Here is a 57,028-nt window from a genome sequence, read left to right as displayed (position 1 = left end):
GCCACCCTGCTGGGAGTGGCCGCAGGCGTCTCCGCCCTGCGGGTGCGGGGTGTGAGCCTGGCCGTCGTCACCCTGGCCGCGGCCCTGGCCATGGAACAGGCACTGTTCAACAACACCTCGTTCGGCGGAACGGCCGGAGTGTCCGTACCCCCACCGCGCCTGTTCGGGATCGACCTCGGACCGAAAGCGGACTTCCGCGGCCTGGACGGCAACGAACCCAGCCCCATGTTCGGCTTCCTCGTCCTGGCCGTCACCGTCGCCCTCGGACTGTACGTCGCCCACCTCAGGCGCACCGGACTCGGCCGGCGGATGCTCGCCGTCCGCTCCAACGAGCGCGCCGCGGCGGCAGCCGGTGTCGACGTGCGGGGCGTGAAGATCGCCGCGTTCGGGATCAGTTCCTTCATCGCCAGCGCCGCCGGCACCCTCTACGGCTACAACTTCGGCTCGGTCAGCGCCGCCCGGTTCACCGCGCTGGCCGCCCTCGGGCTGATCGGTTTCGCCTACATCGGCGGCATCACCATGGTGTCCGGAGCCGTGATCGCGGGACTGATGTCCACCGAGGCGCTGCTGCCCCACGCCCTGGACAAGTGGTTCGGGATCAAGGGGACCTGGGCCCTGCTCTTCGGCGGCGTCTCCCTGATCGTGACGCTGATCGCCAACCCCGACGGCATCGCGGGCGCCGCCCACCGCCGGAGGACAGCGAGGAGGGCGGAACGCGCGGCGGCCACGACGGGACCACCGGCTGCCGGCGCATCCACCGTCGGCTCCCCGGAGATCCACCTCGGCCGTACCACTGCCGAAGCCAAGGAGGTCGCACCGTGAACGTGCTCTCTGTCCAGCAGTTGGGCGTCAGCTACGGCGGCGTCCACGCGCTCAACGATGTCTCCCTGGAGGTCGGCGAGGGCCAACTCGTGGGGCTGATTGGCCCCAACGGGGCCGGCAAGACCACCTTCGTGGACGCGGTCACCGGCCTCGTCGCCTCCCGGGGAAAAGTGGCACTGGATGGCAAGGACCTGACCGGACGGCCTCCCCATGTACGAGCCCGCCGAGGACTCGCCCGCACCTTCCAGAGCAGCGAACTCTTCGAAGACCTCACGGTCGCGGAGAACCTCCAGGTCACGGCGGACCCTTCGACGTGGTGGACCGCGCTCGGCGAGACCTTCGGGCGCCGCCCGTCCCCGAACCCCGCCGTCCCGGAGGCCCTTGCGGCCCTGGGACTCGACGACCTGGCCGACGCCTCGGCACACGAACTGTCCCAGGGCAGACGCAAACTCGTCGGTGTGGCCCGGGCTTTGGCCGCCCGGCCCCGCATCATCTGTCTCGACGAACCCGCGGCCGGCCTGGACACGACGGAGAGCGCCGAACTGGGACGCAGACTGCGCAACGTCGCTGAAGCCGGCACCGCGCTGCTCCTCATCGACCACGACATGAGCCTCGTGATGGGCATCTGCGACCACGTCGTCGTCCTGGAGTTCGGCAAGGTGATCGCCTCCGGGACACCCGCACAGGTCCGAACCGACCCCGCCGTCGTCACCGCCTACCTCGGGGCATCCGCCGTCCGGCCTGCCACCGCGTCCGGCACTTCGACCGGTGGCTCCGCCAAGGCCTTGACCAGCACACCGGAGACACCATGAGTACCCCAGTCCTGAAGGTGGCCGGCCTCACCGCCGGATACGACGGAGCCGCTGTCATCCGCGGGATCGACCTCGAAGTGGGCGCGGGAGAGGTCGTCGCCCTCCTCGGGGCCAACGGCGCAGGGAAGACCACCACGCTCAAGGCCGTCTCCGCGCTGCTGCGCCCCCTCGCAGGCACGATCACTTTCAACGGAACGGACCTCGGCAGGATCCCGGCAGCGACCCGCGCCCGCCTCGGCATCGCCCACGTTCCGGAGGGAAGAGGCATCTTCTCCGGCCTCACGGTGGCGGAGCACCTGCGCCTCGGTCACCGGGGCGAGCGCCTCGACCAGGCGGCCGCCCAACGTTACTTCCCCGCCCTGTCCCGCCTCCAGGACCGCAAGGCAGGACTGCTCTCCGGCGGCGAGCAGCAGATGCTCGCCATGGGACGGGCCCTGGCCCGCAGCCCCAAGCTGCTCCTGCTCGACGAGCTGAGCCTCGGCCTGGCACCCATCATCGTCGAGGAGTTGCTGCCCATAGTCAGGCGCTATGCCGACGACACCGGCTGCGGGGTGCTGCTCGTCGAACAGCACGTCGGCCTCGCCCTCGACATGGCTGACCGCGGCTACGTCCTGTCCCACGGCGAGATCACCGCGCACGCCACGGCTCAGGAACTCCGCGCCGACCAGTCCCGAATCATCGCCGGCTACCTCGGCGAGCAGCACGCCTGACCCGGCCGGGCGGCCACAACCGCCGTGAGCCCGAACGGCTCGGGCCGCCCCACCCCCCTACGACTCGGCCGGACGCTCAGTGCTGCCCGCGTACCAAGACAAGGAGTCCGATGTTCACCTTCGACAGCGAAGACGGCGTCCAGATCCACGTGCACGAATGGAAGCCGGACACCCCACCGCGAGCCGTCGTGCAGATCGCCCACGGCATGGGAGAGCACGCCGGCCGTTACGCCCCACTCGCGGCAGCACTGACCACTCAGGGCTATGCCGTCTACGCCAACGATCATCGCGGACACGGGCTGAGCAGGCACGCCGAGCCCGGTCATCTCGGAGACGACGGCTGGAACCGACTCATCAGTGACATGGTCACCCTGTCAGAGACCATCCGCGAGCAGCACCCGGGCCTGCCCCTGGTGCTGCTCGGACACAGCCTCGGTTCCTTCGCCTCACAGCAGTACGTCCTGGACCACGCCCACCTGATCGACGCCCTTGCCCTCGCCGGTACCACCGCGGTCGACGTCATGCTCGCGGCACAGGCGCAGGCAGCCGCGGAGGGAGGAGACCCGCTGCTCGCGCTCAACCAGGCGTTCCAGCCGAGCCGCACGCCGTTCGACTGGCTCAGCCGGGACGAACCGGCCGTCGACGCCTACCTCTCCGACCCCATGTGCGGCTTCAGCCTCGACGCCCAGGGCATGGCCGACGTCACCATCGCCTCGGCGTCACTTGCCCAGCCCAAGGGCATCCCGGCGGATCTGCCCATCTGCGTCCTGGTCGGGGATCACGACCCGCTGAACGCCGATCTCTCACTCAGCAACCTGCTTGTCGAACGCTACAGCGAGGCCGGCCTCACCGACGTGGCCTATCTCATCTATCCCGCAGCCCGCCACGAGCTGTTCCACGAGACCAACAAACAGGAGATCGTCAGCGACCTGCTGGCCTGGCTGAACCGCGTCCTCGCCCGCTGACCCCGGCGCTGGAGACAGCGTCCCCGAGACCGCGAGCAGTTATGGGGGCGGGCGGCTGCCAGGACGGCGCCCTCATGCACGTTGACCGGCCGGGGCCGCGATCCCGTCGAAGCACGCGCCGACGGGATCGCCGGCGCAGGCGAGGTTGTCGATCGAGTGAGTGGCGTCTGTTCTGGACGGGGATCGGCGGTGACCCGGATGGTGGTCGAAACGATGTGCTGGGTTCCTGGGGCGACTTGGCCGAGCGGGAGCGCGGGCTCGGGATCCGGTCCGGACAGCCGATCCTCCTCGCCCCGGACGGCCGCGCTGATCCCCGGTTGAGCACGGTCTTCCGACATCGGGACTTCGCCCGGAAGGCCGAGGGCACCAAGGAGACGTAACGCGCCGGACAGGCGTCCCCCGTGCTCACGCGCCGGGGTGCAACGCCACCGGGTGAGCAGCGTCATCGCCTCGCCCCTCTCCACCAGCCCGGCCCGCACCGCGAGGTCCACGTGGCGGGCGAGGTGCCCCTCGTCGGCGGCGCTCCCCGTAGTGCGGTGCGTGCGGAGTGCGGTGCAGCCGCGTGTGAGCGGTGGACCGGGGCCGACAGGAGGTGCCCGATCAGCAGTTCGAGGGCGTTGAGCCGGAGTGGCCCGTTCTTCGCCGCCGTCCTGATCGACAGAAGTGCTCAGGTCAGCAGGTGTGGCTTGATGCCGAGTCGGACTGTGCTGCAGGCCGACAGCCTCGTTCTCAATTCCGGCAGCGGCCTGTCTCACCGGTCCTGTGCTGCGCGCGACGGCCCGTTTACGTTCAGCGGCGGGTTTCACCGGGCGCGGCCAGCATGCGGCGGACGAACTGCTCACATGTGGTACACGCCACCTCCAGGGCGAACGCCTCAGGTGCCACCAGCAGTTGGGCCGCGGTGCCGCGCAGCATCCCGGTGATCGCGGCCGCCACGCCGGCCGGGTCGACGTCCGTCCTGACCGTCCCGCCCTCCTGACCGGAGCGCACGTACGTCTCGAGCTTGGCCCGGATAACGCGGTCGAACTCCACGAACACTTCCCGCACGACCGATTCCTCGGGCAGGGACGCACCCCACAGCGCGAAGAAGGCACGGGCGGCCTCTGGCTCCCGGGCGACCCAGGTGAGGTAGGAGCGGACCAGCCCGACCAGCAACTCCAGCGGATCCCCGGTGAGGCCGTCGATGATCTCGACAATCCCCCGCTGACTCTCTCGCGCCACGCGTTGCAGCAGCACCACCTTGGATCCGAAGTGGTGGTTGACCAGCCCTCGGCTGTATCCGGCCTCCGCGCCGACATCCGCCACCGAGGTCTGGTCAACGCCCCTGCGCGCGACGAGCCGACTCGCGGCGTCCAGGAGTGCTCGTTCCGCCTGGTCGCGCCGCTCCTGCTTGGTGCGCGGCGGGGCGGGAGCTGCGGTTTCCGAGTTCAGCGGGGTTGACGGCATGTGCCGAGCTTACTATCTTCCAAATCATTGCTGAACGCTTAACAAGCGACTTTGAGGGAGTCGCCTCGGTCTCATACGGCCTGACTCGGCGGGCCCCTCGGGAGCGTTGCGCCGGAGACGACGGCCGCCCGGTCCAGCGCCTTCCTCGCCCATCGGTGAACAAAGGAGTTCGGTATGGCTGCCACAGACAAGAGCCCGAAGACTGCCGGCCGGGTCGACCCGGTCGTCACCAAAGAGCGCATGCTCGGCACCGAGTCACGGTGGCGCCGGTTCGGCGAGCCGACCCCCGCGGGCGGCTCCCTCAAGGAGGACGGGACGCCGGACTACGGCGTGTTCGGGCCGGGCAGCATCGCGTGGGACGTGCTGCTGCACCCGGCCACTGTCTTCTTCCAGAGCCCCGCGCAGTTCGTGCTCCAGCTGACGTACAAGCCGATCCTGGCGGGCGTGCGCGACTGGGACCCGATCTCGCGCAAGGCGCGCAAGGGCGAACTCACCATCTTCGACCGCTTCGACCGGCAGCAGCGGAACTCCGGGATCCACGCCCCCATGTGGCTCGGTGACACCCCCACCGCCCGCCGCGTTGCCCAGCACCTGCACAACATCCACGCCAAGGTGGCCGGTGACCTCATCGACATCGCCCATCCCGAGCTCGGCGGCTACCAGGCCAACGGCCCGCGCGAGGCCATGTGGGCGGCGCTCACCGAGATGCACACCATGCTGTGGGTCTACGAGAACCTCGCCTTCCGCGACGGCAAGGCCCCGCACCGCCTCACCCCCGAGCAGCGCGACCAGTACATCGCCGAGGTGGCCGTGTACTGCCGCCTATTCGACTCGCCCGAGGGAGAGATCCCCACGACCATGGCCGAGCTGAAGGCGCTCTACGAGAAGTACGACGACATGTTCACGCCCAGCCGGACCATGGACGTCATCCCCGCGACCGGACAGAGCTTCCACAAGATCCAGCATGACTCGATCAAGAAGAACTTCCACGTCTCCCAACTGCGCATCCAGGCCCAGTTGCTGCTGAGTCAGAAGCTGTTCCGGTACCCGATCCTGGGTGCCGTCTCGGGCAAGACCCGGCGCAACATGGGCATCGGACCGGTCAAGAACGCCATGGCCGTCGCATCGACCAAGACCATGCTGCCGCTGATCTGGCTGGCCCAGCAGCCGCAGACGGAACGCCACATGATGCGGCTGATGTGGGGCCCCGACGCGGTGAAGCTGATCGAGTCGGCCCGTGAACTTCAGCGCCAGGCGAAGGCAGGGCTGCTCCCCGACGCACCGAACAGGACGGCGGCGTAGTCCGTCGCCCATATCCCCTGACCCGCACCCTTCAATCTCCCTTGAAAGGCCGGGCTTCTCATGTCCCAAGCCGGAGTCGAAGCCGCGCATGTGCTCGTCCGGGACGTACTGGTGCTGCTCGGCGAGCTCGACGGCCACGACCGGACCCAGGACAGCGCGGCTGCGGGCCGGCGGGTTGAGGACGTCGTGACCCGCAGGGGAGTCTTCTTCACCATCATCGCCGATCCGGGTTTCGACAAGCCGGCCGACCCCAGCGGGCTCGCCGAGCGTGCAAACGATCTCGCGGTGCGGGAGCGGGCAGGGTGGTCGACGCGTGAGGCGGCCGCCTCCTGCACGCTCCAGTCGGCGGCCGGACCCAAGGCCCTGCAGCAGATACAGCAGCCCCCGTTCCGCGACGCGACCCTCCAGTTGGCCGAACTCGGCGATTAGCGCATCGCCCCTGTGCTCGTTGCCATCGACGTCGTCTGGGCCGACGCCCGACGGACGTCCGCACCCCTGCAGTCCGCCTCAGCGACATCACGGTCCGTGCCAGCGGCGAGTACTACGTCTGCTGACCGGGCCTGCACTTCCGAAGGAGCATGCAAACAATGGAACACACATACGACTCTCTGTTCATCGGCGGCGACTGGATCGCACCGTCGTCGGCGGCGACGATCACCGTCGCCTCGGCGACCACCGAAGAGCCCATCGGACGGGTGCCAGAGGCGGTGTCGGCCGATGTCGACGCTGCCGTCGCCGCTGCCCGCAGCGCCTTCGACGACCCGACCGGGTGGGCGACATGGGAGCCGGGCCGCCGGGCCGAGGCGATGGAACGGCTCGCCGACATGCTGGGCAAGCGCGGCGAGCAGTTCGCGCAGCTCGTCAGCCGTGAGAACGGCATGCCCATCGTGACCAGCCGCCGCTCGGAGGCCGTCATCGGCGCCGCCGTACTGCGGTACTACGCCGCCCTTGCCCGGCAAACCGGCGTCGAGGAGTCCCGCCCGGCGGTGGCCGGCAACGGCACCACCGTCGTACGCCGTGCCCCGGTCGGGGTGGTCGCCGCGATCGTGCCGTGGAACTTCCCGCAGACCCTGACCATGTTCAAGCTGGGGCCGGCCCTCGCGGCAGGTTGCACGGTCGTCCTCAAGCCCGCGTCGGAGACCGCCCTCGACGCCTTCCTGCTGGCCGAGGCCGTCAGGGAGGCCGGCCTTCCACCCGGCGTGGTGAACGTCGTGCCCGCCGACCGTGAGGCTTCCGGCTACCTCGTCGGTCATCCCGGCGTGGACAAGGTCGCCTTCACCGGTTCCACCGCCACCGGCCGGGCAATCGCCGAGCAGTGCGGCAGGCTGCTGCGTCCGGTCACCCTGGAGCTGGGGGGCAAGTCCGCCGCGATCGTCCTCGACGACGCGGACCTGGAGCCCAACCTCGACGCGTTCTTCCGCGCGACCTTGAACAACAACGGGCAGACCTGTCTGATCGGCACCCGCGTCCTCGCCCCGCGCAGCCGCTACGGCGAGGTGGTCGACCTGCTCACCGACTACTTCGGCTCCCTCAGCATCGGCGACCCGCTCGACGAGGGGACGCGCGTCGGCCCGCTCGTCTCCCGACGGCAGCGCGAGCGCGTGGAGGGCTACATCGCCAAGGGCCGCGCGGAAGGCGGGCGGATCACCACCGGCGGCGGTAGGCCGCAGGGCCTGGACCGCGGCTGGTTCGTGGAGCCGACGATCTTCGCGGACGTGGACAACGACTTCACCCCGGCCCGCGAGGAGATCTTCGGACCGGTCCTGTGCGTGCTGCCGTACCACGATGTCGACGACGCCGTCCGTATCGCCAACGACTCCGATTACGGCCTCGGCGGCACCGTCTGGGGCACCGACAGCGAGCGCGCCCTCGCTGTCGCCCGCCGGGTCCGTACAGGAAGCGTCGGCATCAACGGATACGCGCTGGACCTCGGCGCACCCTTCGGCGGCGTCAAGGACAGCGGTCTCGGCCGCGAACTCGGCCCCGAGGGTCTGGCCTCCTACCAGCAACTCAAGAGCATCTACGGCATCGCCTGAACCGGAGGTGACGAGAGCGACCGCGCGGGTAATCCCCCTGAAAGTGCTCGCGCATGCAGGTGGGGCGCTCCGGTCAGGAAGACGCGGGCGGTCTGACGAGAGCGCGCAACGAAGCGGCGACGAACGCCTGAGCATCGTCCTTCCCCTGGAAGGCAGGCCGTTTCGTCGCATGGCCCAGGGCGACCCGGCCGTGAGCGATGACGAACAGCAGTACGGTCGTCGGGTCGACGTCGTCTTGCCCCAGAGGCATGACGAAGCCCGCCTCACGGCACCGTGCGACGGCCCGCTCCAGGGTGTCGTAGACCGGCCAGGGCGTGGCGTAGTCCTCCTGCACCACACGGGCGTGGTCGGGAGAGGCCGAGAACAGCAACTCGTAGTTGGTCGGGTTCCGGGTCGCGTATTCGACATAGGCGGCGAGCTGTGCCTCCAGCTGCGCGAACGGCCCCTCGCCGGCTGCCTTTCGGTCGGCCTGATCCATCACCTTCGCGAGCTCGTCCCACGCCCTGAGCAAGAGGTGCCACATCAGATCGCCTCTGTCCTCGAAGTGGAGGTAGAGCGCGGGTGCGGTCACATTGGCCTCTCTGGCCACCGACCGCAGTGTCACTCCCGAGGGCCCCTTCTCGGCCAGCACCCGGGCAGCGGCGTCGAGCAGGTCGACACGCAGGCGTCCGCCTTCGCCCTTTCGATTGGGCGTGCGACGGGAACCGGCCCGTGGACCGACGGCCTGCTCAGCCGACTCGCCGGTCGATTTCTTCGTCACGCGTGGCCCCTCTTCGTCCGCCCCACCAGGCCGTCATTGTCCCATACACCCTCGCATGAAATTATTGGTTTACAGGAGTTTACCGATCCACCCCGGCGCGCTATCTTCGTGACTGCCATCGAGGAAAATGCACAGCGAGAGGCACTTACCATGCCGGTACCCACACACGCACACCCGTTCACTACGGACAAGGACATATCGAGCGCCGAATTCTGGTCGCGCTCCTTCGTCGAGCGGGACGAGACGTTCGGCTGGCTGCGGAAGAACGCACCGGTGAGCTGGCACCCTCCGCTGGAGACCCCCGAGCTTTTGCCCGAGGTGCATGGGGAGCCGGGTTTCTGGGCCGTGGTACGTGCCGAGGACGTCGCCTTCGTGAGCCGCAACCACGAAATGTTCAGCTCCGACGCGAAGAAGCACGGCCGCTCGGTCATGTTCCGGCCGGCGGACCCCTCGCTCGTGCCGTCGCCGACTTTCCTCACCATGGACCCCCCCGAGCACACGCGCTACCGCCGCATCATGAGCGCAGGGTTCACCCCCAAGGCCGTGAACCGGCTGCGTGGGCTGATCGAGCAGCGCGCCGCACGGATCGTCGACCGCGTCATGGGGGCCGGCGAGATCGACTTCGTCACCGAGGTCTCGGCGAAGCTGCCGATGATGACGGTGGCCGACCTCGTCGGCGTCCCCGAGGAACTGGTCGAGACGTTCGCCGAGGCCGGCGACCGCTTCGTCGGGGCCGACGACCCGGAGATCAACGGCGGCACGGACCGCACCCAGTTCGCGATGCGGCAGATGCGCGTGCTGCGCGAGATCGGGCTCGACCTCGTCCGGCACCGCCGCACCCACCCCACGGACGACATCGCGACGGCGCTCGCACAGGCCGAGTTCGACGGCAAGCCGCTCTCGGACGACGACATCCAGTCGGCCATGCTGCTGCTCAGCGTGGCCGGGAACGACACCACCAAGCAGACCACCTCGCACAGTGTCGTCCAGCTGTGGAAGCACCCGGACCAGAAGGCCTGGCTGACGGAGGACTTCGACGGCCGTATCGCCGCCTCCATCGAGGAGTTCATCCGCCACGCCTCACCGGTCGTCGAGTTCGCCCGCACCGCGACCCAGGACCTGGAACTGGGGGGCCAGGAGATCCTCGCCGGCGACAAGGTCGTCGTCTTCTACGCCTCGGCCAACCGCGACGAGGAGGTGTTCGACGCGCCGCACCGCTTCGACCTGAGGCGGACGCCCGTCCCGCACTACGGCTTCGGCGGCGGAGGCGTCCACTTCTGCCTCGGCAACGGGATCGCGAAGGCGCAGTTGCGCGCCCTCTTCTCCAACATCCTCACCAAGCTCCCCGACATGCGGGTGGGCGAGCCGGAAATGCTCCAGAGCGAATTCATCCACGGCATCCGCCACCTGCCCGTCGTCATCCCCAGCTAGCAATTCATAACCGGCAATTCAGTTCAGTAAGGACGCATGGCATGAAGATCAAGGTGGACCGTGGCCGCTGCACCGGCATCGGCATCTGCGAGTCGGTCGCACCCGACTATTTCGAGGTGGGCGACGACGGCGGTCTCGTCCTCCTGCGCGAGCACATCGACGACCCGCAGCGGGCGGAAGTCGAGGACGCCGTGCGCTCCTGCCCCGCGCTCGCCCTCTCGATCGTCGAGGACTGATGGCCATGACGTCGACCACTGGTGCCGGCCTCGTGGTGATCGGTGGCTGCCTCGCGGGACTGCGAGCCGTCCAGGCCGCGCGGCGAGGCGGCTTCCGTGGCCGGATCGTACTGGTCGGACGGGAACATCAGCTGCCCTACGACCGCCCTCCCCTGTCGAAGTCGTTCCTCACCGAGCAGGACGCCGAGCCGACCTTCTACGTCGACGAGGCGGAACTCGCCGGACTCGACGTCGAACTGCGCCTCGGAGCGGAAGCCACCGGTGTCGACCTCGCCTCCCGCACCGTCACCGTCGGCGGCACGCCCCTCGCCTACGACAAGCTGATCGTCGCGACGGGCGCGGACGCCCGCCCCCTGGCCGGGACACCCCCGCTCACCGGCGTGCACACCCTGCGCACGCTCTCGGAGGCGGCCGCGCTGCGCCACGCGCTGCGGGACGCGAAGAACGTGGTCATCGTCGGCGCCGGCTTCATCGGCTCGGAGGTCGCCTCCTCGGCGCACGCACTGGGCGCCCGGGTGACGATCGTGGAGGCCGCCGCCACTCCGCTGGTCCGCGCCCTCGGCGAAACCGTCGGTGCCGCGGTCTCCGGCCTCCACGGGCGTAACGGAGTACGACTGCTGCGCGGCACGGCGCTGGAGAAGATCGTCGGTGACGGGCACATCACCGCCGTCACTCTGAGTACCGGCGAGACCCTTGAAACCGATCTGCTCGTCGTCGGCGTCGGCGCCGCACCGGCCACCGGCTGGCTCCGCGATTCCGGGCTGGAGCTCCATCCCGTCGACGGCGGACTGGTGTGCGATGCCAAACTGCGCACGTCCAACGAGCACGTGTACGCCGCCGGCGACCTCGTGCACTGGCCGAATGCGCTCATGGACACCACCATGCGCCTGGAGAACTGGACGAACGCAGCCGACCAGGGGGCGCGTGCAGCCCTGAACGCACTCTTCCCCGAGAAGGCGCGGGGGTACGAGACGGTCCCGTACTTCTGGAGTGACTGGTACGGCCGGCGCATCCAGTTCGTCGGCACCGCGACCGCTGAGAGCGTCAAGTTCGTCGACAGCCTGCCGGACGACGACCGGTTCACCGCGCTCTATCGCACCGGCGACCGAGTGATCGGGGCCGCCACCCTGGACGAACCCCGACTGATCATGAAGTTGCGGCGGCTGATCGCCACCCGCGGCAGCTGGTACGAGGCCGTGGAACTGGTGCGGGCCAAGTCGGTGAGCACCCGATGACGACTACCCGCGCGGCGGTACTGCGCGGACACGACCGCGCGTTCGCCGTCGAGGACGTCGAGCTGGGTCCGCTGCGCCCGGACGAGATCCTGGTACGCATCGCCGGTGCCGGCCTGTGCCACACCGACATGATGCCCCGTGACCCCGGTTTCGCGGCCCGGCTGGGACCCGTCGTGCTCGGGCACGAAGGGTCCGGGGCAGTCGAGCAGGTCGGATCCGCGGTGACCAGAATTCAGGTCGGCGACCATGTCCTGCTCAGCTTCGACTCCTGTGGCTGGTGCGCGACGTGCCTGCGCGGGGCACCCGCCTACTGCACCGAGTTCTCGCAGCGCAACATGACGGGCCGGCGCACCGACGGCACCCACGGAGCGACGGACCGGGACGGTGTCCCGCTCGCGGTGCGGTGGTTCGGCCAGTCCTCGTTCGCCGAGCACGCCGTGGCCACCGAGCGCAACGCCGTCGTCGTGGACCGCAAACTCCCGCTCGAACTGCTGGGGCCTCTGGGCTGCGGGCTCCAGACCGGGGCGGGCGCGGTACTCAACGAGATGGCGCCGAGCGCCGGCCAGTCAATCGCCGTCTTCGGCGCGGGCGCAGTCGGCCTCGCCGCCGTCATGGCGGCCAAGATCGCCGGTGCGGCCGACATCGTGGTCGTCGACCTCGTCCCCGGCCGTCTCGACCTCGCCCTCGAACTCGGCGCGACACGCACGGTCCCGGGCGACACCGACGACGTACTCGCGCGGATCGTCAACGGTGGTCCGGGCGTCGACTTCACCCTCGACACCACGGGCGTCCCCGGTGTGATGCGCACGGCCGTGGCATGCCTGGCCCGGCCAGGCAAGGCCGTGCTGGTCGGTGTCGGCAGCGAGGAGGTCTCCGTCCCGCCCGCGATGTTGGCCGGGCGCACCCTCACCTTCTCCCTGGAGGGCAACTCCGTCCCCCAGCTCTTCCTGCCGAGGCTGCTCCGCTTCTGGGAGCGCGGGCTCTTCCCGTTCGAAAAGCTCGTCCGTACCTACTCCCTGGACGACATCAATCAGGCGGAATCCGACGCGATCGCGGGAACCACGGTCAAGCCCGTGCTCCTGCCGGCGCGACGCTAAGAGATCACACTGAGGTCGACCACGAGTCGCCCCGATCCGTCGCGCCACCGAGGTTTCGCCACCAAGGAGGACCTGATCGAGTCGATCACGCAGCTGGGCTTGGACGAACTCGCACAATGAGCCCCAGAACATGACTCTGACGCCGATATGGAGACATGGTGCTATAGGCGCCATGTCGCCGCCCCACACTGCTACTGAGATTCCACGTGTGATGTCGCAGACGGCGTCCGCCTGAACTGCGACGATCGTCGGCCAAGGCACGACATCACGAAAAGATCATCAGAAACAGGACAGTACCGATCTCATCTACTGAGGCGTGCTCAGGAAACCGTCCGGGCCGCCCGCGGCGAACGCGGCTGTCGCCACCGCCTCGAATGAGAGGTGATCAAATGAGGAGAGCATGCCATGGATTTGAGGCTGAAGGACAAACGCGCGGTGGTCACCGGTGGCAGCCGGGGCATTGGCCTGGCAGTGGGCCGGGCTCTCGCCCAGGAAGGGGCCGATGTCGCACTTGTCGGCCGCAATGCGCAGGCGGCGGCCGAGCAGGCCGCTGCGCTCGCCGCCGACACCGGGGCGCGCGTGATCGGGATCGGCGCGGACACCGGTGACGACGCCTCGGTAGCGACCATGGCCGCGGCCGCCATTGAGCAGTTGGGCGGCGTCGACATCCTGGTCAACAACGCGGCCATGACCAACCCCGGCGTGATCGCGGAGTCAGCGTTGGAAGCGGAGATCAACGTCAAGGTGCGGGGCTATCTGCGCTGCGCGAGGGCGTTCGCGCCCGGCATGGTCGAGCGCGGCTGGGGCCGGATCATCAACGTCGGCGGCGCTGCGGCGCGGCGCACCGGCTCGGTAACCGGCTCGATACGCAATGTCGCCGTTGCCGCGCTGACCAAGAACCTCGCCGACGAACTTGGCCCACGTGGCGTGAACGTCACCGTCGTACACCCCGGCCCCACCAGCAGCGACACCATGGCCAAGGCGCTGGCGGCCAACGCCGAGTCCCGCGGGCTGACTGTGGAGGAGGTCGAACGCGAGTTCAGCGCGGCGATCTCGATCGGCCGGATCGTCACGCCGGGCGAGGTCGCCGCAGTGATCGCGTTTCTGGCCAGCCCGCGCAGCGTCGCGCTCAACGGCGATCCGATCATCGCCAGCGGTGGTGAGCTCGGTCCAATCTACTACTGACGGGTCTGTACGGTGAGCGGCTCTGTCCCGTAATCGGTGGTAACGAAGGGTGACGGTTGTTTTTGGCATGGCCGGGCCAACATCCACTCCTCGTCTCCGACGCGGCAGGTGATAACGAGACGCACAGAATGCCCTCGGTACTGGTCCTGCCACTGCTCCTGCGTGGTGCCCGTCATCCAGTGGCCGCGGGGGGGGGTGGGTTCCATCTGGAAGGGGCGGCCTCGCCCGACTCGCAGGGTGAATGGGCCAGCGGTGCGGCCACGCTGGTCGACTCCGACAAGGCGGGGGTGAATCGGAGGGGCCCCATATCTGGTTGTCGATGTCCTCGCGGGTGGCGCCGCCAGGCGTTAGATGAGTGCGGTCCTTGTCGTCGTCATCCACACGGATGCTGACGCTCTCGACCTCGCCCAGTTCGTCGGGGCCAGCCAGATGGACGTTGAGCATGGAGTGTTGCGGGCTTCTCGGCTCCAGCGTCAGATCGAACTGTGGTCGTCTTTCCTCGCGTCGACGGTCGCGTTCGATGCGCGCCACGGCATTGGCGGTCTCGTAGGCGCGTTCGCCGGTGGCCTGCGCCTGGGCGCTGGTCTTGTTGGCGCGGCGTGCTGCGTTCCACGAGCCGATCGCGGCGAGGGCACTGAGCCCAGCCGCGGCGGTGCTGGTTATTGCCAGGTAGTCCATGGCGGGACGTTAGCGGGCACCTCGCCGTTTGCGCGTTGCACACTCCGGGCAGCGTTGGCGCCGCAGGACTCCCTTCACGCAGGCGTTGGCCCCGCTCTCCTTCGGGAGGGCGGGGCCGCTTTCGTGCGTCTGAGGTCAGAGTGCATCTTCAACGGCGTCGTGGGCCGTGAGCGGCACAGGAGTCGTCTCGTCGTACCAGGCGTACATCCACTCGTGCCGAACGGTCATCGACGTCGCCCACGGCAACTCGCGAAGAGCCGCCGCCTGCATGGCCGCCGTCAACTCGCTTACGGCGCCCATGCGGGCCTTCGTGCGCACGTCCGGCGCCCCAGGAGGAACTTCGAACTCGAATGTCAGACGCAGCTTTCGCTTCGTCTTGTCGGCGTCAGGTGCGGACATCGGATACCCCCTCATTGATCAACAAGACCCCAGCATGTCGAACATCCCGAGGAGATTAGCCCCTCTCGCCAAGACGGCCGCGCTGACCTGAAGGGGTGGGCACCAGTGCCCACCCCTTCGTCAGCCCAGGGCGTCGATGGCCTTGAGGATCAGGGCGCGCGCCTCAGCCCCGTACACGGCCATGGCGCGCAGTTCCTCGAACGCCCGGATGTACATGGCGATCTCGGACGGCTGCGTCACCTGCACCCGGGCCGCGAGCAACTCCACGGACACGAGGCTCTCGTCGTACACGTGGAACACCTCCTGCGGCCACATCGGGCGCTCCGGGACGGCGCTGGGGATGATGCCGAGCGACACCTGCGGCAGGGCCCCTGCGGTGAGCAGATACCCGAGTTGGGCGGCCATCGCCTCCGGATCCCCCAGCTGGTAGTGGAGCACCGGCTCCTCGATGACCATCGCGAACTGGTGACCCGGCTCGTGGATGATCCGGGACCGTTCGAGGCGTGCGGCCACAGCGGCAGCGACGTCGTCGGGGATGTCACGGAAGCGGGTGATCGAGGCCATCAGCCCGCGCGCGTAGCCCTCGGTCTGGAGCAGGCCGGGAACCATGGTTGGCGAGTAGACCCGGAACAGCTTGGTGGCCTTGAACAGCGGGACATAGCTGTTCTGCAGCTGCTTCAGACCTGTGCGGACCTTGCGCCGCCATTCGACGTACATGGACTCGGCAGTACGGGACTGGGCGATGATGTCGTCGGCCTGATCCTGGGCCCCGCAGGCTTCGCACCAGCGGCGGATGTCGTCTGCCGAGGGCGGAGTGCGTGCGGCTTCGATCCGGTAGGTCTTCGGGTGGCTCCAGCCGCAGCGTGTGGCCAGCTCGGACCCGGTGATCCCGGTGTCGGCACGGAGTTCTTTCAGGCGCCCGGCGACGGCTTCGCGGGCGGCCTGGGCCGAGGAGGACGGGGAGAGAGGCATGAGCTGGCCTGGTCACTTTCGCGTTAGCTGATCTTGTAGTTCTCGTGGGGAATCGCGCGCGCCCACACGGCGTCGAAGGCGTCGGCGCACAGCCTGGCCGCAGCTGGGTCGTCGCTGATCTCCCCGCCTCCCGAGGCTCCGTCTCCGGTGAAATGGTTCCAGCGGATCAGGCGTCCGTCGATCAGCCAGAAGTCGTTGCCGGGCAGGGCGATGTCCGAGGCTCGCCGACGGGCGAGCCACCGCACTTCTTCGCCGGCCGCCAGGTTGACGTTGGTGCTCGCGTGTTCGTACCGGATGTAGTCGCTCACGGGTTCGGAGACGATCCGGGCGCGGCGCACGGTCACGCCGCGGGCGACGGTCCGCCGGATCAGCCTGGTCCACGGCCCCCAGTACGGGGAGTCCGGGTCGGTGTCCCGTTCGCCTGTGGCCTTCCATCGGGCGAAGTCGTCGGCCTCGCTGGCCACTCCGTAGGCGTCTCGCATCTCCAGGTGGACGGCAGTGTGCTCGGCGCCGTCGAGGAGGTCATCGAAGCTGGGCACGCTCTGCGACATCGCACGCCTTTCGTAGGGCCGGCACCATGCGGGCCGGGATCCGGACAACTGCCTCGTGGTCGGGGATGCCTGTCGCATGCCCTGGCACCTCGAACGCGGCGCATTGCGCTTCGAGCTCAGGGCCTGGCTTCCATCCCTGGATGACGAGTTCGTTCGTGCTGTCGTCGACCCAGACGGTTGGGCTTTCGCCTGTGCCGGTGTTCGGGTCGATTCCGATGAACTGTAGGGGCATGGCCGCCTCCTGCACGGTTCGTGTTCAGCGATGTACACCACCGTCGTGGATGGAACATGGCAGGTCAAGACCACAAACAAGTCGCGTGTACATCGGTGCACATTGCTGGCTGTCGCCGTGTGCGCACTCCTAGCGTCGCCAGGTACGACGAAACCCCGGCGAGGCGGCGGAGCCTCCCGGGGCATGGCCAACGCTGCTGAGGAGCGTCGACATGAGGCACGCTACCGTCCACCCGCCCACGGCCGAAGGGCAGGATCAGGCCCCACCGGACATCACCACGATGCGCGCCACCGCCAACCGGCTGCTCGCCCTCGACGCGAAGCCGATCAAGGCCGAGGAGCTGGACACGCTGCGGCTGGCCCTGCGCGGCCACATCGAGCTGATGATCCCCGAGGTCGAGCGGCTGGCCGGCAGCTTCGCGAAGGGCGACGTGTCCCGAGAGTGCGCGCTCGCCGGCGTCCGCGAGGCCCGCATGCGACTCGGCCTGCGGCCCGGGTTCAACAGCCCCGGCCAGATGACAGTGGCGATGAAGCTCGCCCGCTCCGTGAACGCCCTGTGCGACCACTACCGCATCCTCGGCGGCGCCCCCACAACAGGGGCCTAAGACCCCCGTCCCGGCTCCCCAACCCTGGACAGGTCGAGCAGCCGGGACGGGCCGTACCACCCACGTCCGAAGCACCACCGACCAAGGAGGCACGGAACGTGACCAACACGCAGAAACCCCCGCTGATGGACGCGCGCGCCCTGATCGGCGACGAGATGCAGGCCACTCTCGTCGCCAACATGTGCTACAAGTTCCCGGAGTTGACGGAAGAGAAGGCAGCCCGCGGCGTCGGTCAGATGCTCGCCTTCCTCGCCGCCTGCGACTACAGCGAGAGGCCGCTCTCCCCATCGCCGCTGGTGGACGACTTCTGGCACGCCTTCCTTCTCCACACCAAGGCGTACCGCGAGTTCTGCACGGAGAACTTCGGCCGGTTCCTGGACCACCAGCCCGGCTACCTGGACCCGGAGGAGCACGGCGGCGGCAAGGCGCTCCGCGCCCGCACCGTCGACGCGATCACCCTCGCCGGGTACGAGATCGACATGCAGTTCTGGCCCGAGCTGGACCTCGCCGACTGCTCGCAGTGCCACGCGAACTGCTCGGACAGCCCCAACCACCCTGGCACTCGTTCCTGACGGGTGCTCGCCGGCCCTCGGTCTGTGCCACGCTGTGGCCAGGCCGGGGGCCTTCCCGTTTCGCTCAACCCGACGCAGGAGACCACGGTGGACCGCATCGAATGGCAGCACCTTCCCGCAGTCACCCGGGTCGCTGTCGAGAAGCACACCGGTACCGTCACGACAGCCGAAACCGCGCCGCACGGGATCATGTCGCGGCTCGCCTGCACCCTCCACACTCGCGCCGGCCGGGTGTTCGTCAAGGGCACTCGGCACGACGACCCGCAGGCGTGGGTGTACCGGCACGAGGCCCGCGTCACCCAGCTCGCACCGTGCGCGCCGCGCGTGCTGTTCGAGGCCGACGCCGGGGGATGGCTGCTGTACGGATACGAGTACGTGGACGGCCGATACCCGGACCTGTCACCCAGCTCGCGCGACCTCGCCCCGCTGCTGCGCACACTCGCCGCCGTGTCCCAGACGCCGTGGCCCGACCAGGTGAGCAAGCGGCCGCTGCACTCCCGCTGGGTCGACTTCCTACCCGAGACCGTGCCAGCCGGCCTCCAAGGCCGCGGGCTCGCGCACACCGACATGTCCCCGCACAACATGCTCGTCACCCCCCGCGGCGACCTGCTGCTCCTGGACTGGGCGCTCGCGTGCCCTGCCCCGGCGTGGGCCGACACCGCGCTGACCATTCCCCGCCTCATCTCGGCCGGCCACACCCCCGAGCAGGCCGAGATGATCGCGCGGCAGGTTCCCGCGTACCGCGCAGCGGATCCTGCGGCCGTGACCGTCTTTGCACGCACTGTCTACGCCGCATGGGAGGAATGGGAGCGCTCGCGCCCGCTGCCTCACCGCGCTGCGCTCATTGCTGCGGCCCGGGAATGGGCAGCATGCCGTGAAGTCGTGCCGCGCTAGGTCTTACCGCTGACCGAAGCCGCTCCATGGTGGTCGTCGTCAGGTAGACGCCCCGGCCAGACGCCGACCCGGCCGGGGCTTTTTCGTGTCTTGATCGCTTTGCTCTCGGGCCAGCAGCGAGCCAGCTAACGATCTTGAGAGGCGATGAAAGCCCCTCCAACCGAAGGGGCTTGACGCTGTCTCGCAGATGAGAACGTTCCTGCGCTGGACCGTGAAAGTGGGGCGGGTGGGACTCGAACCCACGGCCGACGGATTATGAGTCCGCTGCTCTAACCGGCTGAGCTACCGCCCCATAGCGGCGTGTCGCGTACAAGTGTGCGCGCCGTCTGCCGCAGCATAGCCGCTCATACGATCTCCTGCCTCGGCTGGTCGGCTTCTGCGGACGTTCACGACCTTGAGGACATCGGTGCAGGCACGGCGGTTCCCGCGGACATGAAAAAGGACCCCGCCAGGGGTCCTCGTTCAGCATGCTCCCCCGACTGGACTCGAACCAGTAACCTGCCGGTTAACAGCCGGCTGCTCTGCCAATTGAGCTACGGAGGACCGAGCTCCCCCGACTGGACTCGAACCAGTAACCTGCCGGTTAACAGCCGGCTGCTCTGCCAATTGAGCTACGGAGGAATGCCTCGTTGCATCGAACGTACCTCCCTGGGTATTCGCCAGGGGGCGCCCGCTCGCTGCGACACATACATTAGCGCAAGCAGGGGGGTGCTCCGCCAATCGGTACTTCCCCCCACGTCGGAAGGGTGGCCGCCATGCGCTACAAGCTCACGTTCGTCGTCGGGCTCGCTCTCGGTTACGTGCTCGGCACGCGGGCCGGACGAGAGCGCTACGAACAGCTGAAGAAGTCGGCCCGCCAGGTCGCCCAGAACCCGGCCGTCCGCAACACCGCCGAGACCGCCGCCCAGCAGGGCCGCGTCTACGCCGGCCGGGCCTTCCACACGGTGAGCGAGAAGGTCGGCGACCGTATGCCCGACTCGGTCACGGCCCGGGTCCGCTCCCTGCGCGACCGCAGTCCGAACGGCGCGGCCGAGGACGACTGGGGCACGAGCAACACCTGACGCCCGCTTTCCGATTCCGCCACGCCCACACGCGCCCCCCGGGCGCGCGGGGCCGTGTCGCGTTGCGGCTCCGCCGCGTGGGCGCGACCAGCCCCGACGCCCCGCACCCGAGGCGGCCCTCACCCCAATGGCGCCCGTCGGCCGAACCACAGCGGAGCGTGCGGCAGAATTTCGGTCATGGGGATAGTCGCCGGGTTGGACAGCTCACCGGATTTCACGCGCATCGTGGTCTGCGACACGGACACGGGCGCGGTGCTCCGCCAGGGATACGCACCGCACCCGGTCGACACGCCGGACGGCGCGGCGCGCCCCAGTGACGTCGACCCGCAGGCCTGGCTGCTCTCCCTCGGCGAGGCCGCCGGCGGCGGGCTCCTGGAGGGTGTGCAGGCCATCGGCGTCTCCGCGCAGCAGAACGCGCTGATTCCGCTGGACGCCCAGGGCAACACCGTCCGCCCGGCGATGGTCGGCGGCGACAAGCGCTCCCAGGTCTCGGCCGCCGATCTCATCGACGCCCTCGGCGGCCGGGAGGCCTGGGCGCGGGCGGTGGGGTCGGTGCCGCAGGCCGCGCAGCCCGTCACCAAGCTGCGCTGGCTGGCGAAGACCGAGCCGGAGAACGCCCGGCGGACCGCCGTACTGATGCAGGCCCACGACTGGCTGGTGTGGCAGTTGCTCGGGCGCCCGGTCAGGAGGACCACCGACCGGGGCGGGGCCTCCGGGACCGGGTACTGGTCCGCCGCCACCGGCGCCTACCGGCCCGACCTCGTCGAACTCGCCCTGGGGCACCAGACGATGCTGCCCGAGGTGATCGGGCCGTCCGACGCGGCCGGTACGACCCCGGAGGGGCTGCTGATCTCCGCGGGGACCGGCGAGACCATGGCCGCCGCCTTCGGGCTGGGGCTCGGGTTCGGGGACGCCGTGGTCTCCCTCGGCGCCTCGGGGTCGGTGATGGCCGTGCATCCGGAGGCGCTCGCCGACACCTCCGGGATGATCACCGCGCTCGCCGACGCCACCGGGATGCACCTGCCGGTCGTCACCACCCTCAACGCCGTACGGGCCCTGCGCGGTACCGCGGAGCTGCTCGGACTTACCGATCTGGAGGCCCTGTCCGACCTGGCGATGAAGTCCACGCCGGGGTCGCACGGGCTGGTCATGCTGCCGTACCTGGAAGGTGAGCGGACGCCGAACCTGCCGCACACCGCCGGGACGCTGGCCGGGCTGCGCCGGGAGTCGATGCGGGCCGAGCATCTGGCGCGGGCGTCCTTCGAGGGCATGCTGTGCGGGCTCGCCGACGCGCTGGACGTGCTGCGCGGCCGGGGTGTCGAGGTGCGGCGGATCTTCCTGCTGGGCAAGGCCGCGGAGCTGCCGGCCGTGCAGGCGGCGGCACCGATGCTGTTCGGCGCGCAGGTCGTCGTACCGCAGCCGGCGGACTACGCGGCGATGGGGGCCGCGCGGCAGGCGGCCTGGGCGCTCGGGGTCTCGCAGGGGACGCTGGACCCGCGTACCCCGCCGGTGTGGCAGGGCGCGGCGGCGCAGGTGCTGGAGCCCGGGGACGAGTTGGCGGTCGGGCAGGCGGTGCGGCAGCAGTTCATCTCGGTGCGGGAGCAGACCCATCCGGGGGCGTTCAGGGCGTAACCACTGCGAAGCGCACGCCCGCGCGCGTCCGCGTACGTCCACGTGCGTCCGCTGTCGGGTTAATCGGTTGAGGTAACGCGGGTGGAGTGTCGGACGATAGGGGCCTAGGGCAAGCGACCCCGCCTTTTCGGGCCAGCGACCCCGCCCCCACCGCCGACTCCGAGAGACGTAGCGTGCTCATACGACTTCTGCGGACCTATCTCAGGCCCTACAAGAAACCCATCTCCATCCTGGTGCTGCTGCAGTTCCTGCAGACCTGCGCCACTCTCTACCTGCCCACGCTCAACGCGCACATCATCGACAACGGTGTCGTGAAGGGTGACACGAATTACATCCTGTCCTTCGGCGCCCTGATGATCGGCATCTCGCTCGCGCAGGTGGTGTGCAACGTCGGTGCCGTCTACTACGGCGCCAGGACGGCGTCCGCGCTCGGCCGGGACGTGCGTGCCGCGGTCTTCGACCGGGTGCAGTCCTTCTCCTCGCGTGAGGTAGGTCACTTCGGAGCACCCTCGCTCATCACTCGTACGACCAACGACGTACAGCAGGTCCAGATGCTGGTCCTGATGGCGTTCACACTGATGGCGTCGGCGCCCATCATGTGCGTCGGCGGCATCGTGCTCGCCCTCGGCCTGGACGTTCCGCTGTCCGGGGTGCTGGTCGCCGTCGTACCCGTGCTCGGTGTCTCGGTGACCCTGATCGTGCGGCGGCTGCGCCCGCTGTTCCGGGCCATGCAGGTGCGGCTCGACACCGTGAACCGGGTGCTGCGCGAGCAGATCACCGGCAACCGGGTGATCCGCGCGTTCGTCCGCGACGAGTACGAGCAGGGCCGGTTCGGGAAGGCCAACAAGGACCTGACCGAGATGCAGCTGGCCACCGGCAACATGCTCGCGCTGATGTTCCCGATCGTCATGACGACGGTGAACGTCTCCTCGATCGCGGTGGTCTGGTTCGGGGCCCACCGCATCGACAGCGGCCAGATGGCGATCGGTGACCTGACGGCGTTCCTCGCCTATCTCATGCAGATCGTGATGTCCGTGATGATGGCCACGTTCATGTTCATGATGGTGCCGCGCGCGGAGGTCTGCGCCGAGCGCATCGAGGAGGTCCTGGACACCGACTCCAGTGTCGTCCCGCCGCTCGCGCCGGTCACCGAGCTGCGCCGGCACGGCCATCTGGAGATCCGCGCCGCCGGGTTCTGCTATCCGGGTGCCGAGGAGCCGGTGCTCAAGGCCGTCGACCTGGTGGCCCGGCCCGGCGAGGTGACCGCCGTGATCGGCTCCACCGGCAGCGGCAAGTCCACCCTGCTCGGTCTGGTGGCGCGCCTCTTCGACGCCACGGACGGTCGGGTCCTCGTGGACGGGGAGGACGTCTCGGGGCTCGACCCGAAGCTGCTCGCGAAGACCGTCGGGCTGGTCCCGCAGAGGCCGTACCTGTTCGCCGGCACCGTGGCGACCAACCTGCGCTACGGCAATCCGGACGCCACCGACGAGGAGCTCTGGCACGCGCTGGAGGTGGCGCAGGCCAAGGGCTTCGTCAGCACACTGGAGGGCGGGCTGAACGCGCCCATCGCCCAGGGCGGTACGAACGTGTCCGGCGGTCAGCGCCAGCGCCTCGCCATCGCCCGCACGCTGGTGCAGCGCCCGGAGATCTACCTCTTCGACGACTCCTTCTCCGCCCTCGACTACGCGACCGACGCCGCCCTGCGCGCCGCGCTCGCCGAGGAGACGGCCGAGGCGACCGTCGTCATCGTCGCCCAGCGGGTGGCGACCATCAGAGACGCCGACCGGATCGTCGTCCTCGACGAGGGACGCGTCGTCGGCACCGGCCGCCACCACGAACTCATGGCCGGCAACGACACCTACCGGGAGATCGTGCTCTCCCAGCTGACGGAAGCGGAGGCTGCCTGATGGCCGGGCCCATGGGACGCATGATGGCCGGGGGCGGCCCCGACCAGCGCTCGATGGACTTCAAGAACTCGGGCAAACGGCTCCTCGCCCGGTTCAAACCCGAACAGTTCACGATCTACGCGCTGCTGTTCTGCGTGGTCGCGAGCGTCACCCTCAGCGTGATCGGCCCCAAGATCCTCGGCCGGGCCACCGACCTGGTCTTCGCCGGTGTCATCGGCAAGCAGATGCCCGCCGGGACCACCAAGGACCAGGTGCTGGCGGGCATGCGCGAGCGGGGCCAGGGCACCGTCGCCGACATGCTGAAGAGCACCGACTTCACGCCGGGCAAGGGCATCGACTTCGACCGGGTCGGACACGTCCTGCTCTTCGCCCTGTGCACGTACCTGGCCGCCGGCCTCCTGATGGCGGTGGCGACCCGGCTCGTCAACCGGTCCGTCAACCGCACGATGTACCGGCTGCGCGAGGACGTCCAGGGGAAGCTGTCCCGGCTGCCGCTCTCCTACTTCGACAAGCGGCAGCGCGGCGAGGTGCTCTCCCGCGCCACCAACGACATCGACAACATCGGCCAGACGCTCCAGCAGTCGATGGGCCAGCTCATCAACTCGGTGCTCACCATCATCGGCGTGCTCGCGGTGATGTTCTGGGTCTCCTGGCTCCTGGCGCTGGTGGCCCTGGTCACCGTGCCGCTGTCCTTCCTGGTCGCCACCCGCATCGGCAAGCGCTCGCAGCCGCACTTCGTGCAGCAGTGGCGCTCCACCGGCAAGCTGAACGCCCACGTCGAGGAGATGTACACCGGGCACACCCTGGTGAAGGTGTTCGGCCGCCAGGACGAGTCGGCGCAGCAGTTCGCCGAGCAGAACGAGGCGCTGTACGAGGCCGGGTTCAAGGCGCAGTTCAACAGCGGTGTGATGCAGCCGCTGATGATGTTCGTGTCGAACCTGAACTACGTGCTGGTGGCCGTGGTCGGCGGCCTGCGGGTCGCCTCCGGCGCGCTGTCCATCGGTGACGTCCAGGCCTTCATCCAGTACTCCCGGCAGTTCTCGATGCCGCTGACCCAGGTCGCCTCCATGGCCAACCTGGTGCAGTCCGGTGTCGCCTCCGCCGAGCGGATCTTCGAACTCCTCGACGCGGAGGAGCAGGGGGCGGACCCGGTCCCGGGCGAGCGGCCCGCCGAACTGCGCGGGCGGGTGGCCCTGGAGCACGTCTCCTTCCGCTACGACCCGGAGAAGCCGCTCATCGAGGACCTCTCCCTGACGGTGGAACCCGGCCACACGGTCGCGATCGTCGGCCCGACGGGCGCCGGCAAGACCACGCTGGTCAACCTGCTCATGCGGTTCTACGAGGTCTCCGGCGGCCGGATCACCCTCGACGGCGTCGACATCACCCGCACGTCCCGGGACGAACTCCGCGCCGGGATCGGCATGGTGCTCCAGGACACCTGGCTGTTCGGCGGCTCGATCGCGGACAACATCGCGTACGGCTCCGCGCGCGAGGTCACCCGGGGCGAGATCGAGGAGGCGGCGCGGGCGGCCCATGCCGACCGGTTCATCCGGACCCTGCCCGACGGTTACGACACCGTCATCGACGACGAGGGCACGGGCGTCAGCGCGGGCGAGAAGCAGCTCATCACCATCGCGCGGGCGTTCCTGTCCGACCCGACGATCCTGGTCCTCGACGAGGCGACGTCGTCGGTCGACACCCGTACCGAGGTGCTGATCCAGAAGGCGATGGCCAAACTGGCCGACGGGCGCACGTCGTTCGTGATCGCGCACCGGCTGTCCACGATCCGCGACGCCGACACCATCCTGGTGATGGAGAACGGCTCGATCGTGGAACAGGGCGCGCACACGGAGCTGCTGGCGGCGGACGGGGCGTACGCACGGCTGTACAAGGCGCAGTTCGCTCAGGCGGTGGCTGAGGTGGACTGAGTCCGGCACCGGCCGCTGGGGGGCTGGGCACGGGTGGGGAGGCTCACCGGCGCTTGCCGGGTGCCGCCGCGCCCACCCTCCCCCACGCTCGGCTTCGCTCGCGCGGGGGAGGCACGGCTGCCCGCAGCTGGGAAGAAGCGGCGGCTACGGCGCCCCGTCAGGGGCGCGGGGAACTGCGCGAGCAACCCCCACGCACCCGCACCCGGCGTCAGTCCAGATAACCCCTCAGCTGATCCGCGAACGCGTGATCCCGCAGCTTGTTCAAGGTCTTGGACTCGATCTGCCGGATCCGCTCCCGCGTCACCCCGAAGATCCGCCCTATCTCCTCCAGCGTCCGAGGCCGCCCGTCGGCCAGGCCGTACCGCAGCTGGACGACCTTCCGCTCCCGCTCCCCGAGCGTCGACAGCACCGCCTCCAGGTGCTCCCGCAGCAGCAGGAACGCCGCCGACTCGACCGGGCTCGCCGCGTCGCCGTCCTCGATGAGGTCGCCGAGGGCGACGTCGTCCTCCTCGCCCACCGGGGCGTGCAGGGACACCGGCTCCTGTGCCAGCCGCAGCACCTCCCCCACCCGCTCCGGCGCCAGATCCAGGTGCGCGGCGACCTCGTCGGGCGTCGGCTCGTAGCCCCGCTCCTGGAGCATCCGGCGCTGGACGCGGACGACCCGGTTGATCAGCTCCACCACGTGCACGGGGACGCGGATGGTGCGGGCCTGGTCGGCGAGGGCCCGGGACATGGCCTGCCGGATCCACCAGGTCGCGTACGTGGAGAACTTGTAGCCGCGGGCGTAGTCGAACTTCTCGACGGCGCGGATCAGGCCGAGGTTTCCCTCCTGGACCAGGTCGAGCATGGTCAGGCCGCGCCCGACGTACCGCTTCGCGACCGACACCACCAGCCGCAGGTTCGCCTCGATGAGGCGGCGCTTGGCCATCCGGCCCATGACGACCAGCCGGTCCAGATCCAGCGCCAACTCGCTGTCGAGGTCGGGGGTGCTGCCCAGCTTCTCCTCGGCGAACAGACCGGCCTCGACGCGGCGGGCGAGCTCGACCTCCTCGGCGGCGGTCAGCAGCGGGATACGGCCGATCTCGCGCAGGTACTGGCGGAACAGGTCCGAGGAGGGGCTGCCGGTGTCCGCGCGGGCGGCGACGGGCGGCTCGGGTCCGGGTTCGGGCTCCGGGTCGGGGGCGTCGGCCGCGAGTTCCTCCGGGGGCGGGCCCTCCGGCTCGGTCTCGGGGTGCAGCACGGCCCGGCTCTGCGGCGGTACGCCGGCACGGCCGCTGTCTGTCTGGGTCAGGGTCTGGGTCTGCACGGGGCGACCTCCAGGATGATCGCTGCCAGGGGGGTACGGCAGCGGTACTTCGGGGGCGGAGACGACGGCCTCGCCGCTGTCCGTCCCGTACGCGATGAGCGGAACGGCGGGGGTGTGGGACCCGTCCGGGACGGGCCGGCCGCGCTCCGAGGACTCAGGCACCGCCCCCAGTGTGGGGTAAGACACATCACCGCCACGAGGGGCGTGCGGTGACTTTTTGCGCCCGGTCCGTGACCGCGCGGTTATGCGGCCTGCCGGCCGGGGCTCACAGGGCGGCCGCGCCGTGCTCGCGCAGCGCCTGCCCGTACTGCTGGAGCACCCACAACTCGTTCTGCACGGAGGCGAGTTGGGCGGGGTCGCCGCCGCTGCTGAGGCGGGTGAGGGTGATCTGGATCTCGTGGATACGGCGGTCCACGGCCCGGCGGCGGACGGTCACGAGTTGCTCGCCGGCGTAGTTCTCGTCGACCGTGCGGCGCATGATCGCCTCGACGGCGAGCTCCGTGACCATCGCGCGGACGGCGTCGTCGGGCGCCGCCTCCCGGACCCGGACCAGGTACTCCTGGGGGTCCTGGACGCCGTACTCGGCGCCGCCCGCCTCCATGATGGTCTGCCGGACGGCCGCGTACGGCTCCGCGGTGAACTCGTCGATGCCGTACACGTCGAAGGCCGGGGAGACCAGCTCGGGGCGCTGGAGTGCGAGCTTCAGCAGTTCGCGCTCGGTGGCGTAGACCGGGTTGCGGAGGTTGAGGGCGGGGCCGGAGACGGCGGGACGGGCGGCGGCGGTGTCGTACGACGGCTGCTGCGGGCCGCGCGCCGGACCGCCCGCCCCCCTGCCGCCGCCGCCCTTCTCCCGCGCCCAACGGGCCAGCTGGGCCACCCGCTTCACCACGAACTGGGTGTCGAGGATGCCGAGCATGCCGGCCAGTTCGACGGCGACCTCGTGCTGGGCGCCGCTGTTCTTGATCCGGGCGACGATCGGCGCCGCCTCGTCGAGGGCGGCCGCGCGGCCCGCCGGGGTGTCCAGGTCGTAGCGGGCGACGATCTGGCGGAGCGCGAACTCGAAGAGCGGGGTCCGGGGTTCGACCAGGTCGGCGACCGCCTCGTCGCCCTTCGCGAGGCGCAGCTCGCAGGGGTCCATGCCGTCCGGCGCGATGGCGATGTACGTCTCGGCGGCGAACTTCTGGTCGTCCTCGAAGGCGCGCAGGGCCGCCTTCTGCCCGGCCGCGTCGCCGTCGAAGGTGAAGATCACGCGGGCCGAGCCGTTGTCCATCAGCAACCGCCGCAGGATCTTGATGTGCTCACCGCCGAAGGCCGTGCCGCAGGTGGCGATCGCGGTCGTCACCCCGGCCAGGTGGCAGGCCATGACGTCGGTGTAGCCCTCGACCACGACCGCGCGGCTGGCCTTCGCGATGTGCTGCTTGGCGAGGTCGATGCCGTACAGGACCTGGGACTTCTTGTAGATCGCGGTGTCGGGCGTGTTGAGGTACTTGGGCCCGTTGTCGGCCTCGTAGAGCTTGCGGGCGCCGAAGCCGACGACCTCGCCGCCGATGTCCCGGATCGGCCACATGAGGCGGCCCCGGAACCGGTCGATGGGCCCGCGCCTGCCCTCCTGCGAGAGTCCGGAGAGCAGCAGCTCCTTGTCGGTGAAGCCCTGGCCGCGCAGGTAGCGGGTGAGGTGGTCCCAGCCCTGGGGGCTGTAGCCGACGCCGAAGTGGACGGCGGCGGCCTGGTCGAAGCCGCGCTCGGCGAGGAAGACCCGGCCGGTCTCGGCCTCGGGACTGGTGGCCAGCTGCTCCGCGTACCAGACGGCGGCGATCTTGTGCGCCTCGACCAGCCGGATGCGCTCACCGCGCTGGTGGGACGGGTTGTACCCGCCCTCCTCGTAACGCAGGGTGATACCGGCGCGCGCGGCCAGCCGCTCGACCGCCTCCGAGAAGGAGAGGTGGTCCACCTTCATCACGAAGGTGAGGGTGTCGCCGCCCTCCTGGCAGCCGAAGCAGTGGAAGAGTCCCTTGCTCGGGCTGACCTGGAAGGACGGCGACTTCTCGTCGTGGAACGGGCACAGGCCCTTCAGGTTCCCGCCGCCCGCGTTGCGCAACTGGAGGTACTCGGACACGACGGCGTCGATCGGGACCGCGTCCCGTACCGCCTTCACATCCTCGTCATTGATCCGTCCAGCCACGGGTGAATTCTACGGGGGCGCGGTGACAACTCCGGCGAGCTGGAGCGCCCCTCCAGGGGCGCGGGACGGTGTCCGATATGCGGCTCCGCCGCGCGGGCGCGACCAGACCCGTACGGCCCGCACCCGCCCGACGACGAAAGCGGCACCCCCTCAGGCGCCCAGGCTCTCCAACGGCACATGAGGATCCGCCAGGGCGTCGGTGTCCACCACGGCCCGCGACGTGATCAGCCTCTGGATCGGCTCTGTGACATCCCACACGTTCACGTTCATCCCGGCCAGCACCCTTCCCTCCTTCACCCAGAACGCGATGAACTCCCGCTTCCCCGCGTCCCCCCGGATCACCACCTGGTCGTACGACCCCGGCGGCGCCCACCCGCTGTACTCCATGCCCAGGTCGTACTGGTCGGTGAAGAAGTACGGCACCCGGTCGTACGTGACGTCCTGCCCCAGCATCGAGCGGGCCGCCGCCGGACCGCCGTTCAGCGCGTTGGCCCAGTGCTCCACGCGGAGCCTCGTGTCGAACAGCGCGTGCGGGAACGCGGCCACGTCGCCGGCCGCGTAGATGTCCGGGTCGGACGTCCGCAGCCGTTCGTCGACGACGACGCCCCCGCCGTGCGCCCGGTCGGCCAGCTCCAGCCCCGCCGCCTCGGCCAGCCCGACCCGCGGCGCCGCGCCGATCGCCGCGAGCACGTCGTGCGCCGGGTGCTCCTCGCCGTCGTCGGTGCGCGCGGCGAGCACCATGCCGTCCTGACCGACGATCTCGGTGAGCCGCACCCCGAAGCGGAACCGGACCCCGTGCTCCTTGTGCAGCTGGGCGAAGACGTTGCCCAGTTCGGGCCCGAGCACGCTGTGCAGCGGGGTCGGCCCGTGCTCGATGACGGTCACCTCGGCGCCGTACGTCCGCGCCGCCGCCGCGACCTCCAGGCCGATCCAGCCGGCGCCCGCGATGACGAGGTGCCCGTTGTCCCGGCCGAGCGCGGCGAGGACGCCCTTGAGCCGCTCGGCGTGCGCGAGGCGGCGCAGGTGGTGGACGCCGGCCAGGTCGGTGCCGGGGATGTCGAGGCGGCGGGGCTCCGCTCCGGTGGCGAGCAGCAGCTTGTCGTAGCGCACCAGCGTGCCGTCGTCACCGAACCGGACGGTCTTCGCGGCACGGTCGATGCGGTCCACGGTCTGGCCGAGGTGGAGTTCGATGTCGTGCTGCGCGTACCAGGCCGGCTCGTGCACGAAGACGCTGTCGCGTTCCGCCTTGCCGAGCAGGTATCCCTTGGAGAGCGGCGGCCGCTCGTACGGGTGGTCGCGTTCGTCGCAGATCAGTATCACCCGGCCGCTGAAGCCCTCGGCTCGGAGCGTCTCGGCCGCCTTGGCGCCGGCGAGTCCGCCTCCGACGATGACGAATGTCTGGTCCGCGTCGACCACTTGATGCCTCCTCGTAAGGTGCCGCCACATATGCCGCCCACATGCGCCGCACTGTGAGCCTCCCGCACGCAACGTGATGCGGGAAGGGGGAGTGACCCCCACTGACTCGATCATGACCCGATCAGGCCACACAGAGTCACAAAGTGTTCACATACGTCCCGTCAGCCGCGCGTGCAACGACCGCGCGGACGCGTCGGTGAGCGACGCGATCTGATCGACGATCACCCGCTTGCGGGCGTGGTCGTCACCGGCCGCCTCGAACAGCGTCCGGAACTGCGGGTCGAGTCCGTCGGGCGCGCGGGCGGTGAGCGCCTCGGCGAGTTCGGCGACGACGACGCGCTGATCGGCCCGGAGCCGCTCCTGCTCGGCGCGCTGCATGACGTAACGGTGCGCGATCGCCTTGAGCACCGCGCACTCCATCCGGGCCTCGCGCGGTACGACCAGTTCGGCGCCGTAGCGGGTGAGCCGGCCGGTGCCGTACGCCTCGCGGGTGGCGCCCTCCGCGGCCAGGCAGAACCGGCCGATGAGCTGGCTGGTGGCGTCCTTGAGGCGGGCCTGGGCGACCGCGGTGCCGTCGTAGCGGTGCGGCCACCACTCCTCGGCCTGGAGCCGGTCGAGGGCGGCGGCGAGTTCGGCGGGGTCGGTGCCGGCGGGCACGTACAGCCGGACGGCGACGGCGTACACCTCCTGCCGTTCCGGCTCCGCGCGCAGGCAGCCGGGGTCGACGTGACCGGCGTGCAGGCCGTCCTCGACGTCGTGCACGGAGTAGGCGACGTCGTCGGACCAGTCCATGACCTGGGCCTCGAAGCAGGTGCGGGTGCCGGGCGCCTCCTTGCGGACCCAGTCGAAGACCGGCCGGTCGTCCTCGTACACACCGAACTTGGGCGAGGCCGGGTCGGTGGGGTGCGCGCCGCGCGGCCACGGGTACTTGGTGGCGGCGTCGAGCGCGGCGCGGGTGAGGTTGAGGCCGACGGAGCCCTCGGGGGTGAACCGCTTGGGTTCGATGCGGGTGAGGAGCCGCAGGGACTGGGCGTTGCCCTCGAAACCGCCGCAGTCGTCCGCGAACTCGTTCAGCGCCTGTTCGCCGTTGTGGCCGAAGGGCGGGTGGCCGAGGTCGTGGGAGAGGCAGGCGGCCTCCACGAGGTCGGGGTCGCAGCCGAGGGCCGCGCCCAACTCCCGGCCGACCTGGGCGCATTCCAGGGAGTGGGTGAGGCGGGTGCGGGGGCTGGCGTCCCATGCCTGGGCGGAGGTGCCGGGGGCGACGACCTGGGTCTTGCCGGCGAGCCTTCTGAGGGCCGCGGAGTGCAGGATGCGGGCGCGGTCGCGCTGGAAGGCGGTGCGGCCGGGACGTTTGTCGGGTTCGGGGGCCCAGCGGTCGGCTGACGCCGGGTCGTAGGCCGAAGAGGGTGCGGCGGGTGCGGGGACTGCCATGGTTCGACAGTACGGGGCGGTAGTGACAAATGGGTGTTTGGTACGCCTACTGATCTGCCGGGCTGGGTTGCGTTCGCGGGTGCGGGTGCGTGGGGGCTTGTCGCGCAGTTCCCCGCGCCCCTTCTGGGCCGGCTGAGTGGACCCACCTTCTCGGGGGCGCGGGGAACTGCGCGATCAAGTACAAAGCACCCGCGGCGAACCACGCACCCCTAGGCGGCCGCGGTCACCGGCGTTCCCAGTGCCCGCTCGTATCGGTGGAGGATCAGCTCGGCCATCGCGTCGTGGGCGCCCAGGGGGGCCGACGCGATCCACGGGGCGTTCGCCGCGCACTCGGTGGCGAAGCGGCCGGGGGCCGTGAAGTAGGAGGCGACGGCGATGTGGCGGCGGCCCTTCGCGCGCAGGGCGGTGATCGCCTCCTGGACCGTCGGCGCCGCCGCGGACGCGTACGCCGGGAGGACCGGGACGCCCAGGCGGCCGGCCAGGAGCTGGGCCATGCGGTGGGTGTCGGCCGCGGCGTCGGGGTCGCGGGAGCCGGCCGCCGCCAGGACCACGGCGCTGGCGGGCCTCGGGCGCCAGCCCGCCTCCAGCAGCCGGGCGTGCAGGGTGTCGGCCAGGAGAGGGTGCGGGCCCAGCGGGGCGGCGACGCGGGTGCGGGCGGTGGCGGCGGCCGCCATCTCGGGGATGTCCTGCTTGACGTGGTAGCCGCGGCTGAGGAGGAGCGGGACGAGGACGGCCTCGGCGTGCCCGAGGGCGGCGAGGGTGTCGGGGAGCAGCGGCTCGTTCAGCTCGATGTGACCGAGGCGCACGGGCAGGCCGGGGCGCAGTGCGCGCACCCGGTCCATGAGCGCCCGCACGGTGCTGAGCGCGCGCGGGTCGCGGCTGCCGTGGGCCACCAGGACCAGGGCGGGCGGGCCGGGGCGCGGGGAGAGGTCGGTCACCGTCATGCGAGGATCCTCGCCGGGCGAGATTGCGCACCCGTTGCCTGACCGTCACGAGTGTTTTCCGGCGCTTCACGGCACGCGCCCGCCCGCTGTGAGCGAACCGGACCGGCCCGTGCCGCGTCCTCCATGGTCGAAGCCCACGGGGAGAACGAGGGGGGAAGAAGCGTATGCGTATCCGCCGACCGCGACTGCCGCGGACCCGTGCCGGCCGGCGGCGCCTGGTGCAGGGCGTGATGGCCGGATGCGTGCTGGCGCTGCTGCCGGCCACCTGGCTGTACGTCTCGACGGCCGGCCGGCTGCGCACCCTGGCGGACGTGCCGCGCACCGACGTCGCGGTCGTCTTCGGCGCGGGCCTGTGGGACGGGGAGCCGTCGCCGTACCTCGCGAACCGCCTGAACGCGGCGGCGACGCTGTACAAGGAGGGCCGCATCAAGGTGGTCCTCGTCACCGGCGACAACAGCCGCGAGGACTACGACGAGCCGGACGCCATGCGCACCTACCTGACCGAGCACGGCGTCCCCGCCGGGCGCGTCGTCAGCGACTACGCCGGCTTCGACACCTGGGACTCCTGCGTCCGCGCGAAGAAGATCTTCGGCGTGGATCGGGCCGTGCTGATCAGCCAGGAGTTCCACATCCGGCGGGCGGTGGCGCTGTGCGAGGCGGCGGGCGTGGCGTCCTACGGGGTCGGGGTCGACGCCAAACACGACGTGACCTGGTACTACGGGGGCACGCGGGAGGTCTTCGCGGCGGGCAAGGCGGCCCTCGACGTGGTCTTCGAGCCGAACCCCCGGTTCCTGGGCAAGAAGGAACCAGGGGTGGCCAGGGCCCTGGCCGCGGCGCCGCGTCAGCCGAGGTGAGCGGGGTCGTGGGGTCCCTCCGGCGCGAGCTCGTTCCCGGGAGAGGGCGTGCCGCACCCCGCGTCCGCGGCATGATCCGCCCGGCGGGGCGGCGGGGCGGCGGTGGCAGACGACGGCTGTGGTCGGGCCGCCTCGGGACTCAACGGGGTGAGACCGGCCAACGGGGGCGGGGAACGAGCCACCCGCGGGGTGCCGTGCCACCGGGGCGGCGGCGGACCGGCCGCCCATCAGTCCCGCTCGGGCCGGGTGGCGACGGGCGTCGGCCCGGTGACGACGAGCGGCGGGCCGGTATCGGTTCTCACGATGGCGGGGATTGCGCGGGGAGTCGACCGTTTCGGCCGTGCAACACGGGTCCGGCACGGGGCGTGACACGCCGGAAGCACGCTGGGTGCCGTGGAGACCGCCTCGGCGCCCGCCCGCTCCCGTGACGGCTCTGTCCGCCCCTGCCCGCGAGGGCGTCGAGGCCTCCGGCCCCTCCCCTCGGTCAGCGGTGGGCCTGCCAGTCGCCGCCGGGGACGCGCCGCCCGTCGACGCGCAGCTTCTCGGCCACGGCGGGCCCGGCGACGTACACCCAGGCCCGGACGGCCACCCCGTCCCGCAGCCGTACGACGTTTCGCGCGACGCGTACGTACAGGCTCGCCGGGTCCTCGGGCACGCACTCCTCCAGTTCGTCGAGTTCCAGGAGGAGCCGGTCGTACGACTCGGGGCGCGCGGTGACGAGTTCGCCGCGGACCGCCGCCGCCCCGGGCTCCTCGACGGCGTAGGGATAGCCGGGCCCGTCGTAGAGCACCGCCCCGTCGAGGCGGCCGGGTTCCCCGGTCTCCGTCCGCCCCCGCAGGTACGCGTCGTGGTTGACCTCGCCGGGGCGGAGCGTGCCGTAGACGAAGAACGGGAGGTGATGGGGGTTCCGGGGGATCACAGGAAGGATTCTGCACCCCCGCCGCCTCCACACACATCTCCATGGAGGCGCTATGGACATGACATGTCATGCCCACTTAAATCTCTGTCGTCATCAGCGCCACCCCCACGCCTTCGAGGCGCATCTCCAAGGAGACCGATGAGCCGGACACGGAACACCCGAGCCTCCCGTCTCGCCACGGCCGGCGTCGCCGTCACCACCGCGACCCTGCTGGCCGCCGCCCTCTCCCCCGCCGCCCACGCCGACACGAGACCGACCCGGGCCACCGCGATCGAGAACGCGGCGCAGGCGCTCGTCCAGCACGCCACCGCCCTGGGCCTCACGTCCGCCGAGGGCACCTCGGTCCGTGACGTGATCGTGGACAAGAACGGTACCCAGCACGTCCGTTACGACCGCACCTACCGCGACCTCCCGGTCCTGGGCGGCGACTTCGTCGTCCATCTCAAGGCGGACGGCGCGTACCGCGGCGCCGACCGGGCGACCCGGAGCAGGATATCCCTCGCCTCGACCGTCCCGAACGTCTCCGCCCCGAAGGCCGCCGACCTCGCGGTGAACGCGCTGCGGGCGGCGAACCTCGGCGACGCGCTGAAGCAGGTCCGGGCCAAGCCGGAGCTGGTCGTCGACGCCCTGCACGGCGCCCCGAAGCTGGCCTGGCGCACCAACGCCGTCGGCAAGGACTCGCTCGGCAACCCGGTCGCCCGCACGGTGCTGACGGACGCCCGCAGCGGCGCCCAGATCGACGCCTGGGACAGCATCGAGACGGCGACCGGCGACGGCAAGTCGCTGTACAGCGGCACGGTCCCGCTGGAGACGACCCTCTCCGGTTCGACGTACAACCTCACGGACCCGACGCGCGGCAACACGTTCACCGGGGACGCGGCCAACAAGACCGACCTGTGCATCTTCGGCATCTGCATCAGCCGGGCGCCGAACACGGTCTTCACGGACGCCGACAACCACTGGGGCACCGGCGCCACTTCGGACCGCTCCTCGGCGGCCGTCGACGCCCAGTACGGCACCAACGAGACCTGGGACTACTACAAGAACGTCCACGGCCGCAACGGCATCGCCGGCGACGGCAAGGGCTCGTACAACCGCGTCCACTACGGCAACAGCTACAACAACGCCTTCTGGGACGACAGCTGCTTCTGCATGACGTACGGCGACGGGGACGGGACGACCTTCGGCCCGCTGGTGGCGCTGGACGTGGCGGGCCACGAGATGACGCACGGGGTCACCTCCAAGACGGCCGCGCTGACCTACTCGGGCGAGTCCGGCGGCCTGAACGAGGCGACCTCCGACATCCTCGGCACGCTGGTGGAGTGGTACGCGAACAACTCCTCCGACCCGGGTGACTACCTGATCGGCGAGGAGATCGTCCGCTCCGGCTTCGGAAAGACGGCACTGCGGTTCATGGACCAGCCGTCGAAGGACGGGAGTTCGGCGGACTACTGGAGTTCGTCGGTGGGCAATCTGGACGTCCACTACTCGTCCGGCGTCGCGAACCACTTCGCGTACCTCCTCGCGGAGGGCAGCGGCGCCAAGACCATCAACGGCGTGAGCTACAACTCACCGACGTACAACGGCTCGACGGTCACCGGCATCGGCCGCGACAAGCTGGGCGCGATCTGGTACCGCGCGCTGACCGTCTACATGACGTCCTCGACGAACTACGCGGGCGCCCGCACGGCGACCCTCAACGCCGCGAAGGACCTGTACGGCGCGGGCAGCACGGAGTACAACGCGGTGGCGGCGGCGTGGAGCGCGGTGAATGTGAACTGAGCGACGGCTCGGACACATGAGGGCGGCCGCCCCGGTTTCCCGGCGTACGAACCGGGGCGGCCGCACCCCATCCCGGACCATGGTGAATACGACGGATACGCCGTATTCGGTGAATACGACGAATACGGCGAATACACGGAATTCAAGGAACAGCCGAGGACAGCCGAGGACACCCGGGGACGGCCTGGGCATTCATCCGGCACCCCGCGCAGATTCCATGACGGAGATGTGCGATTTCCGTGACGGTCCGCCGAATTCCACAACTCCGTTGTCCTGACATGCCCTTGCGGCATTTTCCCGCGTGCACTAACTAGATAAAGCATGAACTTGTTCAGCCGCCCCCACACCTCCCGGCGCACCCCCACGGCCCCGTCCCGCCCCCCGCAGGCACCCTCCTCCCCCACCTCCGCGCCCACCCTCCTCGACCCGGCCCTCGCCGCCCTCACCGGCGAGTGGATCATCGATCCGGCGCACAGCAGAATCGGCTTCTCGGTCCGGCACGCGATGGTGACGACGGTCCGCGGGGCCTTCACCGACTACAAGAGCCGCCTCTACTTCGACGGCCGCGACCCGTCCCGCTCGCAGGCGGAGATCGTGCTGTCCACGGGCAGCGTCGACACGGGCGTGGAACAGCGGGACGCCCACCTGGTCGGCCGCGACTTCCTGGACGCCGCGGCCCACCCGCACATGCGTTTCCGGAGCACGGCGGTGCGCCTGAAAGCGCCGGATGTCTACGTCATGACCGGCGACCTGACCATCAAGAGCACGACACGCCCGGTGGACCTGGAACTCACCTACATAGGCAACGTCACCGACCCCTTCGGCTACCAGCGCGCCGGCTTCGACGGCACCACCACCATCAACCGCATGGACTGGGGCCTGTCCTACAACTCCCGCCTGGCGGAGGGCGGCGCGATGGTGAGCGAGACGGTGCGGCTGCAGTTCGACATCGCGGCGATCCGGACGGCGCCGGAGAGAGACTGAGGCACCCCACGCTCTCCACGGAGACGCCTTCCGAGTACGGCCGCAGAACGGAGTTCGCCGTGTCGCGGAGCGCCGAGGAGCACGTCGGCGAGCGGGCTGACGGAGCAGCCTCGGGGGGCGGAGATCAGGACAGTTGCTTGAGCAGGGCGCGGGTCTCGGCGACGACGCGGTCCTGGAAGGCACTGTCGCGCACCTGGGTGGAGCCGAGCATGGGGTTGCCCTTCTCGTCGTGGTAGACGCCGGTGCGGTTCGAGGTGTCGGTGAGCACGCCGGTGATCATGCGGGCGGCGCGCTTGGGTGTGCTGCCGCCCGGCATGAGCGGCGCCAGTGGACCGAGGAGGTAGGTCGCGAGCAGCTTCAGGACCGGGTTGGCGTCGCGGCCGAGACCGGTGCCGGGGCTGAAGCCGGGTTCGACGGCGTTGAACCGCAGGCGGGGGGTCTCGCGGGCGAAAGCGAGGACGGTGGCGAGGTTGGCCTGCTTGGAGGTGGCGTACGCGTCGTAGCCGGGCTTGGCCGAGCCGCCGGGCATCCAGCGGCCGTGCAGGCAGTCTTCGGCGGAGAGATAGCGGGCGCCACGGAATCCGGCGGCGACGGCGGGCTTGCGTTCGGGGTCTTCGACGGCCGAGCAGGTGAAGACGACGTTCGCGCCGTCGGGCAGGTGCGGGATCAGGGCCTCGGTGAAGGCGAACGGGCCGAGATGGTTGGTGGTGAACGCCAGATCCCATCCCTGGGCGGTGGTGCTCGTCGCGGTGGACATGATGCCGGCGTTGTTGAGCAGCCCGGCGATCGGCAGGCCGAGGGCAGCGATCTCCTCGGCGGCACGCCGCACGTCGGCCGGGTCGGAGAAGTCGCAGACGACGGGGAGGGCGTGCCCTGCGGGCAGGGCGTTGATCTCCTTCTCGACGTTCTTGAGCCTGGCCGGGCTGCGGCCGACCAGGACGAGGGTGCCGTGCGGCGCCATTTCCAGGGCGGTGCGGTGGCCGATGCCGGACGTGGGGCCGGTGATGATCCATGCCTTGCGAGGCTGGGTGGTCATGTGGTGATGGGCCCTTCTGGTGTGGTCGGAGTGGATGTCGCGGGTCAGGCGCCGGCCAGCAGCCTCCACAGGGCTTCGAATGCGGTGTCGGCGTTGGCACCGGCCCGGTCGGGGTCCCGGATCATCTCGTCGATCGCGGCCTCGGCCAGGGCGTTGGCCAGGGTGAGGACGAAGCCCAGCGGCACGTCCCCCATCGGTCCGCCGGTGCGGGCGCGTTCCAGCAGGTCCGCGATCCCGGCCGAGGCGAGGCCCACCTGCTCATGGCTCTCGGCGGTGATGTCGTCCGCGACCTGGAGCTGGGCCAGGGCCCGGCGCTTGGCGGGATGGTCGATCGCCCAGCGCGCCCAGTGCGTCCACATGTGGCGGACCTGCTCGCGTGCGCCGCTGTCCGGCGCAAGACCTGCCACGGCCACTTCCGCCATCTCGGTCTTGAGCCGGACGTACAGCTCGTTCAGCAGCGCAGCCTTGGTGTCGAAGTACGTGAACAGAGAACCGTTGGAGATCCCGGCCTCCTTCGCGATCACGGCGGTGGACGCCGCCCCGATCCCTTGAGAGGCGATGACGCGCGTTGCCGCCGACAGGATCGCGAGGCGGCGCTCCTCACTTCGTGGTCTGGCCATACCTTCACCATATAAGAGAGTGTCCAGTCACTCAAGTAATCCGGAGAGTGGACGGCGAGCTCGGGCTCCGGCCACCAAAGCGGCCGCCTGCGCAGGGGTGAGGGTGCGTCGGGAGGCGCAGTTCCAGTACCTGCCGAAGGCGGTCCCCGGCGGCCCGGCGCCGCGGCCGACGCGGTCACAGGGGGCGGCCGCGGCCGGGAGGTCACCCGTTCACTCCCCCCGCCCCCACCATTCGCGTGTTCTTCATACCGGTACTCGCGCAACCCCCTTGACCTGCCCGAATTCCCTCCCAACGGGCGTCGCGGTCCCTCCCGGTGACACCCGTTCATCGCAAAACTGACGGAGCCTCAGGGAGCGGGGCCGGGCGGTTGGCTTTTACCTCGGTAGAGCAAGGGAGTGGACGACCTCGACCGAGGGAGCACCATGCGACGCACCGCCCGTCTGCTGACCGGGACCGCGCTGGCCGTGGCCGCCGCCGGACTCGCCGTCGCGCCGGCGTACGGCGGCGGCACCGGCAGCCTCGACGTGTACCCGTCGACCGCGGCGGCGGGCGCTCAGGTCACCGTGAACACGGCGGCGTGCGGCGAGAAGGGCACGGCGGTCGGGGACGCCAGTTCGGTCGGCGCCGGCCAGTTCACCCTTGCGCCCAGTACGCACCAGGGCGAGGCGATCGGGCAGTTCCAGGTGCCCGCGAGCGCGCAACCGGGGACGTACGAGATCGTCGCGAAGTGCGCCGAGGGGAACCGGCAGGTGATCGGGGACCTGGTGGTGGCACTGACGTCGGCCGCGGGGCAGGTGCAGCCCCACGGCAGTGTGAAGACGGGGGTCGGTGGCGCTCTTGGCTCCGACCCCGTGCAGACCACGGCGGGCGTGGCGGCTCTGGCCGTCGCCGCCGCGGGCGGTACCTGGCTCCTGCATCGCCGGGCGAGAGGCGATGCGATCTGACGGACACCCTCCGCTGTCCGTCCGCCGGTACCGCACATCCCACCCCCTCCGGGTCCGACGCCCCTCGCGGCCCGGAGGGGGTAGGGGGTCACCTCAGGGAGACCCCGAGGAGACCTCAAGGACCTCAAGGAGAGGGGACAGGGGGTTCACATGCGCAGGATCGGGGACGCCGCGATAGCCGCCGTATCCGTCACAGCCCTCTGCTCCGGCGTGTGGCTGCTCGGCCCCGGCAGCGGCCCCCGCACCCCGCCGCCCCAGCCGTCCGCCGCCGAGGGCCGCCCCGACCCCCGCGAGGAACGCCTCGAAGCCCCCGCACTGCCCCCCTCCCCGCCCACCCGCATCCGCATCCCCGCCATCCGCGTGAACGCCCCTCTCATGGGCCTCGCCCTCACCCCCACCGGCAGCCTCGACGTCCCGCCCGCCGCGAAGAAGAACCTCGCCGGCTGGTACGAGGCCGGCACCACCCCCGGCGAGACCGGCACCGCGATCGTCGCCGGGCACGTCGACAACACCGAGGGCCCCGCCGTCTTCTACGACCTCGGCGCCCTCAAGCGCGGCGCGACCATCGAGGTGGACCGGCAGGACAGGAGCGTCGCCGTGTTCAGCGTCGACGCGGTGGAGGTCTACCAGGCCCGCGACTTCCCCGACGAGAAGGTGTACGGTGCCGCGAAACGCCCCGAGCTCCGGGTCATCACCTGCGGCGGCGGCTACTCGCGCACGACCGGATACCAGGGGAACGTCGTCGTCTTCGCCCACCTGACCGGCAGCCGCTGACGACGGAGGCCGTCACCCTCGGTAGCCGCCGGTCGGCCGCGGTCCGGAGTGACGACGTACGCGGACGACGTACACGGACGCGGTGCACGAGGTCGAGGTCTGCGTTAGCGGCCGACGTACGAGATCGCGTACGAGATCGACATACGAGTCTCAAGGCCGACGTACACAACCGCTCCCCCGCGTAACCGCCCCACGCCGCCCCGCGTTTCCGGCACCTCACAGTCCGCGCCACCCCTCCCCCGGACCCCTCACACCCACCCCCCTCTCCCGAAGAGGGCAGCGTTCCTCGCGGGAAACAGCGGTGATGCGGCCGGGTAACGTCGGCCCCGCACGCTCCTGGGTATGACCTCGAATACGCGTGTGGTGGTGATCGGCGCCGGCCCAACGGGCACCCGTCCCGCCCGGCCCGCCCGGCGGGCCGGCGAGTTCGCCGGCATCTCCGTGACGCCCGGGACGCCCGTGATGCCCGGGACGCCCGCGCCGCCCGTCCGCGACGAGGAGCACCGCCGGTCCGGCCGGGCGCCCCGCGCCGGGCTGCCGGCCGGCCGCCGCCACACCCCCGAGGTGACCGCCCGGACCGCCGGCCACGCGGACGGCACGGCGATCGCATACGACACGCCGGCCCCGGCCATCGGCTGCCACCCCCACCACCCCGTGCTCCCGCCGCCGCGCCGCCCGTTCCCCCCTCTGCGCCACCTGCTCACCAACGATGGAGGCTCCTGATGACCACCGCCCCCGGGGCCGCCCCCACGCTCGTGCTCGTCGGTCACGGCATGGTCGGCCAGCGCTTCCTCGAGGCCCTCGCCGAGCGCGGTCTGACCGCCACGCACCGCGTGGTCGTGCTGTGCGAGGAGCCACGTCCCGCGTACGACCGCGTCGCCCTCACCTCGTACTTCTCGGGCAAGACCCCCGACGACCTCTCCATGACCGACATGGAGTTCATCGACGCGCACGGCATCGAGCTGTACGTGGGCGACCCGGCGGAGACGATCGACCGCGCGGCGCGGACGGTGACGGCCAGGTCCGGCAAGGTCTTCGCGTACGACACGCTCGTGCTCGCCACCGGTTCGTACCCGTTCGTGCCGCCGGTCCCCAACAAGGACGCGACCGGTTGCTTCGTCTACCGCACGATCGAGGACCTGCTCGCGATCGAGGAGTACGCGAGGACGGCATCGACCGGTGCCGTGGTCGGCGGCGGACTGCTCGGCCTGGAGGCGGCCGGCGCCCTGAAGGGGCTCGGACTCACCTCCCACATCGTGGAGTTCGCGCCGCGGCTGATGCCGGTGCAGGTGGACGAGGGCGGTGGCGCGGCCCTGCTGCGCACCATCGAGGAGATGGGCCTGACGGTCCACACGGGCGTCGGCACGCAGGAGATCACGGTCGGCTCCGACGGCGCCGTGACGGGCATGAAGCTGTCCGACGGATCCGAACTCGCCACCGACCTGGTGGTGTTCAGCGCCGGTGTCCGGCCGCGGGACCAGCTCGCCCGGGACTGCGGTCTGACGGTCGGCGAGCGCGGGGGCATCACCGTCGACGAGCAGTGCCGTACGGTCGCCGACCCGCACGTGTTCGCGATCGGCGAGTGCGCGCTGGCGGCGGACGGCCGGGTGTACGGGCTGGTCGCGCCGGGTTACGAGCAGGCCGAGACGGCCGCGGCGGCCATCGCCGCCGACGAGGCCGAGCAGCTGACGTTCACCGGGGCCGACCTGTCCACCAAGCTGAAGCTGCTCGGCGTGGACGTGGCCTCCTTCGGGGACGCGCACGGCACGACCGAGGACTGCCTGGACGTCGTCTACTCCGACTCCCGTTCGGGCCTGTACAAGAAGCTGGTCATCGGCCGGGACGGCACCCTGCTCGGCGGCATCCTGGTCGGCGACGCCGACGCGTACGGCACCCTGAAGGCCTTCACCGGTTCGGTGCCGCCGGTCGCCCCCGAGTCGCTGGTGCTGCCGGCCGGCGCGAGCGGCGGCGCGCAGCTCGGCCCGTCCGCGCTGCCCGACGAGGCGGTCATCTGCTCCTGCCACAACGTCAGCAAGGGCACGATCCGCGGCGCGGTGACCGAGCACTCCTGCACCACCGTGCCGGAGGTGAAGAAGTGCACCAAGGCCGGTACCGGCTGCGGCAGTTGCCTCAAGGTGCTCGGGCAGCTGGTCACGGCGGAGCTGGAGGCGTCCGGCGTCGAGGTCGACAAGGGCCTGTGCGGCTGCTTCGGGCAGACCCGCGAGGAGCTGTACGAGATCGTCCTCGCGCTGCGCATCAGCACCTACCGGGACCTGCTCGACCGGTACGGCCGGGAGGGCGCCCGGGGCGGCGACGGCTGCGAGGTCTGCAAGCCGGCGGTGGCGTCGATCATCGCGTCCCTCGCCCCGACGATCGGCGCGAGCGGTTACGTCCTGGACGGCGAGCAGGCGGCGCTCCAGGACAGCAACGACCACTTCCTCGCCAACCTGCAGAAGAACGGCTCGTACTCGGTCGTCCCGCGCATCCCCGGCGGCGAGATCACCCCCGAGGGGCTGATCATGATCGGCGAGATCGCCCGCGACTTCGGGCTCTACACGAAGATCACCGGCGGCCAGCGCATCGACATGTTCGGCGCGCGGGTCGAGCAGCTCCCGCTGATCTGGATGCGGCTGGTGGACGCCGGCTTCGAGTCGGGCCACGCGTACGGAAAGGCCCTGCGGACCGTCAAGTCCTGTGTGGGGTCCACCTGGTGCCGTTACGGCGTCCAGGACTCGGTCCGGATGGCGATCGACCTGGAGCTGCGCTACCGGGGGCTCAGGTCGCCGCACAAGCTCAAGTCGGCGGTGTCGGGGTGCGCCCGCGAGTGCGCCGAGGCCCAGTCGAAGGACTTCGGCGTGATCGCCACCGCGGCCGGCTGGAACCTGTACGTCGGCGGCAACGGCGGCGCCACCCCGCGCCACGCGGACCTGCTCGCCCAGGACCTCTCCGACGCCGAACTGATCCGGCTGATCGACCGTTTCCTGATGTTCTACATCCGTACGGCCGACCGCCTGGAGCGCACGTCGACCTGGCTGGAGCGGATCCCGGGGGGCCTGGACCACGTCCGAGACGTGGTGGTCGAGGACTCCCTCGGTATCTGCGAGGAGCTGGAGTCGCTGATGGCGGCGCACGTCGCCCATTACGCGGACGAGTGGGCGTCGACCATCAACGACCCCGAGAAGCTCGCCCGGTTCGTGTCCTTCGTCAACGCCCCGGACACCCCCGACCCGGTCGTCGGCTTCGTGCCCGAGCGCGACCAGATGAAGCCCGACCTGCCGCTGCTGTCCATCGGCCTGCGCCGCGCGGACGACACGGCGGACGTCCTGGAAGGAAGCACCCAGCGATGACCCTGGCACCCGAGACCACCGACCTGAAGGTCCAGCTCCAGCTGGCGGACAGCTGGTTCACGGTCTGTGACCTGAGCCTGCTGACCCCCGGCCGGGGCGTGGCCGTCCTCCTTGCGGACGGCCGCCAGGTCGCCGTCTTCCGTGACCGCTCCGACCGCCTCTACGCCATCGACAACCGTGACCCGTTCGGTGGCGCGGCGGTCCTCTCCCGCGGCCTGACCGGCACCCACCAGGGCCGCCCCTTCGTGGCCTCCCCGCTGCTGAAGCAGCGCTTCGACCTGGAGACCGGCGTGTGCCTGGACGACGAGACGGTACGGGTGGCGGCCTACGAGGTACGAGCGGCCTGAGCCTGCCTCCCGTCGCGTGGGGTGCCGGGGTGATCGGCGCACCCGTCGGCGAGGTGACGCACGGCGGTGCGGCGGTGATCGTCCCCGTCCGCCAGGGGACCGGGCCCACCGCCCGCGCCGACCGGCTGGTCACGTCCCTGGTCGTCCGGGCGCGGTTCATGTCGTCACCGGCGGCCGCCGAACTCCCACTCGTACACCTCGACGTCCGCGTACCGCACCGGCCCCAGCACACCCGCCGCCCGCTCCCGGTCCGGGGCCCGCACCAGGGCCGCCGTGCCGACCCAGGTGGCGCCGTCGTCGGACAGCAGCGGGCCGAAGGCGATCAGGTCGTCGTGGTCGGTGCCGGGCGGAAGGCCGGGGCAGGTGACGGCACCGTCGGCGGCGGCGTGCAGCGGCACTGGGACTGGCACTGGCACTGGCACCGGCACCGGCACCGGCACCGGCACCGGCACCGGCCCCAGGCCGAGCACCAGGTACCGGTTGCCGCCGGTGCGGCCGCCGGGGAACTCCCACATGGTGCGCCCCAGCAGGTTGCGCCACCGCCGCAGCAGCACGTCCCGGTACACGCCGGCCTGGTAGTTGGGCTCGTCGAAGGCGAACGCGCGGGCGGCGGCGGGGCCGGGCAGGTCGACGATGTGCACGCTCCCGGCCGGCACCTCACCGCCCGCGTCGAACGTCGGCCCCCGAGCGATCAGCTCGGCCGCGAAGCGGTCCATGTAGGCCCAGTGGTCCTCCACCGACTCCGCGCGCAACGCCGCGGAGCCGGCACGGTCACGGTGGTAACAGAAGAACTCCATGCGCACGGAGCCTTCCGCAGGACGCCACAGCGCATCAACACGGTTTCCGCGGCGGCCGGCCGCGAGCACGCACGCCCGCGGGCCCGTCCTACGGGCGCAGCGCCACCGCGACCGCCACGCGCAGCCTGGCCACGAACTCCGGGCGGTCGGTGACCCGGTGCTTCCAGCCCTCGCCGGCCGCCCGCAGGACCTCGGCGATCTGCTGGGGGGTGACACTGCCGGGCAGGGGCGGGCCGGAGTCGGTGATCGCTTTCGCCAGCGCGTCGAGGAAAGCGCCGCGGTGGTCGTCGTACATGTCGTGGAGCTGCGCGCTCCCGTGCTCCAGCAGGTCGTCGACGCCCTTGCCGAGGTGCGTGCCGACGTACCGGCCGAGGTTCGCGTCGAGCGCGGCCACCAGGCGCGCGCCGAGGTCCGCGCCGGGTGCGGCCAGCGCCGTACGGACGTCCGCCAGCGCCCGGTCCAGCTCCTGCCGCACGGTCTCGCGGAACATCTCCTCCTTGCCGGAGAAGAGGAAGTACAGGCCGGGGCGGGAGATGTCGGCGGCGCGGGCCACCGCGTCCATCGACGTCTTGCGATAGCCGAACGTGGCGAAAACGGTGAGCGCCGCCGCGAGCACCTGCTCGCGGCGCCGGGTGTCCCCTCGGGTCGCGGCCATGTGCCGACCATACCGACTGGGCGCACTGAACATGTTCTGCTGATTCTGTATCGCTGGTTCTGCTCGGCGGCCGGGGGTCTCGCCGTGCCGGTCAGGCGACGCGGCGCAGGGTCTCGGGGGTCAGGTCGGCGAGGGCCGGGTAGCCGTCGACGGCCATGATCAGGTCGGCCTCGGCGAGCAGCGCCCGCAGGACGTGGACGAGGCCGGGCTCACCGCCGTAGGCGAGACCGTAGGCGTACGGGCGGCCGACGCCCACGGCCGTCGCACCCAGCGCGACCGCCTTGACGATGTCGGCGCCCGTGCGGACGCCGGAGTCGAACAGGACGGGCAGGCCGTCGGCGGCCTCGACCACCCCCGGCAGCGCGTCGAGGGCGGGCAGGCCGCCGTTGGCCTGCCGGCCGCCGTGGTTGGAGCAGTAGATCCCGTCCACGCCGGCGTCCTTGGCGCGGCGGACGTCCTCGGGGTGGCAGATGCCCTTGAGGATCAGCGGCAGATCGGTGATCGACCGCAGCCAGGGCAGGTCGTTCCAGGTGAGCGGGTTGCCGAAGATCCCCGCCCAGAGCGCGACGGCGGCCTGCGGGTCGTCCTCGGGGTTCTTGCCGAGGCGGGCCCGGAAGACGGGGTCGCTGGTGTAGTTGGCCAGGCAGTGCCCACGCAGTTGCGGGAAGTTGCTGGTGCTCAGGTCGCGGGGCCGCCAGCCGGTGATCCAGGTGTCCAGGGTGACCACGATCCCCTTGAACCCGGCCTGCTCGGCCCGGTGCACCAGGCTCTCGGCCAGCTCCCGGTCGGTGGGGGTGTAGAGCTGGAAGAACGCCGGGGTGGAGCCGGACTCGCCGGCCACCTGCTCCAGCGGGTCGACGGTCAGCGTCGAGGCGACCATCGGTACCCCGGTACGGGCGGCGGCGCGGGCGACGGCGAGGTCACCGTGGCCGTCCTGCGCGCACAGCCCGATCACCCCGACCGGCGCCATGAACAGCGGCGAGGGCAGCCGTATCCCGAACAGGTCGACGGACAGGTCCCGCTCCACGGCCCCCACCAGCATGCGCGGCACCAGCCCCCAGCGCTCGAACGCGCTGACATTGGCCCGCTGCGTCCGCTCGTCACCGGCGCCGCCCGCGACGTACGAGCGCACCGACGGGGGCAGCGCGGCCTGGGCCAACGGCTCCAGGTCGGCGTACGACATCGGGAACGGCGGCACCACTCCGCGCAGCCCGTCGAGGTAGATCTCGTTCTGGTAGTCGGCGAACGCCATGATCCGGCCCTTCTTCACGTCGGAGCCCCGCGGGGTGCGGGCCCTGCTGATCCACAAGGGGAGAATGGCGCACAACGGCTTCGAAGCGCAGGATTCCGGCTCGGACGACGCGGAACGCGGGATGCCGCCACCGTTGCGGGCCTGCCGGGCGAGGACGGGCGGCGCTGACCGACGCGCCGCAGCCGAGCCCGCACGGCACCTGGAGCGGCCCTGTGGCCCTGTGGCCCTGTGGCCTTGTGGCCTTGTGGCCTTGTGACGGGGGATCGGCTCCTGTCACCGGGCTGTCGTACAGTGCGCCGTGGTGGGGACGCGACGGCCGTTCGAGGGGGAGCCTGCCATGGGTGCGCTTCAGAAGGACCGGCCCGGAGCGGTGCCGATGAGTCCCGAGCAGATGATCGCGGAGGCGCGGAAGGCGTTCTTCGTGATGTTCGGTCTGCTCGCGGTCGTCTGGCTGGTGCAGCTGGCCAACTACTCCGACCACTACGCCCTCTCCCGGCACTACGCGGTGGTCTCCGGCGACGTCGGCACCCTGCCCGACATCCTGGTGGCGCCGCTGCTGCACTGGAGCTGGGCGCACATCGAGAGCAACTCCGGCCCGCTGTTCGTCTTCGGCTTCCTCGCCGCCTACCGGGGCGTGGCGCGGTTCCTCGGACTGACCCTGCTGATCGCGCTGAGCAGCGGCCTGGTCGTCTGGTTCTTCGAGCACGGCGACGTGGCGACGGTCGGCGCCAGCGGCCTGATCTTCGGATACTTCGGTTACGTCGTCGTACGGGGCCTCTTCGACCGGCACCTGATCGACACGCTGATCGGGCTCGTCATGGGCGCGTCCTTCGCCTACCTCCTGACCGTGGCCGTCCCCGGCACCCCGGGCGTGAGCTGGCTCGGTCACCTCGGCGGGCTGCTGGGGGGCCTGGTCGGAGCATGGCTCTTCCGCGACCGCCGCGCGCCGCGGGCGGCCGCCGGCGGCATCGCCCCGCGCCCCGCCCCGCGCCCCGCCACCGGCGGCACCGCGCAGCCGGGTCCCGGCTCGCCGCGCGCCGACCTGTACAAGGAACTGGACGACCTCGGCCTTCTCTGACCGGCCGGGTGTGCGCCCAGGTTCACGGCCGGGCGGCGACGGGCCGGTGCCGGGACGGCGCCGGGGTTCGCCGGAACGGCCGTGAACAGGGCTGAACGGCTGAACGGCTGAACGGACTACGCGGCCGCGGACGTGCCCGGGTCGGGCTCCGATGCGTCCCCGGACCAGACGAACTCGTCTTCCCCGAAGTCCGGGGCGTGGAAGGGCTGTGTCGTCGGAGGCGGCGACACCGCGGTGGAACGGCGGGGTTGCCCTTCCAGGGCGGAGAACAGCGAGGTGGCGTCGATGAGAGGTCTGCCTTTCGTTACAGGTCCCCAGGCACAACGATCCTAGAGCTTGGTCATCTTGGCGTACGGGCTCAGGATCCGCATCTGCGCCGAGCCGAAATCCACGAGGGCGGCGATTCCGTCCTCGACGCCGATGACCCGGCCAAGGCCGTACACGTCATGTGTGACCTGGTCCCCCATCGCGAAGTGCTTGGGAGCCGGTGTGACCGGGGCCTTGAAGGGGCTGGTGGGCAGATGACGCTTCGGTGCCGCGGGCTTAGTCATGACTCAGTATGAGCCCACGTTGCGCCCCGTCCGCTGTGGCCGTCGGCACAGATCCACCGGAAAATCCCGGCATCACACCCCTGACCTGCTGTTTCAGTCCTCGATGAAGCCCGGCAAATACTTGCAGCGCGGCACACGAAGGGGCGGCACCCCCGCACATGGGGTGCCGCCCCTCCTCTTGCGTGCCGGGTCCGCCGTCCATCGGTCTTGAGGGTCGGGGACGGACGGCGGACCCGGGGTTCACGGGACCCCGACGGGCTCAGCGGTGGTCGCTGCCCGCCGACTGGGTGGCCGCGCGGCCCGCCTCCAGGCGGGCCACCGGGATGCGGAACGGGCTGCAGGAGACGTAGTCCAGGCCTACCTCGTGGAAGAAGTGGACCGACTCCGGGTCGCCGCCGTGTTCGCCGCAGACGCCCAGTTTCAGGTCCGGGCGGGTGGCGCGGCCGGCCTTCGCCGCGGCCGCCACCAGGGAGCCGACGCCGTCCCGGTCGATCGTCTCGAAGGGGGAGACTCCGAAGATGCCCTTCTCCAGGTAGGCGGTGAAGAAGGAGGCCTCGACGTCGTCGCGGGAGAAGCCCCAGACCGTCTGGGTCAGGTCGTTCGTGCCGAAGGAGAAGAACTCCGCCGCTTCCGCGATCTGGGCCGCCGTCAGGGCCGCCCGCGGGAGTTCGATCATGGTGCCGATCGACAGCTTCAGGTTGGTGCCCGTCGCCGCCTCCACCTCCGCGATGACCTGGTCGGCCTCCTCGCGGACGATCTCCAGCTCCTGGACCGTGCCGACCAGCGGGATCATGATCTCGGCGCGCGGGTCGCCCTTGGCGTTCTTGCGTTCGGCGGCGGCCTCGGCGATGGCCCGGACCTGCATCGTGAACAGGCCGGGGATGACCAGGCCAAGGCGTACGCCGCGCAGGCCGAGCATCGGGTTCTGCTCGTGCAGGCGGTGGACCGCCTGGAGGAGGCGCAGTTCGTTCTCGTGGGGTTCCTGGCGGGACTCGGCGAGGGCCACGCGGACCGAGAGTTCCGTGATGTCCGGGAGGAACTCGTGCAGCGGCGGGTCGAGGAGGCGGACGGTGACCGGGAGGCCGTCCATCGCCGAGAAGAGCTCGACGAAGTCCTGCTTCTGCAGGGGGAGAAGAGCGCTGAGGGCCTCCTCGCGGTCCTCCTCGGTGTCCGCCAGGATCAGACGTTCCACCAGTTCGCGGCGGTCGCCGAGGAACATGTGCTCCGTGCGGCACAGGCCGATGCCCTGGGCGCCGAAGCGGCGGGCCCGCAGGGCGTCCTCGGCGTTGTCGGCGTTGGCGCGCACGCGCAGCCGGCGCTTGCGGTCCGCGAAGGCCATGATGCGGTGGACGGCCTCGACCAGTTCGTCGGCGTCCTGGGCGCCCGCGTGCATCCGGCCCTCGAAGTACTCGACGACCGGGGAGGGTACGACCGGTACCTCACCCAGGTAGACCTTGCCGGACGAGCCGTCGATGGAGATCACGTCGCCCTCTTCGACCACGTGACCGCCGGGGACGGTCATCCGCCGGCGCTTGGTGTCGACCTCCAGGTCCTCCGCGCCGCACACGCAGGTCTTGCCCATGCCGCGCGCGACCACGGCCGCGTGGGAGGTCTTGCCGCCCCGCGAGGTCAGGATGCCCTCGGCGGCGATCATGCCGTCGAGGTCGTCGGGGTTGGTCTCGCGGCGGACCAGGATGACCTTCTCGCCCGAGCGGGACCACTTCACCGCCGTGTACGAGTCGAAGACCGCCTTGCCCACCGCCGCGCCCGGCGAGGCCGCGATGCCACGGCCGACCTGCTGGGCCTTGGCCTGCTCGTCGAAGCGGGGGAACATCAGCTGGGCGAGCTGGGCGCCCGTCACCCGCTGGAGGGCCTCGGTCTCGTCGATCAGGCCCTGGTCCACCAGCTGGGTCGCGATCCGGAAGGCCGCGCCCGCCGTGCGCTTGCCGACCCGGGTCTGGAGCATCCACAGCTGACCGCGCTCGATCGTGAACTCGATGTCGCAGAGGTCCTTGTAGTGGTTCTCCAGCGTCTCCATGATCTGCATCAGCTGGTCGTACGACTTCTTGTCGATGTTCTCCAGCTCGGCCAGCGGGACCGTGTTGCGGATGCCCGCGACCACGTCCTCGCCCTGGGCGTTCTGGAGGTAGTCGCCGTAGACGCCCTGGTGGCCGGAGGCGGGGTCGCGGGTGAAGGCGACGCCCGTGCCGGAGTCGGGGCCGAGGTTGCCGAAGACCATGGAGCAGACGTTGACGGCGGTGCCGAGGTCGCCGGGGATGCGCTCCTGGCGGCGGTAGAGCTTGGCCCGGTCGGTGTTCCAGGACTCGAAGACCGCCTTGATCGCGAGGTCCATCTGCTCGCGCGGGTCCTGCGGGAAGTCCCGGCCGGCCTCGGTCTTGACGATCCTCTTGAACTTGGTGACGAGCTTCTTGAGGTCGGCGGCCTCCAGGTCGGTGTCGACGGTGACCTGCTTGGCCTCCTTCGCCGCGTCCAGGGCCTCCTCGAAGAGCTCGCCGTCGACGCCGAGGACCGTCTTGCCGAACATCTGGATGAGGCGGCGGTAGGAGTCCCAGGCGAAGCGGTCGTCGCCGGCCTGCTTGGCGAGGCCCTGCACGGACTTGTCGGAGAGGCCGATGTTCAGGACCGTGTCCATCATGCCGGGCATGGAGAACTTGGCGCCGGAGCGGACCGAGACCAGGAGCGGGTTGTCGGCCTGGCCGAGCTTCTTGCCCATCCGCTCTTCGAGGGCGTCGAGGTGCGCACTCACCTCGTCACGCAGTGCCGTCGGCTCCTCGCCGCTGCCGAGGTAGACCTTGCAGGCTTCTGTCGTGATCGTGAAGCCGGGGGGAACGGGAAGCCCCAGGTTGGTCATCTCGGCGAGGTTCGCACCCTTGCCGCCCAGGAGGTCCTTGAGGTCCTTGTTTCCCTCGGTGAAGTCGTAAACGAACTTCACCGCGTGGGGTTCTTTGTTTTCCGACACGGGTCTCGACTCCCTGGAAGACTCGGTGGCTGCCCTGACGGCCAGGAACATACCCAGATCAAAGGCTCCTGGGTATGTCTACTTGCGTGTCATGCGCTCGTAACCAGTCGTCCGCCACCGGATCGAAAGTCAAAGCTTGGCAAGCGAAGACCGGCCGATGTTTTCATTTCTTGAACACAAGACCGCTCAGCACCGCACCTTTCCGCTCAGGTGAGCGGACATCCCGCACGTCTGATTTCGATCGATGAACGATCAAAGGGTGGCACCCAGTGCCACCCTTTGGAGAAGTGCAGTCGCCCATGATCCGCTCATCTGAGCGCTACCCTTATCAAGGGTGGCGAGAATCACGCTGTCACAGACCGCCCGAGTTCACCATCCGGACGGGGCCGCGGACACCAGAACACGCTCGAAACGCGCCGGTCACACGCCCAGCGCCAGCAACCGCTCCTCCACCCGCTCCGGCGCGTACAGGTGCTCCACGACCAGCGCCCCGGCCCCGATCAGCCCGGCCCGCTCCCCCAGCTTCGAGGTCACGACGTCCAGATGAGCGGTGGAGCGGGGCAGCGCCCGCTGGTAGAGCAGTTCGCGCACGCCGGTGAGGAACGGGGTGCCCGCCAGGTCGCCCGCGATCATCAGGACGCCCGGGTTGAGCAGGGTCACGACCGTCGCCAGCACGTCCCCGACCATGCGGCCGGCCTCCCGCGCCAGGGCGGCCGCCTCCGGGTGGCCCGAGGCGAGCAGGTCGCGCACGTCCGAGCCGGAGGCCGCGGGCACCCCGGCCGCCGCCAGCCGCCGGGCCACGGCACCGCCGCTGGCCACCGCGGCGAGGCAGCCGTACGAACCGCAGCGGCACTGCGCCTCGGCGCCCACCCGGATGTGGCCGATGTCCCCGGCGCCGCCGTCGACGCCCCGGTAGATCGAGCCGTCCACCACGACCCCGGCGCCGATACCCGTCGAGACCTTCACGAGGACGAACGCCGAGCAGTCCGGGTAGCCGGTGCGCTGCTCCCCGTACGCCAGCAGGTTCGCGTCGTTGTCCACCAGGACCGGAACGGGCGAGGCGCCCGTGTGCTCGGTGAACGCCCCGGCCAGGCGGCCCCGTATGTCGTAGCCGTCCCAGCCCGGCATGATCGGCGGCTGGACCACCCGGCCGCTCTCCATGTCGACCGGCCCCGGCACCGCGAGGCCGATCCCGCACACCTCCGCGGCGGGGTGGCCGGCCTTCTCCAGCAGTTCGGCGAACCAGCGGCCGAGTTCGCCGAGCACGGCGTCCGGGCCGTCCTGGATGACCAGGGTGCCGGAGTGCTCGGCGAGGATCTCGCCGGTGAGCGAGAGCACGGCGGCGCGGGCGTGGCGGGTCTCCAGGTCGGCGGCGAGGACGACCGCGTGCGAGTCGTCGAATTCGAGGGTGATGGAGGGGCGTCCGCCCAGCGGGGAGTCGACCGGGCCGCCGGCGCCCTCGCGCAGCCAGCCCGCGCGGAACAGGCGGTCCAGGCGGTGGCCGACGGTCGCGCGGGAGAGGCCGGTCGCCTGCTGGAGCGCGCCACGGGTCACGGCCCGTCCATTGCGCACCAGTTCGAGCAGATCGCCGGCGCTCGCCTGTCCGCCGCCCTTGCCGGTCCTGCCGGGACGTCCGGTCATGCGCACCCCCTTGTGTTTCTCAAGCTTGCATTACATATTGAGTTTTGCGTGTTAAATAGACGTAACCCTACGGTAGCCACTGCCAAACCCGGTCGGCCGGACGTCTTCGGGGAGTCCCGAGTGGATCGCACTGCCCAGCTCACCACCCATGCGCTCGGTCGCGGCATTGCATACGATCCGCCGCCCGCGCTCGCCGCCGACGGCGCGAGTGGCGGACGGTCGCTGCACGTCAGAGCCGCACAGGTGCTCGACGACAACTGGACCGGCAGCTCGACCGTGCCCTCCCGGAGCCTGTATCCGCACCAGTGGTCGTGGGACTCGGCCTTCATCGCGATCGGCCTCAGGCACCTGTCGCCGCTGCGCGCGCAGACGGAGCTGGAGACGCTGCTGGCCGCCCAGTGGGGGGACGGGCGGATCCCGCACATCGTGTTCAACCCCTCCGTGCCGCTCGACGCGTACTTCCCGAGCCCCGACTTCTGGCGCTCCTCGACCGCGGGGCGCGCTGCGGGCGCCCCGCGCACCGTACAGACCTCCGGGATCGTGCAGCCACCGGTGCACGCGCTGGCGGCCTGGCTGGTGCACCTCGCCGACCCGGGTCTGTCGCGTGCGCGGGGCTTCCTGCCCGGTGTCTACCCACGGCTCGCCGCCTGGCACCGCTATCTGCTGCACCGGCGTGACCTGGGCGGGGGCGGGCTGGCGTCCGTCGTCCACCCCTGGGAGCAGGGCATGGACAACAGCCCCTGCTGGGACGCCCCGCTGGCCCGGGTCGTCCCGGCCCCGGCGCGCTCCTTCCGCCGCGCCGACCTGGACCACGGCGCCGCCGAGGACCGGCCGACCGATCTCGACTACGGGCGGTACGTGCGGCTGGCGGCCGACTACCGCGACGCCGGATACGCGGACCAGGCGAGAGACTTCGCCGTCGAGGACCCCGCCTTCAACGCGCTGCTCATCGCCTCCGAGCACGCCCTCGCGCGGATCGCGCGGGAGCTGGGCGCGCCCGGCACGGCCCGGCACGCGCGGGCCCAGCGGCTGACGGCGGCGCTGGTGGAGCGGCTGTGGGATCCCGAGCGGGAGATGTTCCTCTGCCGGGACCTGCGGGCCGGCGCGGGCGGCGACGGCCGCAACGGCGGCAACGGCGGCAACGGCGGCGCGGACGGCAAGGGCGGCGGGCTGATCCCCGAGCGCGGCGTCTCCGGGCTGATCCCGCTGCTCCTGCCCACGCTGCCCCGGGAGATCGTCGCGGCGCTCGTGCGCACGCTGGACGGCCCGCACTTCGGCACCGGCACCCGGCTGGTGCCCAGTTACGACCTGCTCGGCGAGGCCTTCGACCCGCACCGCTACTGGCGCGGGCCCGCCTGGTCCAACACCGGCTGGCTGCTGGAGCGGGGGCTGCGCGAGCACGGCGAACGGGAGCGGGCGGACGCGCTCGGCGAGGCGGTCGTAAGGACGGCCGACGCGAGCGGGTTCGCCGAGTACGTCGACCCGTTCACCGGTGAGGCGTGCGGCGCGACCGGGTTCAGCTGGACGGCGGCGCTCGCGCTGGACCTGCACCACCAGCGGCACGCGCCGCACGCCGCGCCGTACGACGAACCACACAGTGATCGTCAAAACCTGGACAAGAGCTGACAAAACGGGGTGTCCTCGACGGGCACCGCACGTTCGACCAGAGGGACGAAGGAGGGGACCGGGGATGACGGACCGGCATCATCTGCTCGTGCACGGCACGACGTTCGCGGCCGTGGACGACCGCGGCGACATCAGCGGCGTGCGGGGCGGCGGTTCCCCGGACGGGTTATTCGTACGGGACGCCCGGCACCTCAGCCGCTGGCAGCTGACGGTCGACGGGGCGCTGCCCGAGGTGCTCACCCCGGTCGCCGACGGGGACGGCACGCACTGTGTCCTGGTCCCGCGCGGCGGCCGCCAGGAACCGCCCGCGCACACGCTCTTCCGTGAACAGGCCGTCGGCGACGGCTCGTTCGTGGAGTCCCTGCGGGTCACCAGCAACCGCCCGGTGCCGACCACGATCCGGCTCGCGATCACCGCCGACGCCGACTTCACCGACCAGTTCGAACTCCGGGCCGACCACCGCACCTACACCAAGCCCGGCGCCGTCCGCTCCCGCCAGGTCCTCGACGACGGGCTGGAGTTCGGCTACCGCCGGGGCGAGTGGCGGTCCTCCACGACGATCACCGCCGAACCGGCCCCCGACGGCGTGGAGGAGACCGGGACCGGCGCCCGCCGGATGGTCTGGACGCTGGAACTCCGGCCGCACGGCACGGCCGAACTGCTGGTACGGGTGATGGCACGCCCGCACGGCGACAAACGGGCGCTCCGGGTGCCCCGCGACCCGGCCGCGCTGAACGAGCAACTCCTCGCGCTGGAAGGGGAGTTCGTCCAGGGCGTGGCCTTCCCGACCGGTTGGCCGGAGCTGGCGGCGGCCTGCGCCCGCGGCCTCTGCGACCTCGCCACCCTCCAGGTGCCGGCCACCGGCCCGGACGGCGAGGAGCTCAGGGTTCCGGCCGCCGGGGCCCCTTGGTTCCTCACCCTGCTCGGCCGCGACGCCCTCCTCACCTCCCTGTTCGCCCTCCCCTACCGCCCGCGCCTGGCCGCCGCCACCCTCCCCGCCCTCGCCGCCACCCAGGCCACCGAGACCGGCGCGCACTCCGTGGCCCAGCCCGGGAAGATCGTCCACGAGGTACGGCACGGCGAGCTGGCCCACTTCGGGCAGGTGCCGTACGGGCGTTACTACGGCTCGGTCGACGCGACACCGCTGTTCCTGATACTGCTGGGCGCGTACGTGGAGCAGACCGGGGACCTGGACATGGCCCGGCGGCTCGAACGCAACGCGCGCGCTGCCGTCGGCTGGATGCTCGACCACGGCGGGCTCACCTCACGCGGCTATCTCGTCTACCGCGCGGACAAGGGCGGCCTCGCCAACCAGAACTGGAAGGACTCCCCCGGCGCGATCTGCTACGCCGACGGCAGCCGGCCGGTGGGGACCGTGATGGCTGCGGGGGCGCAGGGGTACGCGTACGACGCGCTGCGCCGGACCGCCTGGGTGGCGCGGACGGTGTGGGCCGACGAGACGTACGCGGCGCTCCTGGAGCAGGCCGCCGGTGATCTGCGGGACCGGTTCCAGCAGGACTTCTGGATGCGGGAGGCGTCCTTCCCCGCGCTGGCGCTGGACGGGGAGGGGCGCCAGGTCGACGCGCTCGCCTCGGACGCCGGGCATCTGCTGTGGTCCGGGCTGCTGGACAAGGAGTACGGGGAGGTGGTCGGGCGCCGGTTGCTGGAGCCGGACTTCTTCTCGGGGTGGGGGGTGCGGACGCTGGCCGCGGGGCAGGCGGCGTACCACCCGCTGTCGTACCACCGCGGTTCGGTGTGGCCGCACGACAACGCGCTGATCGCGCTGGGGCTGGCCCGCTACGGGCTGCACGACGAGGCGCGGGCCGTGGCGCACGGGCTGGTGGACGCGGCCACGGCGGGCGGGCACCGGTTGCCGGAGGTGCTGGCCGGGTACGGGAGGGACTCGCATCCGGAGCCGGTGCCGTATCCGCATGCGTGCGTGCGGGAGTCTCGGTCGGCGACGGCGCCGTTGGCGCTGCTGACCGCGGTGGGGGGTGCGCCGCAACGAGCACGGCGGCGAGGGCGTCGGCATCGTCATTCCCAAGGGCCCCGGGCTGGAGCAGTACCCGATCGAGCTCGACCCGCCGCGCGCGA

49 protein-coding genes, 3 tRNA genes and 1 pseudogene (1 of these 53 cut by a window edge) are annotated in these 57,028 nt (G+C 70.8%); 30 read left to right on the top strand and 23 right to left on the bottom strand.

All coding sequences use genetic code 11. The features are described from left to right. From AB0P24_RS07075 to AB0P24_RS07060, 4 genes are all read left to right on the top strand, one after another. Positions 1-822, top strand: partial view of an ABC transporter permease gene (locus AB0P24_RS07075; RefSeq protein ID WP_365791193.1) — the final stretch only. The gene continues 1,206 nt to the left of window position 1, outside the view; only the last 822 of its 2,028 coding nucleotides appear in the window; the start codon falls outside the window, past its left edge; its stop codon occupies positions 820-822. Continuing rightward, positions 819-1,634 (top strand): ABC transporter ATP-binding protein, encoded by an 816-nt coding sequence (locus AB0P24_RS07070; RefSeq protein WP_365791192.1) that lies wholly within the window; start codon positions 819-821, stop codon positions 1,632-1,634. Before AB0P24_RS07075 ends, AB0P24_RS07070 begins: the two co-directional genes overlap by 4 nt. Further along, complete coding sequence (locus AB0P24_RS07065) at positions 1,631-2,344, top strand: ABC transporter ATP-binding protein (protein ID WP_365791191.1); 714 nt, start codon at positions 1,631-1,633, stop codon at positions 2,342-2,344. The genes AB0P24_RS07070 and AB0P24_RS07065 overlap by 4 nt, the downstream gene beginning before the upstream one ends. A 110-nt stretch (positions 2,345-2,454) precedes the next feature. Further along, a complete protein-coding gene (locus tag AB0P24_RS07060) occupies positions 2,455-3,309 on the top strand; it encodes an alpha/beta hydrolase (protein ID WP_365791190.1) in 855 nt (284 codons plus the stop codon). Between the two features lie 789 nt (positions 3,310-4,098). Here the strand turns inward: AB0P24_RS07060 and AB0P24_RS07055 are convergent. Continuing rightward, positions 4,099-4,755 carry a TetR/AcrR family transcriptional regulator gene (locus AB0P24_RS07055; protein WP_365791189.1) on the bottom strand — a complete coding sequence of 219 codons (657 nt, stop codon included), beginning with the start codon at positions 4,753-4,755 and terminating at the stop codon, positions 4,099-4,101. A 174-nt stretch (positions 4,756-4,929) separates the two neighbouring features. On the opposite strand from AB0P24_RS07055, the gene AB0P24_RS07050 reads away from it, so the two are divergent. The 3 genes from AB0P24_RS07050 (at position 4,930) to AB0P24_RS07040 (ending at position 8,093) form a co-directional block, all read left to right on the top strand. Beyond that, positions 4,930-6,057, top strand: a complete 1,128-nt coding sequence (locus AB0P24_RS07050; protein WP_365791188.1) for an oxygenase MpaB family protein — start codon at positions 4,930-4,932, stop codon at positions 6,055-6,057. A gap of 60 nt (positions 6,058-6,117) precedes the next feature. Further along, positions 6,118-6,486, top strand: a complete 369-nt coding sequence (locus AB0P24_RS07045; RefSeq protein ID WP_365791187.1) for a hypothetical protein — start codon at positions 6,118-6,120, stop codon at positions 6,484-6,486. Positions 6,487-6,644: 158 nt separating this feature from the next. Next, a complete protein-coding gene (locus tag AB0P24_RS07040) occupies positions 6,645-8,093 on the top strand; it encodes an aldehyde dehydrogenase (RefSeq protein ID WP_365791186.1) in 1,449 nt (482 codons plus the stop codon). Between the two features lie 73 nt (positions 8,094-8,166). Here AB0P24_RS07040 and AB0P24_RS07035 read toward each other — a convergent pair whose 3' ends face one another. Beyond that, the gene (locus AB0P24_RS07035) at positions 8,167-8,853 is read right to left on the bottom strand and encodes a TetR/AcrR family transcriptional regulator (RefSeq protein ID WP_365791185.1); all 687 of its coding nucleotides are present in this window, start codon (positions 8,851-8,853) and stop codon (positions 8,167-8,169) included. Positions 8,854-9,003: 150 nt separating this feature from the next. Here AB0P24_RS07035 and AB0P24_RS07030 point away from each other — a divergent pair, with 150 nt between their 5' ends. The 5 genes from AB0P24_RS07030 to AB0P24_RS07010 all read left to right on the top strand — a co-directional run bounded on the left by AB0P24_RS07030 (position 9,004) and on the right by AB0P24_RS07010 (position 14,037). Then, positions 9,004-10,284 (top strand): cytochrome P450, encoded by a 1,281-nt coding sequence (locus AB0P24_RS07030; RefSeq protein WP_365791184.1) that lies wholly within the window; start codon positions 9,004-9,006, stop codon positions 10,282-10,284. 41 nt (positions 10,285-10,325) lie between these two features. After that, positions 10,326-10,520 (top strand): ferredoxin, encoded by a 195-nt coding sequence (locus tag AB0P24_RS07025; RefSeq protein WP_365791183.1) that lies wholly within the window; start codon positions 10,326-10,328, stop codon positions 10,518-10,520. 5 nt (positions 10,521-10,525) lie between these two features. Next, entirely contained in the window at positions 10,526-11,755 is a 1,230-nt protein-coding gene (locus AB0P24_RS07020; RefSeq protein ID WP_365791182.1) for an FAD-dependent oxidoreductase, read from the top strand. Next, the gene (locus tag AB0P24_RS07015; protein WP_365791181.1) at positions 11,752-12,852 is read left to right on the top strand and encodes an NAD(P)-dependent alcohol dehydrogenase; all 1,101 of its coding nucleotides are present in this window, start codon (positions 11,752-11,754) and stop codon (positions 12,850-12,852) included. Before AB0P24_RS07020 ends, AB0P24_RS07015 begins: the two co-directional genes overlap by 4 nt. Positions 12,853-13,257: 405 nt before the next feature. Beyond that, positions 13,258-14,037: an SDR family oxidoreductase gene (locus AB0P24_RS07010; protein WP_365791180.1), complete on the top strand. Its 780-nt coding sequence runs from the start codon at positions 13,258-13,260 to the stop codon at positions 14,035-14,037. A gap of 813 nt (positions 14,038-14,850) precedes the next feature. Here AB0P24_RS07010 and AB0P24_RS07005 read toward each other — a convergent pair. The 4 genes from AB0P24_RS07005 to AB0P24_RS06990 all read right to left on the bottom strand — a co-directional run bounded on the left by AB0P24_RS07005 (position 14,851) and on the right by AB0P24_RS06990 (position 16,869). Further along, on the bottom strand, positions 14,851-15,114 hold the full coding sequence (locus tag AB0P24_RS07005; protein WP_365791179.1) for a hypothetical protein: 264 nt from the start codon (positions 15,112-15,114) through the stop codon (positions 14,851-14,853). Between the two features lie 120 nt (positions 15,115-15,234). Continuing rightward, entirely contained in the window at positions 15,235-16,086 is an 852-nt protein-coding gene (locus tag AB0P24_RS07000; protein WP_365791178.1) for a helix-turn-helix transcriptional regulator, read from the bottom strand. 23 nt (positions 16,087-16,109) lie between these two features. Then, the gene (locus tag AB0P24_RS06995) at positions 16,110-16,637 is read right to left on the bottom strand and encodes a DUF6879 family protein (RefSeq protein WP_365791177.1); all 528 of its coding nucleotides are present in this window, start codon (positions 16,635-16,637) and stop codon (positions 16,110-16,112) included. Beyond that, entirely contained in the window at positions 16,609-16,869 is a 261-nt protein-coding gene (locus tag AB0P24_RS06990; RefSeq protein ID WP_365791176.1) for a hypothetical protein, read from the bottom strand. The genes AB0P24_RS06995 and AB0P24_RS06990 overlap by 29 nt, the downstream gene beginning before the upstream one ends. A gap of 211 nt (positions 16,870-17,080) precedes the next feature. Here AB0P24_RS06990 and AB0P24_RS06985 point away from each other — a divergent pair, with 211 nt between their 5' ends. From AB0P24_RS06985 to AB0P24_RS06975, 3 genes are all read left to right on the top strand, one after another. Then, complete coding sequence (locus AB0P24_RS06985; protein WP_365791175.1) at positions 17,081-17,473, top strand: DUF6415 family natural product biosynthesis protein; 393 nt, start codon at positions 17,081-17,083, stop codon at positions 17,471-17,473. Positions 17,474-17,571: 98 nt separating this feature from the next. Then, entirely contained in the window at positions 17,572-18,045 is a 474-nt protein-coding gene (locus tag AB0P24_RS06980) for a hypothetical protein (RefSeq protein WP_365791174.1), read from the top strand. 87 nt (positions 18,046-18,132) lie between these two features. Then, positions 18,133-18,939, top strand: a complete 807-nt coding sequence (locus tag AB0P24_RS06975; protein ID WP_365791173.1) for a phosphotransferase — start codon at positions 18,133-18,135, stop codon at positions 18,937-18,939. 218 nt (positions 18,940-19,157) lie between these two features. Here AB0P24_RS06975 and AB0P24_RS06970 read toward each other — a convergent pair. The 3 genes from AB0P24_RS06970 to AB0P24_RS06960 all read right to left on the bottom strand — a co-directional run bounded on the left by AB0P24_RS06970 (position 19,158) and on the right by AB0P24_RS06960 (position 19,560). Then, a tRNA-Ile gene (locus tag AB0P24_RS06970) sits at positions 19,158-19,231 on the bottom strand. A gap of 178 nt (positions 19,232-19,409) precedes the next feature. Further along, positions 19,410-19,482, bottom strand: a tRNA-Asn gene (locus tag AB0P24_RS06965). Positions 19,483-19,487: 5 nt separating this feature from the next. Next, positions 19,488-19,560 (bottom strand) — tRNA-Asn (locus AB0P24_RS06960). A gap of 134 nt (positions 19,561-19,694) precedes the next feature. Here AB0P24_RS06960 and AB0P24_RS06955 point away from each other — a divergent pair. The 4 genes from AB0P24_RS06955 (at position 19,695) to AB0P24_RS06940 (ending at position 25,467) form a co-directional block, all read left to right on the top strand. After that, on the top strand, positions 19,695-20,000 hold the full coding sequence (locus AB0P24_RS06955) for a YtxH domain-containing protein (protein ID WP_234536836.1): 306 nt from the start codon (positions 19,695-19,697) through the stop codon (positions 19,998-20,000). 177 nt (positions 20,001-20,177) lie between these two features. After that, entirely contained in the window at positions 20,178-21,632 is a 1,455-nt protein-coding gene (locus AB0P24_RS06950; protein ID WP_365791172.1) for an FGGY family carbohydrate kinase, read from the top strand. 173 nt (positions 21,633-21,805) lie between these two features. After that, complete coding sequence (locus AB0P24_RS06945) at positions 21,806-23,539, top strand: ABC transporter ATP-binding protein (RefSeq protein WP_365791171.1); 1,734 nt, start codon at positions 21,806-21,808, stop codon at positions 23,537-23,539. Then, positions 23,539-25,467 carry an ABC transporter ATP-binding protein gene (locus AB0P24_RS06940; RefSeq protein WP_365791170.1) on the top strand — a complete coding sequence of 643 codons (1,929 nt, stop codon included), beginning with the start codon at positions 23,539-23,541 and terminating at the stop codon, positions 25,465-25,467. The genes AB0P24_RS06945 and AB0P24_RS06940 overlap by 1 nt, the downstream gene beginning before the upstream one ends. A gap of 208 nt (positions 25,468-25,675) precedes the next feature. Here AB0P24_RS06940 and AB0P24_RS06935 read toward each other — a convergent pair whose 3' ends face one another. From AB0P24_RS06935 to AB0P24_RS06915, 5 genes are all read right to left on the bottom strand, one after another. Further along, positions 25,676-26,935, bottom strand: coding sequence for an RNA polymerase sigma factor (locus tag AB0P24_RS06935; RefSeq protein ID WP_365791169.1), 1,260 nt, complete (start codon positions 26,933-26,935; stop codon positions 25,676-25,678). A 103-nt stretch (positions 26,936-27,038) separates the two neighbouring features. Continuing rightward, a complete protein-coding gene (dnaG, locus tag AB0P24_RS06930; protein ID WP_365791168.1) occupies positions 27,039-28,955 on the bottom strand; it encodes a DNA primase in 1,917 nt (638 codons plus the stop codon). 150 nt (positions 28,956-29,105) lie between these two features. Beyond that, complete coding sequence (locus AB0P24_RS06925; protein WP_365791167.1) at positions 29,106-30,371, bottom strand: FAD-dependent oxidoreductase; 1,266 nt, start codon at positions 30,369-30,371, stop codon at positions 29,106-29,108. 147 nt (positions 30,372-30,518) lie between these two features. Beyond that, positions 30,519-31,802 carry a deoxyguanosinetriphosphate triphosphohydrolase gene (locus tag AB0P24_RS06920; RefSeq protein WP_365791166.1) on the bottom strand — a complete coding sequence of 428 codons (1,284 nt, stop codon included), beginning with the start codon at positions 31,800-31,802 and terminating at the stop codon, positions 30,519-30,521. 209 nt (positions 31,803-32,011) lie between these two features. Next, the gene (locus AB0P24_RS06915) at positions 32,012-32,746 is read right to left on the bottom strand and encodes a sirohydrochlorin chelatase (protein ID WP_365791165.1); all 735 of its coding nucleotides are present in this window, start codon (positions 32,744-32,746) and stop codon (positions 32,012-32,014) included. Positions 32,747-32,910: 164 nt separating this feature from the next. Here AB0P24_RS06915 and AB0P24_RS06910 point away from each other — a divergent pair, with 164 nt between their 5' ends. Beyond that, positions 32,911-33,600 (top strand): ElyC/SanA/YdcF family protein, encoded by a 690-nt coding sequence (locus AB0P24_RS06910; protein ID WP_365791164.1) that lies wholly within the window; start codon positions 32,911-32,913, stop codon positions 33,598-33,600. A gap of 484 nt (positions 33,601-34,084) precedes the next feature. Here the strand turns inward: AB0P24_RS06910 and AB0P24_RS06905 are convergent, their stop codons facing one another. Beyond that, positions 34,085-34,519 (bottom strand): gamma-glutamylcyclotransferase family protein, encoded by a 435-nt coding sequence (locus AB0P24_RS06905; RefSeq protein ID WP_365791163.1) that lies wholly within the window; start codon positions 34,517-34,519, stop codon positions 34,085-34,087. A 138-nt stretch (positions 34,520-34,657) separates the two neighbouring features. Between AB0P24_RS06905 and AB0P24_RS06900 the strand changes: the two genes are divergently transcribed. Together AB0P24_RS06900 and AB0P24_RS06895 are read left to right on the top strand one after the other, a co-directional pair. Then, positions 34,658-36,301: a M4 family metallopeptidase gene (locus AB0P24_RS06900; protein ID WP_365791162.1), complete on the top strand. Its 1,644-nt coding sequence runs from the start codon at positions 34,658-34,660 to the stop codon at positions 36,299-36,301. Positions 36,302-36,622: 321 nt separating this feature from the next. Further along, positions 36,623-37,285: a YceI family protein gene (locus AB0P24_RS06895; protein WP_365791161.1), complete on the top strand. Its 663-nt coding sequence runs from the start codon at positions 36,623-36,625 to the stop codon at positions 37,283-37,285. Between the two features lie 124 nt (positions 37,286-37,409). Here AB0P24_RS06895 and AB0P24_RS06890 read toward each other — a convergent pair whose 3' ends face one another. Further along, the gene (locus tag AB0P24_RS06890) at positions 37,410-38,321 is read right to left on the bottom strand and encodes an SDR family NAD(P)-dependent oxidoreductase (RefSeq protein ID WP_365791160.1); all 912 of its coding nucleotides are present in this window, start codon (positions 38,319-38,321) and stop codon (positions 37,410-37,412) included. 44 nt (positions 38,322-38,365) lie between these two features. After that, positions 38,366-38,941, bottom strand: coding sequence for a TetR/AcrR family transcriptional regulator (locus AB0P24_RS06885; RefSeq protein WP_365791159.1), 576 nt, complete (start codon positions 38,939-38,941; stop codon positions 38,366-38,368). 423 nt (positions 38,942-39,364) lie between these two features. Here AB0P24_RS06885 and AB0P24_RS06880 point away from each other — a divergent pair, with 423 nt between their 5' ends. The 5 genes from AB0P24_RS06880 to nirD all read left to right on the top strand — a co-directional run bounded on the left by AB0P24_RS06880 (position 39,365) and on the right by nirD (position 44,354). Then, positions 39,365-39,886: a hypothetical protein gene (locus tag AB0P24_RS06880; RefSeq protein ID WP_365791158.1), complete on the top strand. Its 522-nt coding sequence runs from the start codon at positions 39,365-39,367 to the stop codon at positions 39,884-39,886. A gap of 150 nt (positions 39,887-40,036) precedes the next feature. Beyond that, the gene (locus tag AB0P24_RS06875) at positions 40,037-40,660 is read left to right on the top strand and encodes a class F sortase (protein WP_365791157.1); all 624 of its coding nucleotides are present in this window, start codon (positions 40,037-40,039) and stop codon (positions 40,658-40,660) included. Positions 40,661-41,002: 342 nt separating this feature from the next. Continuing rightward, complete coding sequence (locus AB0P24_RS06870) at positions 41,003-41,383, top strand: hypothetical protein (protein WP_365791156.1); 381 nt, start codon at positions 41,003-41,005, stop codon at positions 41,381-41,383. Continuing rightward, complete coding sequence (nirB, locus tag AB0P24_RS06865; RefSeq protein WP_365791155.1) at positions 41,383-44,007, top strand: nitrite reductase large subunit NirB; 2,625 nt, start codon at positions 41,383-41,385, stop codon at positions 44,005-44,007. The genes AB0P24_RS06870 and nirB overlap by 1 nt, the downstream gene beginning before the upstream one ends. Continuing rightward, positions 44,004-44,354, top strand: a complete 351-nt coding sequence (gene nirD / locus AB0P24_RS06860; RefSeq protein ID WP_365791154.1) for a nitrite reductase small subunit NirD — start codon at positions 44,004-44,006, stop codon at positions 44,352-44,354. The genes nirB and nirD overlap by 4 nt, the downstream gene beginning before the upstream one ends. Before the next feature lie 164 nt (positions 44,355-44,518). Here the strand turns inward: nirD and AB0P24_RS06855 are convergent, their stop codons facing one another. From AB0P24_RS06855 to AB0P24_RS06845, 3 genes are all read right to left on the bottom strand, one after another. Then, entirely contained in the window at positions 44,519-45,151 is a 633-nt protein-coding gene (locus AB0P24_RS06855) for a YciI family protein (RefSeq protein ID WP_365791153.1), read from the bottom strand. Positions 45,152-45,239: 88 nt separating this feature from the next. Beyond that, positions 45,240-45,806, bottom strand: a complete 567-nt coding sequence (locus AB0P24_RS06850; protein WP_365791152.1) for a TetR/AcrR family transcriptional regulator — start codon at positions 45,804-45,806, stop codon at positions 45,240-45,242. Positions 45,807-45,897: 91 nt separating this feature from the next. Further along, positions 45,898-47,058 carry a lactate 2-monooxygenase gene (locus AB0P24_RS06845; RefSeq protein ID WP_365791342.1) on the bottom strand — a complete coding sequence of 387 codons (1,161 nt, stop codon included), beginning with the start codon at positions 47,056-47,058 and terminating at the stop codon, positions 45,898-45,900. Positions 47,059-47,395: 337 nt separating this feature from the next. Here AB0P24_RS06845 and AB0P24_RS06840 point away from each other — a divergent pair, with 337 nt between their 5' ends. Then, positions 47,396-48,136, top strand: a complete 741-nt coding sequence (locus tag AB0P24_RS06840; protein WP_365791151.1) for a rhomboid family intramembrane serine protease — start codon at positions 47,396-47,398, stop codon at positions 48,134-48,136. Between the two features lie 329 nt (positions 48,137-48,465). On the opposite strand, the gene AB0P24_RS06835 is transcribed toward AB0P24_RS06840, so the two are convergent. The 3 genes from AB0P24_RS06835 to AB0P24_RS06825 all read right to left on the bottom strand — a co-directional run bounded on the left by AB0P24_RS06835 (position 48,466) and on the right by AB0P24_RS06825 (position 53,308). After that, positions 48,466-48,687, bottom strand: a complete 222-nt coding sequence (locus AB0P24_RS06835) for a hypothetical protein (RefSeq protein ID WP_365791150.1) — start codon at positions 48,685-48,687, stop codon at positions 48,466-48,468. Positions 48,688-48,946: 259 nt separating this feature from the next. Beyond that, positions 48,947-51,667, bottom strand: coding sequence for a pyruvate, phosphate dikinase (gene ppdK, locus AB0P24_RS06830; RefSeq protein WP_365791149.1), 2,721 nt, complete (start codon positions 51,665-51,667; stop codon positions 48,947-48,949). Positions 51,668-52,087: 420 nt separating this feature from the next. Then, positions 52,088-53,308 (bottom strand): ROK family protein, encoded by a 1,221-nt coding sequence (locus AB0P24_RS06825; protein WP_365791148.1) that lies wholly within the window; start codon positions 53,306-53,308, stop codon positions 52,088-52,090. A gap of 120 nt (positions 53,309-53,428) precedes the next feature. Between AB0P24_RS06825 and AB0P24_RS06820 the strand changes: the two genes are divergently transcribed. Then, positions 53,429-54,934: a hypothetical protein gene (locus tag AB0P24_RS06820; protein WP_365791147.1), complete on the top strand. Its 1,506-nt coding sequence runs from the start codon at positions 53,429-53,431 to the stop codon at positions 54,932-54,934. A 64-nt stretch (positions 54,935-54,998) separates the two neighbouring features. Beyond that, positions 54,999-56,933 (top strand): annotated as a pseudogene (locus AB0P24_RS06815) (glycogen debranching N-terminal domain-containing protein); the annotation flags it as partial. Positions 56,934-57,028: the final 95 nt, after the last annotated feature.

Source organism: Streptomyces sp. NPDC086519 (assembly GCF_040686075.1).
GTDB classification, from domain to species: domain Bacteria; phylum Actinomycetota; class Actinomycetes; order Streptomycetales; family Streptomycetaceae; genus Streptomyces; species Streptomyces shenzhenensis.
This window is presented reverse-complemented; position numbering and strand designations above follow the sequence as displayed.

Bases quoted from the DNA above. Each gene is read 5' to 3' on its own strand.
- AB0P24_RS06940 (WP_365791170.1), top strand. From the start codon at position 23,539: ATGGCCGGGCCCATGGGACGCATGATGGCCGGGGGCGGCCCCGACCAG.
- AB0P24_RS06855 (WP_365791153.1), bottom strand. From the start codon at position 45,151: ATGGAGTTCTTCTGTTACCACCGTGACCGTGCCGGCTCCGCGGCGTTG.
- AB0P24_RS07045 (WP_365791187.1), top strand. From the start codon at position 6,118: ATGTCCCAAGCCGGAGTCGAAGCCGCGCATGTGCTCGTCCGGGACGTA.
- AB0P24_RS06915 (WP_365791165.1), bottom strand. From the start codon at position 32,746: ATGACGGTGACCGACCTCTCCCCGCGCCCCGGCCCGCCCGCCCTGGTC.
- AB0P24_RS07030 (WP_365791184.1), top strand. From the start codon at position 9,004: ATGCCGGTACCCACACACGCACACCCGTTCACTACGGACAAGGACATA.
- AB0P24_RS07015 (WP_365791181.1), top strand. From the start codon at position 11,752: ATGACGACTACCCGCGCGGCGGTACTGCGCGGACACGACCGCGCGTTC.
- AB0P24_RS07005 (WP_365791179.1), bottom strand. From the start codon at position 15,114: ATGTCCGCACCTGACGCCGACAAGACGAAGCGAAAGCTGCGTCTGACA.
- nirD (WP_365791154.1), top strand. From the start codon at position 44,004: ATGACCCTGGCACCCGAGACCACCGACCTGAAGGTCCAGCTCCAGCTG.
- AB0P24_RS06845 (WP_365791342.1), bottom strand. From the start codon at position 47,058: ATGGCGTTCGCCGACTACCAGAACGAGATCTACCTCGACGGGCTGCGC.
- AB0P24_RS06875 (WP_365791157.1), top strand. From the start codon at position 40,037: ATGCGCAGGATCGGGGACGCCGCGATAGCCGCCGTATCCGTCACAGCC.
- AB0P24_RS06825 (WP_365791148.1), bottom strand. From the start codon at position 53,308: ATGACCGGACGTCCCGGCAGGACCGGCAAGGGCGGCGGACAGGCGAGC.
- AB0P24_RS06950 (WP_365791172.1), top strand. From the start codon at position 20,178: ATGGGGATAGTCGCCGGGTTGGACAGCTCACCGGATTTCACGCGCATC.
- AB0P24_RS07050 (WP_365791188.1), top strand. From the start codon at position 4,930: ATGGCTGCCACAGACAAGAGCCCGAAGACTGCCGGCCGGGTCGACCCG.
- AB0P24_RS06920 (WP_365791166.1), bottom strand. From the start codon at position 31,802: ATGGCAGTCCCCGCACCCGCCGCACCCTCTTCGGCCTACGACCCGGCG.
- AB0P24_RS07065 (WP_365791191.1), top strand. From the start codon at position 1,631: ATGAGTACCCCAGTCCTGAAGGTGGCCGGCCTCACCGCCGGATACGAC.
- AB0P24_RS06995 (WP_365791177.1), bottom strand. From the start codon at position 16,637: ATGTCGCAGAGCGTGCCCAGCTTCGATGACCTCCTCGACGGCGCCGAG.
- AB0P24_RS06885 (WP_365791159.1), bottom strand. From the start codon at position 38,941: ATGGCCAGACCACGAAGTGAGGAGCGCCGCCTCGCGATCCTGTCGGCG.
- AB0P24_RS06895 (WP_365791161.1), top strand. From the start codon at position 36,623: ATGAACTTGTTCAGCCGCCCCCACACCTCCCGGCGCACCCCCACGGCC.
- AB0P24_RS07040 (WP_365791186.1), top strand. From the start codon at position 6,645: ATGGAACACACATACGACTCTCTGTTCATCGGCGGCGACTGGATCGCA.
- AB0P24_RS06880 (WP_365791158.1), top strand. From the start codon at position 39,365: ATGCGACGCACCGCCCGTCTGCTGACCGGGACCGCGCTGGCCGTGGCC.
- AB0P24_RS06910 (WP_365791164.1), top strand. From the start codon at position 32,911: ATGCGTATCCGCCGACCGCGACTGCCGCGGACCCGTGCCGGCCGGCGG.
- AB0P24_RS06840 (WP_365791151.1), top strand. From the start codon at position 47,396: ATGGGTGCGCTTCAGAAGGACCGGCCCGGAGCGGTGCCGATGAGTCCC.
- AB0P24_RS06890 (WP_365791160.1), bottom strand. From the start codon at position 38,321: ATGACCACCCAGCCTCGCAAGGCATGGATCATCACCGGCCCCACGTCC.
- nirB (WP_365791155.1), top strand. From the start codon at position 41,383: ATGACCACCGCCCCCGGGGCCGCCCCCACGCTCGTGCTCGTCGGTCAC.
- AB0P24_RS07055 (WP_365791189.1), bottom strand. From the start codon at position 4,755: ATGCCGTCAACCCCGCTGAACTCGGAAACCGCAGCTCCCGCCCCGCCG.
- AB0P24_RS06850 (WP_365791152.1), bottom strand. From the start codon at position 45,806: ATGGCCGCGACCCGAGGGGACACCCGGCGCCGCGAGCAGGTGCTCGCG.
- AB0P24_RS07025 (WP_365791183.1), top strand. From the start codon at position 10,326: ATGAAGATCAAGGTGGACCGTGGCCGCTGCACCGGCATCGGCATCTGC.
- AB0P24_RS07000 (WP_365791178.1), bottom strand. From the start codon at position 16,086: ATGCCTCTCTCCCCGTCCTCCTCGGCCCAGGCCGCCCGCGAAGCCGTC.
- AB0P24_RS06835 (WP_365791150.1), bottom strand. From the start codon at position 48,687: ATGACTAAGCCCGCGGCACCGAAGCGTCATCTGCCCACCAGCCCCTTC.
- AB0P24_RS07060 (WP_365791190.1), top strand. From the start codon at position 2,455: ATGTTCACCTTCGACAGCGAAGACGGCGTCCAGATCCACGTGCACGAA.
- AB0P24_RS06870 (WP_365791156.1), top strand. From the start codon at position 41,003: ATGACCTCGAATACGCGTGTGGTGGTGATCGGCGCCGGCCCAACGGGC.
- AB0P24_RS06985 (WP_365791175.1), top strand. From the start codon at position 17,081: ATGAGGCACGCTACCGTCCACCCGCCCACGGCCGAAGGGCAGGATCAG.
- AB0P24_RS07010 (WP_365791180.1), top strand. From the start codon at position 13,258: ATGGATTTGAGGCTGAAGGACAAACGCGCGGTGGTCACCGGTGGCAGC.
- AB0P24_RS06900 (WP_365791162.1), top strand. From the start codon at position 34,658: ATGAGCCGGACACGGAACACCCGAGCCTCCCGTCTCGCCACGGCCGGC.
- AB0P24_RS06955 (WP_234536836.1), top strand. From the start codon at position 19,695: ATGCGCTACAAGCTCACGTTCGTCGTCGGGCTCGCTCTCGGTTACGTG.
- AB0P24_RS07020 (WP_365791182.1), top strand. From the start codon at position 10,526: ATGACGTCGACCACTGGTGCCGGCCTCGTGGTGATCGGTGGCTGCCTC.
- AB0P24_RS06990 (WP_365791176.1), bottom strand. From the start codon at position 16,869: ATGCCCCTACAGTTCATCGGAATCGACCCGAACACCGGCACAGGCGAA.